The sequence below is a fragment of the Pseudomonas sp. URIL14HWK12:I6 genome (assembly GCF_000514195.1).
Classification (GTDB): domain Bacteria; phylum Pseudomonadota; class Gammaproteobacteria; order Pseudomonadales; family Pseudomonadaceae; genus Aquipseudomonas; species Aquipseudomonas putida_A.
Window position 1 is genome coordinate 399,099 of record NZ_AZVL01000003.1, and the last position, 57,008, is coordinate 456,106.

The following is a 57,008-nucleotide window of genomic DNA, read 5'->3' on the forward strand; positions in this document are numbered from 1 at the left end:
CGACGCATCCTTTGGTAGTCGAACGTCTGGCTGATCTGGCCGGCATCCCGGTGCGCTATCTGGCCTGGGAGCAGGACGGTGAAGTCAAAGCGGCAATCCCGACCTGGGGCCGCGACTTGGCCCTGTCCAAGGACGTGCTTAAGCGCAACGGCAAGAAAGGCCTGTTCGACCTCGGCAATGCCGAGCTGATCCTGCCGGCCGCGGTCGATGCCCAGGCACCCCTGCGCCATCGCGCACGCTATCTGTCGGCGCTCAACGAAAACCGCTTCAGCGGCCTCAAGTTGCAGACCGAACAATTGGCCATGGCCCGCACCCCCGAAGAACTGTCGAAGAAGTTCCGCTACAACCAGCGCCGCGAACTGCGCCTGCTGGAGGAGGCGGGTGGCGTGGTGCGTCCGGTTGCCGAGTTCTCCAGTGCCGAACTGGCGGCGATCTACTGTGATCTGTTCCAGCGCCGCTGGGGCTTCCCGGCCACCGGCGCGGCGCGCATGGCCGAAGTCATCGAGCTGCTGCGCGAACTGCTGATTGGCTCGGTGATCTACCTCAATGATGCGCCGATCGCCATTCAACTGGTGTACCGCGTCGAAGCGCCGGAGTGGATCAGCGTCGAGTACATCAACGGCGGCGTCGATCCCGAAACTCGCGAGTTCAGCCCCGGCAGCGTGTTGAGCTTCCTCAATACGCAAAGCGCCTGGGAACACGCGCGCGCCCTGAACAAGCCGCTGCGGTTTTCCTTCGGTCGCGCCGACCGTGAATACAAGGATCGCTGGTGCAATCCTGTGCCGGTGTTCACCGTATGAGTCAGCCCATGAGCCGCAAACAGCAACTGCTCAAGCGTCATCGTCGCAATAAACGCATTACCTTGCTGATCGCCCTGAGCGTGTTGATCGCGCTCGGTGTGCTGGTCGCGTGGTGGTTGCCGCTGGTGCTCGCGGTGATTGGCTGGATCGCCCATGAAGCGTGGTTTGCCGATCATCTGTTCTATTCGCCGAAAGACGATTACCAATACAGCTTTCCGCCGTTCACGCCGCAGCCGAAGGTGCATTTGAGCGGCGAGCAATTGCGCCTGGATGAAGGCGTGATGCTGGTCGACGAAGCGACGTTGATCCTCGCGGTAAAGGTTAAAAGCACCTGGCTGGGACGGTTCTTTGATCCGCGCGTCGAACTGTTCGGCGGGACGCATCCTGATGCACAAACCTTCGAGCGCGGGGTCAATGGCCTGCGTTACCTGAACCTCAGCGGTCAGGCGCAAGCTCTGGCGCAAGGCCAGTTGCGCTTGCGCGGGCGCTTCTGCCGGGTCTCCGGCGAGCCGGTGCTGTGGGCACTGGAGCAACCGGACTATCGCCGTCAGCGGGTGATGGTGATCGCCCCGCACGCCGACGATGCCGAGCTGGCCGCCTATGGCTTGTACAGCCAGGCCGACGAAGCCTGGATCGTCACCCTGACCGCGGGTGAGATCGAAGCCGAACATTATCAGCAGATGGGCATGAGCAAGGTCGAGGCCGCGCGGCTCAAGGGCCGTCTGCGTGCCTGGGACAGCCTCGCCGTGCCGCGTTGGGCCGGTGTGCCGCAGGAACACTGCGTGCAACTCGGTTACTTTTGCCTGCAACTGGCGGCGATGCAGGCTGCGCCGAATCAGGCGGTGGGCTCGCGCGAAGCCGACCTGAACGACACGCGCCTGTTTCGTCAGTTGAATCCGTTCACTCTGCCGGGCGATGCCGACGGCGCGCCGACCTGGAACAACCTGCTGGCCGACTTGCGTGAAGTGCTGTTGCGCGCGCGTCCTGACGTGATCGTGCTGCCGCATCCGACCCTCGATCCGCACCCTGACCATATCTGCGCCCAGCAAGCGGTTTTGCAGGCGCTCCAAGGCCTCGACTGGCAGCCGACGCTGCTCGGTTACGCCAACCACTTGCACGACAACGACCGCTGGCCGATGGGCAACACCGGGCAGGGCATTGCCTTGCCACCGGCCTTCGATGCGGCGGTGCCGATGCAGCCGTTGTGCCTGCCACTGTCCATCGAGCTGCAACGGGACAAGGCCATGGCGCTGGGCATGATGCATGACCTGCAGCCGCCGGCTCCTTTCAAGCGTCGCCTGCGCCGGGTTATCCAGCGTGTGCTCGCCGGGCGGGCTGGGTCGGTGTACGGCGAAAACGAATTTTTTCGAAAAGCAGTCAGGCGCCAGGAGTTGTTCTGGCTACTGAAGCACGGTGAGACAGGCGTCCAGCGGGGAGAGTCATGAGTCAACGGTTCAAGGTGTTGCAGCTGCAACCCGACTACAACGTCAAAGCCCATGACTTTGCCGACCTCGCCGAGCAGATCGTCAAGGCGCTGCCGAGCGATCGCTATGAGATCACCGCGGCTTTCCTGCGCGGCAAACCGGGGCCGGGCGAGCCGGTAAGCCGGGCCGACCATTCGGTGTACTTCGAGTTTTCCGACAAGTCGCTCAAGGGCATGCGCCTGCGGGCGATGTGGCAGTTGTACAAGTTCTGCCGCCGGGAAAAGTTCGACGTGGTGATCTGCAACCGCTTCAAACCGGTGAACATGATGCTGGCGCTCAACCGCTGGTTGAAGGTGCCGCTCTGCATTGGCATCTCCCACGGTTTCGGCGAGTATGATCGCTTTTACCGGCGTCGTCAGACCCAGCGTCTGATCGATCGGCACTGGCGCTTCGTTGGCGTGTCGCCAGCGGTCAAACAGTACCTGCTCGATTGCGATTGCGGCTTTACCGACCAGAACACCTACGCCATCACCAATGCCATCGACATCGTGCAGGCCGAGGGCCTGCAGCACAGCCGCGAAACAGCTCGCGAGCTGTTGGGCCTCGACCCGAATGTGCGCTTGATTGGCGCACTGGGGCGGCTGGTGTCGGTCAAGGGCCACACCTATCTGCTGCAAGCCTTTGCCGCGCTGAAGGACAAATACCCGAACACCCAGTTGGCGATCATCGGTGCCGGACGCCTGCAAGCGCCGTTGGCTGCCGAAATCGAGCAGTTGGGCCTGAGCGGCCGTGCGCACTTGCTCGGCTTCAAGGAAAACGCTCTGCAATACGTGCGTGCGTTCGACATCTGGACCATGCCGTCGCTGGCCGAAGGCCTGGGCCTGGCCTTGCTCGAAGGCATGAGCGGACACCTTCCGGTGATTGCCTCGAACGTGCCGGCGATGTTGCCGCTGATCGAAGGTGCCGGTGGTTTGGCGATCACGCCCAAGGACGTGCCGAGTCTGGTCGCCGCGCTGGATCACTATCTGGCGCTGTCGGACGACGAGCTCAAGGCCAAGGGCGAACAGGCCTACCGTTATCTGCAGGAACAACACGACATCGAGGTGTTCCGTCAGGAATACCTGGACCTGATCGATTCCGGCCTGGAGCAGGCCCGCAAGGAGCAGCCGTGAGCGAAGAAAGAGTCATGAGCGAAGCCAACGCCCTCGTCACCGTGATCATCGCCTCGTACAACCACGGCCCGTACATTGAGGAAAGCATCCTCAGTGTCCTCAACCAGAGCTACAAGAACATCGAGCTATTGGTGGTCGACGACGGTTCGAAGGACGACAGCGTCGAGCGCATCAGCGCGTTGCAGGCGCAGTACGGCTTCGATTTCCGTGTGCAGCAGAATCAGGGCCTGACCAATACCCTCAACGGCGCTATCGCCCGTTCGAAGGGCAGCCTGATTGTGCCGTTCGGCTCCGACGACATCATGTACCCCGAACGTATTGCCACCCAGGTGGCGTACATGGACGGCAAGCCTGAAGTCGGAATCTGTGCCGGCAATATCGAGCTGATGCACGCCGACGGCAGCCTGTATCCAGAGAAGCGTCAGCGCCGCGACGTGCCGTTTCGCCGCCTCGATTTCGACGACATGTTTCTTGAACGCAAGCCGTATCCGCCAGCGCCGACGCTGATGATCCGTCGCGAGGCGCTGGAAAAGGTGGGAGGGTTCGATCCGACGATTCGTCTTGAAGACCTGTACATCGAGCTCAAGGTGACCCGTGCTGGCTACTTCATCGACGGTTTGAACGTGGTGATGGCGCGCTACCGCAAGCACGCCACCAACTCGTACAAGAATCATCGCTTCATGATCGAGAACATCCTGCGCACCTATGCGCTATTCAGCGATCATCCGCTGTACGACGAAGTGCGCTTCAAGGCGCTAAACTCGATGTTCCTCAAGACCGCCAACCGCAATCGCAAACTGGCACGCGAGCTGCTGGCGCAGATCCCGTTCAAGGCCTGGAACAAGAAGACCTGGCGCGGCTTGGGGCGCCTGCTCTTTTCCCCGCTGGAAAAGGACTGAGGCAGCGGTCGCTCGCGCTCAGCGGGCGACCTTCTCCGGCAAGCGCTTTTCGCCCTTCTGACGCTGGCGCAGCCAATGCACAACCTTCTTGCCGGCAGCCATGCCCGGCTGCTCGATATAGAGGAACGTCGCGCTGCTGATCAGAATCAGCAAGCACGTGCAGACGGCCACCAAGGGCAGGTACACCGCCGTTTCCCGCGCATCGATATTCAGCAGCAGCGGCAGCCGTTGCACCATCAGCCACAGCACGAACCCGTGCAGCAGATAGGTGCTGTAGCTGATTTCGCCTAGCCAGCGAATGCTGCGTGGTTTCAGCGCGCCGAACAGATTATTGCCGGACGCGACGATCACGAAAAACAGTCCCAGCAGAAACAGCGGTGCAGTCTTGAACGCCCGACTGAACGCGGTGAACGCAATCACCAGCGCGAGCACGGCGATGATGCTCGCCAGGCGTGACTGGCTCCACGCCACGAGCGCCGGCCGGCGAATCCAGTAGGCGGCGGCGATGCCACCGAGGAAGCTCGCCAGAAAGTGTTTCTTCAGCGAATGTTCCCAGCCGATGACCTGGTACAGCGTGTAGATGCCGATCAGGCACAGCACCACCTGCAACCAGCTGCCGCGGTAGATGAACACCAGCCCGGCCAATGGCAGCGCCATGTAGAAAAACACCTCATAGGCCAGCGTCCAGGTGACGTTGGATATCAGCATGCCGGAGTGGCGGTACTGGTTGATGTCCGGGCGGTCGAACGTCAGCCAGGCGAGGATCTGTTTGAACAGCTCCAGGCCAGGCTCCTTCATTTGCCAGCCCTGCAAGTGGAAGATCGAGACGAACACCAGCAGCATCAGTGGCAGATAAAGCGGATACAAGCGAAATACCCGTGACACGCCGAAGGCCAGCCAGTCATGGTTGCGTCCCTGCGCGAGCAGGCGGCTCCAGAACAGAAAACCGGTGATCATGAAGAACAGCGCGACGCTGCCCTGACCGAGCATCGAATAGAAGTTGCTCGGCGGAAAGTCGATCACCCCGGTGCGCAAGAAGATCCAGGTAATGACCGAGTGGTGCACGAACACACCAAACGCCAGATAGCCACGCAGGCCGTCGATGCTGGCATATCGACTTTCGCCGGAATGCTGCAGGTGCCGAGCGATTTTCGGCACCGCACGCAACAGCAGGGCGGAAGTGACGATGGCCAGCAGATAGGCTGCCAGCGCGATAAGCGGATTGGTTTCGATCATCAATGAACCCGAGCCGGGGTGTTGCCGGCCAGCACTTGCCTGTGCAGATTTTCAACCGCGGATTTAGACGCCGTCATGGCGTACCCCTGGAGCAACGCATCGAGGTGATCCTCGAACAACCAGCGTTTGTCGACAGTGTAACGTTGCATATGACGCAAATTGCGTTGGCGCAGGGAAAGACTGAGCGGAGTAGGGTAGATGCGCAGGTCGGCCAGATCGATCAGGCCGAACTCGCCGTCTTCCAGTACCAGTACGTTGCCCAGGTGCAGCGAGCGGAAATAAACGCCTTTCTCGTGCAGTTGCGCCATGAATTTGCCAAAGCGCTCCACCAGCGCCTGGCGCACCGCTGGAGCGGTAATGCTCTGCAGCACCTGACGCAGCGTGTGCCCCGGCAACGGCGCGTAATGCACAGCGCTGCTGCCATCGTCGAGACGGTACAGATTCAATATTTGCGGGGTCGGGATGCCCATCTGACGAAGTTGTTCGCTGTTGACCGCGAAACGTTCGGAGTAGGGATTGAAGCTGCCGGAGGTGTACCAGCGGCGACGGCGGAACAGCTTGAGGAAACTGCCGTCGGTCAGGCGCAGGACTTTCGGGCCGAGGCCATCTTCTTCAATGATCTGGGCCGTGCTGCTCATGTGCTCCAGGTCAGCGGTCGCAAGCTTTTGCACCGGCTGGGTCAACAGGCGCCGCGCGCGTTGATTGATGCTCAACGCTGCGATCAGTGCCAGCGGGATCCACAACAGGAACCAGTGTTCCTTGGGCCGCGAAATGATCCCGCCGCCTTCGGTCAGCCCGGCGCCGATACCGAATACCAGCCAGGTCGAGGCTATGATCAGCAGTGGCTGCACGCGCTGGCGCCAACTGCTCAGCAGGCCCCACAGCAGGAAGAACAGCCAGGGCAGCAAGCCGATGATGCCGACGTAATACAGCACACCCAGGATAAAGCTGTGCGGCTCCTGAAAGCTGATGCCGTTACCGGGGTCTACGGCAAGGCTGGCGCTGTAGCCATGACCGATCCATGGATGATCGGCAATCATGTGCAGTACCTTCTGCCAGATTTCCAGACGATAGGAGTCGCCACGTTCGGTGATCATCTGCGAAAACTGCGTAATGACTGCTACGCCGCTCAGGACCAGCGCGATCAGTAACCCCACCGAGCGTCTGTTCCAGCAGATGAAGCACAGCCACAGCGCCGCCATGGTCAGTGCCACCAACGGCGTCCGGGAACCGGTGCCGATCACCGCCATGAACATGATTGCCATCGCCGGCAAGCTGAGCCACATCATCTGGCGACGTTTGCAGGTCATGGTCACGCTCAGCCAGTAGGCACTGAAGAAGCCGAACAGGTGCGAGCTGAGCAACGGGTTATCGAAGGCACCTCCGCCGATCAGGCGCATGCCCGGCTCATAAACCCGGGCGAACATGAACAGGAAAATGGTCGTGGCAATCAGCGCGACCAACGCGGCGCCGAACAGCAAGGGTTGCAGGATGTCGCTGCGGTAGCGCACCAGCAGGTAGCAGCCGGCAAACAGCAGCAAGGTATGCAGTGGCGGCTTGAACATTCCGCCGAGCGGCTCCCCGCCCGGCCCCCAGGCGAGGCTGAGCAACGCCCAGGCGGCGAACAGCAGAGCCGCGATGAAAATCGGCTCGCGCAGCAGCTCCTTGAGTTCGCGCGGGCGCAGGCACAGCGCGATCAGTGTCGGAATGCTGAACAGGCCATAGAACAACTTGTGATGCAGACTTCGACCCGGCAAGAAGAACAGCGCGCACAGGAGCAGGAAATAACCGGTGGGAAGAATCCACAGGCTAATGAAATCGAAAATCCGATTGGACGTACTGCTGAAGCCGCGAAGTTGCATGCTGTGAGATTCATTCCTGAGGTTGATCGACCATTCGAGTGATGGCTATTTGATGCAGAAGAGGTGCATAACAATAACAGCCTTTCGCCGATTGCCAGAACCCTGAAGAAGCTGTGCTAAAGTCAGCGTCCTTTTTATCGACTTTCGCGTGATATGACCGATTCCAGTCCCGCCGCAAGCCCATCGAGCTTGAAAATCTACTTCCGCCTGCTCGGCTATGTCCGGCCGTACATCAGTCTGTTCCTGATCAGCATCGTCGGCTTTCTGATTTTCGCCTCGACGCAACCGATGCTTGGCTACATCCTCAAGTACTTTGTCGATGGCCTGTCCAACCCTGAAGCGGTGCTGTTTCCCTCCGTGCCCTACCTGCGTGACCTGCAACTGTTGCAGGCCGTACCGCTGCTGATCATCCTGATCGCCGCGTGGCAGGGGCTGGGCTCCTATCTGGGCAACTATTTCCTGGCCAAGGTTTCCCTGGGGCTGGTGCATGACTTGCGTGTGCAGTTGTTCAACAACCTGTTGGTGCTGCCTAACCGCTATTTCGACAAGCATAACTCCGGTCATCTGATTTCGCGTATCACCTTCAACGTGACGATGGTCACGGGGGCGGCAACAGATGCGATCAAGGTCGTAATCCGTGAAGGCATGACGGTGATCTTCCTGTTTGCCTCGCTGTTGTTCATGAACTGGAAGCTGACGCTGGTGATGGTGGCGATCCTGCCGCTGATCGCCGTAATGGTGCGCACCGCCAGCAAAAAATTCCGCAAGCAGAGCAAGAAGATCCAGCTGGCGATGGGCGATGTCACGCATGTGGCCTCGGAAACCATCCAGGGTTATCGCGTGGTTCGCAGCTTCGGCGGCGAGGCCTATGAAGAAAAGCGCTTCCTCGATGCCAGCCAGGGCAACACCGACAAGCAACTGCGCATGACCCGTACCGGCGCGATCTACACGCCGATGCTGCAACTGGTGATCTACACCGCCATGGCCGTGCTGATGTTCCTGGTGCTGTACCTGCGCGGTGACGCCTCGGCCGGTGACATGGTCGCCTACATCACGCTGGCGGGCCTGTTGCCCAAGCCGATCCGTCAATTGTCCGAAGTCAGCTCGACCATTCAGAAAGGCGTGGCCGGTGCCGAGAGCATTTTCGAGCAACTGGACGTCGAGCCGGAAGTCGATACCGGCACCGTCGAGCGCGATGCGGTGAGTGGCCGTCTGGACGTGCGCAACCTCAGCTTCACCTACCCTGGCACCGAACGCCAGGTGCTGGACGACATCAGTTTCTCGGTCCAGCCAGGGCAGATGGTCGCACTGGTCGGGCGTTCGGGCAGCGGCAAGTCGACGCTGGCCAACCTGATTCCGCGTTTCTATCACCACGACAAGGGCGAAATCCTCATCGACGATGTGGAAGTCGAACAGTACAAACTGCTCAACCTGCGTCGTCACATCGCTCAGGTGACTCAGCACGTCACTCTGTTCAGCGACACCGTTGCCAACAACATCGCTTATGGCGATCTGGCCGGTGCGCCGCGTGAAGACATTGAAAAAGCCGCGCGTGATGCCTACGCGATGGACTTCATTTCGCAGTTGCCGCAAGGCCTGGACACTCAGGTCGGCGAGAACGGCGTCTTGCTTTCCGGTGGCCAGCGCCAGCGTCTGGCGATTGCCCGTGCGTTGCTGAAGAACGCGCCGCTGCTGATTCTCGACGAGGCCACCTCGGCACTCGACACCGAGTCCGAACGGCACATTCAGGCGGCACTGGATCAGGTGATGAAGGGGCGTACCACGCTGGTAATCGCTCACCGTCTGTCGACCATCGAGAAGGCCGACCTGATTCTGGTCATGGATCAGGGGCGCATCGTCGAGCGCGGCACCCACGACCAGTTGCTGGCGCAAAATGGTTACTACGCGCGCCTCAACGCCATGGGCCTCGATGCCCCGGCCGAAGATATCGCCTGACTCCAGGCCCTGCCCTGTGGGAGCGAGCCTGCTCGCTCCCACAGTCGTTTGTATCCAGACCTTTACCCTTCTTGACCAAACCGGAATAAAACCGGGCACCGCGCTTGTTAAGGTTCCTCAACGAACTCTGACTTCCATCGAGGGGGCCATCCCCGTCGCGCGGGTGCTTTCATGCTGCAACGCTATCTCTGGAAACTGCTGCCCAAGCCACAGCGGGCTTTTCTGCTCGGGCGCCTGTCGGTGGTCGATCGGCAGGTGGTGAACAAGTCGATGTCGGCCAACCTGACGTTTCCTCAGGCCTTCCAGCAGCGCTCCTGCCTGTTTATCCATGTTCCGAAATGCGCCGGCAGCAGCGTTTGCACGGCGCTGTTCGACGGCTGGCGACCCGGGCACTTGCCGCTGTATTGGTATGAAGAGCAGTTTCCCGAGCAGTTCGCCAACGCCTTCAAGTTCGCTTTTGTTCGCGACCCGCTGGAACGTGCCTATTCGGCCTACGCCTTTTTGCGTGGCAACGAGTTGAGCGCGCGTGACCATATGGCGCAACGGCTGGTGCGGCAGTACCGGGATTTCGACGCTTTTGTCGCGCGCTGGCTGCATCCGGAAACGATTGCCCGGCAATTGCACTTTGCCGCCCAGACCGACTTTCTGACGGACTCGCTGGGGCATCTGGCGCTGGACTTCATCGGTTATCAGGAACACCTGACGCGGGATTTTCGTCTGGTTTGCGAACAGTTGGGGCTGACTGGCGAGTTGCCTCACGTCAACGGCTCGCGGGAACGGCAATCGATGCCGGCGCGCGAGTTCTGTTCGGTGCGCACCCGGCGTCTGGTACGTCGGGTTTATCAGCGTGATTACGAGTTGCTCGGGTATGAATGAGTCCCTGTCACTGCCGCTACAGACGCTCGCCATTCGGCCTTACGGTCTGGCGCTCTCGCACCTGGCCCGGGCAGCGCTCAAGGCACAACACCCACGCTGCCTGTGGTTGACCGGATTTTCCGGCGCCGGCAAGTCAACCCTGGCCAATGCCCTCGAACTGCACCTGCATGCGTCGGGTCTGCACACCTTTTTGCTCGATGGCGACAATGTGCGCAATGGCCTGTGCCGCGACCTGGGCATGAGCGATCTCTGCCGCCGGGAAAACATCCGGCGTATGGCCGAGGTGGCGCGGTTGATGGTCGACGCCGGGCTGATTGTGATCGTTGCGGCCGTTTCGCCGTTCCGCGCCGAACGCGACGCCGCGCGCAGGCTGTTTGCCCAGGATGAATTCATTGAAGTGCACGTCAGCACTTCGTTGGAAGTCTGCGCCCGTCGCGATCCGAAAGGTCTGTATCAGGCCGTACGGGAAGGCCGGATCAAGCACTTTACGGGCGTGGACAGTCCTTACGAAGCGCCATTGGCAGCCGAGTGGCAAATCGACACCGAGGCGCTGGAATTGTCCGAAGCCTGTGGACAACTGGCGGCACTGGTGCTCAAAAAATGAGCAAAGTAACGGACTGTTTCATCCTGTTGCAGGCTGCACGCAAGCCTGCGCCAACCCTGTGTTAATATCGCGCCCCTGTTCATTTTGTATGTGGGTTGCTCCATGAAGTTGTCCATGCCGCGATTCGATCAAGCCCCAGTCTTGGTGGTCGGCGATGTCATGCTCGACCGTTACTGGCATGGTGGAACCTCACGGATTTCCCCTGAGGCACCGGTACCGGTCGTAAAAGTCGAGCAAATCGAAGACCGCCCGGGCGGTGCTGCCAACGTTGCCTTGAACATTGCCGCGCTGGGCGCGCCGGCGTCACTGGTCGGTGTGACCGGCGACGACGAAGCCGCCGACAGCCTGAGCAACAGTCTCAAGGGCGCGGGCGTGCGCGCGCTGTTCCAGCGCATCGCGCACCAGCCGACCATCGTCAAACTGCGGGTCATGAGCCGGCACCAGCAGTTGCTGCGTATCGACTTTGAAGAACCGTTTGCCACCGATGCGCTGGCCCTGGCCTCGCAGGTCGATGATCTGCTCGAAGGCATCAAGGTGCTGGTGCTGTCGGACTACGGCAAAGGCGCGCTGAAAAACCATCAGGCCTTGATTCAGGCGGCCCGTGCCAAAGGCATTCCGGTGCTGGCCGATCCCAAAGGCAAGGATTTTTCGATCTACCGTGGTGCGAGCCTGATCACGCCGAACCTCAGTGAATTCGAAGCCATCGTCGGCGGGTGCGCCGATGAGCACGAGCTGGTGAACAAGGGCGCGGCCCTGATGCACGATCTCGAACTCGGCGCGCTGCTGGTCACCCGTGGTGAACACGGCATGACCCTGCTGCGTCCGGAGCATCCGGCGCTGCATTTGCCGGCCCGTGCCCGTGAAGTGTTCGACGTGACCGGTGCTGGCGACACGGTGATTTCCACCCTGGCGGCGGCGATCGCTGCCGGTGAAGAACTGCCGCACGCGGTGGCGCTGGCCAATCTGGCGGCGGGCATCGTGGTCGGCAAGCTAGGTACTGCGGCGATCAGCGCCCCGGAACTGCGCCGCGCAATCCAGCGTGAAGAAGGTTCGGAGCGTGGGGTGCTAGGTCTGGAACAGCTGGTGCTGGCAGTGGCCGATGCCCGTGCGCATAACGAGCGCATCGTCTTCACCAACGGCTGCTTCGACATTCTGCATGCCGGGCACGTGACCTACCTCGAGCAGGCGCGCGCCCAGGGCGACCGTCTGATCGTGGCGATCAATGATGACGCCTCCGTCAGCCGCCTGAAGGGGCCGGGACGTCCGATCAACAGTGTCGACCGACGCATGGCGGTACTCGCCGGCCTCGGTGCGGTGGACTGGGTGATCAGTTTCCCGGAAGGCACCCCGGAAAACCTGCTGCGCGAGGTCAAGCCGGATGTGCTGGTCAAGGGCGGTGATTACGGTATCGACCAGGTTGTTGGTGCCGATATCGTCAAGGCTTACGGCGGCACGGTGAAAGTGCTGGGTCTGGTGGAAAACAGCTCGACCACTGCGATCGTGGAGAAAATCCGCGGTAACTGATTCAAGCTAAAAAGATCGCCGCCTGCGACAGCTCCTACATTGGAATGCGTTTCCCTGTAGGAGCTGCCGCAGGCGGCGATCTTTTGCTTTTCAGGAACTGACTTTCTTGCGCGGTACGATCTTCTTCAGCAATTGCCTGGCCTTGCCGCGCAACCGCGCCAGTCCCGTGGGTTTCTCCGGCGGGGTCAGGCCTTGTTGGCGTAACCAGTCCTTCCAGCGAATCCGCTCGTCACGCACCAGCCAGCCATCCTGTCTGGCAAAGCTTTCGGCCAGATACAGACCGCGCGTGCCCGCCGGAGACAGCTGACCTTTCTTCAAGGTATACAGTTCGGCCAGCGGTTCGCCGTCCTGCAACGGCATCAGGTACAAATCCGGGCGCTTGCGGTCCAGTCGCGCCACCAGTTGATCACCTTCCAGGCGTTCATCGACGTGAAACAGACTCAGGGATTTGGCTTCCTTGGGCACGTCCAGGCGCAAGTCGTAGATCAGTTGCAGCGATGCGGTCGGCAGATGCACGTAGGCCCGTGGTCGTTCGAGCAATTGCAGATTGGCGCAGCGCACCGGCCGCGCCGAGCCGGACTGCGGCGTCAGGCGAAACGGCAGGGCCTCGCGATAATGCAGGGCGGAGGCGTAGGGGGCGGGTAGCCAGGTGTCGTTGAAGCGTCCGCCGAGCCAGCCTTCCGGGGTTTCCAGCAGGCACTCTTCGGCAATTTCCTGAATCGCCGTGTGCAGCGGGATGTTCAGTTCTTGAGCAGGCACGTAACCGGAAATCAGCTTGAGCACGACGTCCCCGCGATCCTGCCGACGCTGGCGCACCAGCACCCAGTAATCGCGATTCTGCCAGTGCAGCGTCAGGCGCACCGAGACCCCAAGGTTGGCCAGTTCCACCGCAAAACGCTCGGCATCCGCCACGCTCACCGGTTTGCGCCGCTGCAGGGTCTGGGCGAAATTCAGCGGCATGCCGACGCTCTGATACGTCAGGCCTTCGGGCGTGGCCTCGACGAACAGCGGCAGCGTCTTGAAGTTGCTCGGGTTCTTTCTGATGAGCGTGCGCGGCATGTCGGCTCCTGCTTAAGGCCGCGGGGCGGCGTCAGTGACCACGGAGGACCTGGGCAACGGTCGCAACGTTATGGGCGAGGTGCAGCGGATTGATCGTCCCGACAATAGCACTGGCCACGCCGGGCTGCTGGAACAACAACTCGAAGCTGGCGCGCACCGGATCCACGCCCGGACTCAGGCATACATGGCCGCTGGCCAGGGCTTTTTTCACCAGAATGGCTTTGCCGTGGGCAGCAGCATAGTCAATGACTGCCTTCTCGTTCTGTTCGTTCAGATTGTAGGTGACCATCGCGCAGTCCCCTTGCTCCAGCGCCTTGAGTCCGCCCTCGACCGTTTTGCCGGAGAAGCCGAAACCGCGAATCTTGCCCTCGGCCTTGAGTGCGGCGAGGGTGGCGTAGACCTCTTCGTGTTCGAGGATGGCCAGATCGTTGCCGTCGGAGTGCACCAGCACCAGGTCGATAAAATCGGTTTCAAGACGTTGCAGGCTACGCTCGACCGACATCCGCGTATGCGCCGCACTGAAGTCATGGCGCGACAGGCCGTCGGCAAACTCTTCACCGACCTTGCTGACGATTACCCAGTCCTGCCGCTGGCCGCGCAACAACGGGCCTAGGCGTTCTTCGCTGCGACCGTAGGCCGGGGCGGTGTCGATCAGGTTAATGCCCAATTCGCGTGCCTGCCTGAGCAGCATGCGCGCGGCATCGTCATCGGGAATCTGAAAACCGTTGGGGTATTTCACCCCTTGGTCGCGGCCCAGTTTGACCGTGCCCAGGCCCAGCGGCGAGACCGTCAGGCCGGTGCTGCCCAGTGGGCGATGCAGTTCGTGCAGGTTCGCGATAGTCATGGCAGCAGTTGCTCCCAGGCTGGAACGCCCATCGGTGGTTTTGGCAACGCCGGCAAAGGTTCGGCGGCTTGTGGCTGAATGCCGTCGCGCTCCAGCGAGGCGATGACCCGGTCGGCGAAGTCCGGCGCCAGGGCGAGTTTGGTCGGCCAGCCCACCAGCAAGCGCCCCTCTTCGGCGAGGAAGGCGTTGTCCGGGCGGGTCAGGCCGGTTTGCAGAGGTTCGGCGCGGTCGACGCGCAAGGTCGCCCATTGCGTGGTACTGAGGTCGATCCACGGCAACAGCTGTGCGATCTCCTTTTGCGCCGTGGCGATCTGTTCGGCAGGTTCGCGGGCCACGCCTTCGCTTTCGGCGATGTCACCGCCCATGTACCAGACCCACTGACCGTCGGCGGCCGGGTGCGTGGTCACGGTGATGCGCGGTTTGGTGCCGCCGCCCAGGCAATGGGCGTACAACGGTTTGAGGCCCGGGCCTTTGGCGATGATCATGTGCAACGGCCGGCGTTGCATCTGCGGATGGGTCAGGCCCAGGTCTTCCAGCAATCGGGCAGTGCCGGCGCCGGCACTGAGGACGATGCGCTGAGCACGGATCTCGCGACCGTCGACTTTCAGGCCGACCAACACACCGGCTTCCAGCAGCGGCTCGATGGTTTGCCCGGCGAGCAGACCGTCGCCGGCCAGATCGGCCAGGCGCTGGATCAAGCTCGGTACGTCGACCACCAGTTCGGCGAGGCGATAGACCTTGCCCTTGAAGCGCTTGTCTTGCAGGGCCGGCGGCAGTTGATCGCCCTTGACCTGATCGACCCGGCCACGCACGGCTTTGCTGGCGAAGAAACTGGTGAGGTTGCCGGCGAGGGTGCCGGGCGACCACAGGTAATGCGCTTCGGACAACAGGCGCACGCCGGACAGGTCCAGCTCGCCGTTGCCGGCCAGCGCTTCACGCCAGCGGCGCGGCATGTCGGCGATGGCTTCCGAGGCGCCGGTCAGCGCACCGTGCAGCGCATACTTGGCGCCGCCGTGGATGATGCCCTGGGACTTCACGCTCTGCCCGCCGCCGAGACTGGCGCTTTCCACCAGCACGGTCGAAAAACCCTGACGGCGCAGACGCGCGTTCAGCCAGAGGCCGGCGACACCAGCGCCGACAATCAGAACGTCGGTGGAAATAACGGATGGCATGCAACGACCTCAGTGTTCAAGACGAGGGCGCAGTATACAGACTCGGGAAAGAGCGGGATTTGTCGATGATCAACAGGGCAGATGCAAAACCAAATGTGGGAGCGGGCTTGCTCGCGAATGCGGTGTGTCAGTTAACAGAAATGTTGTTGCCACACCGCCTTCGCGAGCAAGCCCGCTCCCACAGGGGATTTGCGTTACTGCAAATCAGTGCCCGGCAGTCTTGGAGAACAGCTGGATGACCACCACGCCGAGCACGATCAGCGCCATTCCGAGCATCGCCGGCACGTCCAGCTTCTGCCCATAAATGAACAGCGCTGCGACGCTGACCATGACGATGCCCATGCCCGCCCACACGGCGTAGGCGACTCCCACCGGCACAGTGCGCACCACCAGCGTCAGCATCCAGAAAGCAATCCCGTAGCCGACGATCACCAGAATCAGCGGCAGCGGGGTGCTCAGGCCTTTGACCGCTTTCATCGAAACGGTGGCGATCACTTCGGCGCAGATGGCGATGGCCAGAAAGGCGTAGGCGTTCATGTGTAAATCCTCATGTAAAACGTTGCTTGCTGAGGCGGCATTCTAGTCGCTCGCCAGATGGGGTAAAGTCATTACCTATCTGTTTTGAAGATGGGTTGCAGCATGAATACCCTGTGGAATCTGGAACAACTGCGCGCCTTCGTCAGCGTCGCCGAACAGCGCTCGTTTTCTGCCGTGGCGCGCCAGCAGCGCAAGGCGCAATCGGCGATCAGCAGTGCGATTGCCATGCTGGAAGACGATTTGGGTGTCAGCCTGTTCGAGCGTAGCAGTGGTCGCTCACCCAGGCTCACCGAAGCGGGCGAAGCCTTGCTCGAAGAAGCCCGGGAAGTGCTGCGCCAATGCGAGCGCCTCAATGGTCGGGCGATGGCGATGATGCGCGGTCAGGAAGCGCAGCTTCGGGTGGCTCAGGATGAAGCCATGCCGTATCAGGCACTGGTGGAAAGCTTCGATGCGCTGGCCGAGCAATTTCCCAGTCTCGAAGTGCAACTGACCAGCGCCGCCCAGGGTGAAGTCGCACGCAAACTGGTCGAGCGTCGCGCCGATCTGGGCCTGCTGTTCTATCACGATGAAATCCCCGAAGCGTTGGAACGACGGGTACTGGGCCGGGTAGAAATGGTCACCGTCTGCGGCATCAATCATCCGCTGGCGACGCAGTCCTACGTCACCTGCCAGCAACTGGCACAGCATCGGCAATTGCTGATGTCGACGCAAACCAGCGTCTACCCCGGCAACGAACCGGCCAGTCCGCAGGTGTGGCGCGCTGACAGTTTCTATGTGATGGCCGAATGGCTGGTGCGGGATCTGGGCTGGGCCTGGCTGCCCCGGCATGTGGTGCAGTATTCGGCCTATCACGGCCTGATGGTCGAACTGGACAGCGAATGGACCCCGCCGGCGTTGGTGGTGGAGCTGGTCTGGCGCCGGGATGAACCCCTCGGCCCGGCTGCGCGCTGGCTGGCTGAACGTTTTGCCGTGCACTTGCGGGCGATTGGCGACAAAAGTCGATAAACTCCGCCGCCATGAATAGAACTCTCTACACCGCGCTGTTTTACCTGGGGCTGCCATTGGTGGCGATTCGGCTGTGGCTGCGCTCGCGCAAAGCCCCGGCGTATGCCAAACGGATTGGCGAGCGCTTCTCCTACGGGATGCCGCGACTGCAACCCGGCGGGATCTGGGTGCACGCGGTGTCTGTGGGCGAAAGCATTGCCGCCGCGCCGATGATTCGCGCCTTGCTGCAGCGTTATCCACAGCTGCCGATCACCGTGACCTGCATGACGCCGACCGGATCGGAACGGATTCAGGCGTTGTTCGCCGGCGAACCGCGCATCCAGCATTGTTATCTGCCCTACGACTTGCCGTGCGCAGCGGCGCGTTTTCTTGATCACGCCAAACCGAAACTGGCGGTGATCATGGAAACCGAACTGTGGCCCAACCACATCCATCAGTGCGCCAAGCGCGGGATTCCGGTGGCGCTGGCCAACGGCCGGTTGTCCGAACGATCGGCCCGGGGATATGGCCGTTTCACTAAGCTGACCGCGCCGATGCTCGCTGAAATGAGTTTTTTCGCGGTGCAGACCGAGGCTGAAGCCCAGCGCTTCCGCGATCTCGGCGCGCGTCCGCAGACGGTCGAGGTCACTGGCTCGATCAAGTTCGACCTGACCATCGACCCGCAACTGCTGCAGCGCGCCCATGAGTTGCGCGGCCAATGGCAGGCGCTGGAGCGCCCGGTGTGGATCGCTGCGAGTACCCACGAAGGCGAAGACGAAGTGGTGCTCGACGCCCATCGCCGACTGTTGGCGAACTACCCGAATGCATTGCTGATCCTGGTGCCGCGCCATCCCGAGCGCTTCAACTCGGTGTTCGAGTTGTGCCAGCGTGAAGGCTTTGCCACGGTGCGCCGTTCCACCGGTGCCAACGTCGAAGCGGACACTTCAGTGCTGCTCGGCGACACCATGGGCGAGCTGCTGTTTCTCTATGCGTTGGCTGACAGTGCTTTCGTCGGCGGCAGCCTGGTGCCCAACGGCGGGCACAATCTGCTGGAGCCGGCGGCCTTGGCCAAACCGGTGCTCAGCGGCCCGCACCTGTTCAACTTCCTCGACATCGCCGCGCAATTGCGTGAAGCCGGCGCGCTGGCCGAAGTGGATGATGCCGAAGGGCTGGCGGTGGAAGTGCAGCGCTTGTTCGAATTGCCGCGCGATGCCCAGCGCATGGCCGAGGCGGGACTGGCGGTGATGCGGCGTAATCAGGGTGCGTTGCAGCGGTTGCTGGATGGGCTGGGCCGGTTGATCAAATAGTCGCCCGGAACATTTATTGTGGTGAGGGGATTCATCCCCGATCGGCTGCGCAGCAGTCGTTAACCCTGCTTGCCATATCTGACTGAATCACCGCGGTGAATGGTTTTGGGGCTGCTACGCACCCCATCGGGGATAAATCCCCTCGCCACAGGGGATTTTCCAGATTGTTTAGGGCCGGGCCTTGAGCTGTGCTTCGGCTGCCTTGGCCAGATCCGGTGGCAAGAAGTCCTTGTCCGGGTTGTAGTCGGCCTTCAGATAGCGCGCCAGGTCTTGCAAGTCACCCGGATTCAACGTTCCTGCCGCCTGCTTCAAGCGCAGGTTGTCGAGGATGTAGTCGTAGCGGGTGTTGTTGTAGTTGCGCACCGAGGTGTACAGCTGACGCTGGGCGTCGAGCACATCGACGATGTTGCGCGTACCCACCTGATAACCGATTTCCGTGGCTTCCACTGCGCTCTGGTTGGAGATGATCGACTGGCGACGCGCCTGCACCTGCTCGACATCGGTGTTCACCGCGCGGTGCAGGTTGCGGGTGTTTTCCACCACTTGCCGGCGCAGGGATTCGCGCTGTTGCTCGCTCTGATCCAGTTGCGCATAGGACTGGCGCACTTGCGAACTGGTCAGCCCGCCACTGTAGATCGGAATGTTCAGTTGCAGGCCCAGGGTGCTTTGCTCGACGTTGCCACTGTACGGCGTACCGAAGGCGTTCGGGTTGGCGAAACCGAGGGCGTCGTTGTCACCCTTTTCGTATTTGGCCACGGCATCGAGGGTCGGCAGGTGACCGGCCTTGCGCTGTTTGAGGGTCTGTTCGGCGGAGCTGACCGCAAAGTTGCTCGCCAGCAGATTGAGGTTCTGTTTGCCCGCCGTGTCGACCCAGGCCTTGGCGTCATTTGGCGCCGGCGGCAGGATCGGCAGCGTGTGGACGATGCCCTGAATCGAGTTGTACTGACGGTTGGTCAGGGTGATCAGCGCTTCGAACGCATCGTCAACCTGACGCTGCGCAACGATGCGGTTGGCGCGCGCGGTGTCGTAGCTGGCTTGCGATTGCAGGACGTCAGTCTTGTCCGACAGGCCGACATCGAAGCGCTCGTTGGACTGGTCGAGCTGACGCTTGAACGCGGCTTCTTCAGCCTTGGTCGAGGCCAGGTTGTCCTGACTGCGCAGCACGTTGAAGTAGCTTTCAGCCGATTGCAGAATCAGGTTCTGTTCGGTGGCCGAGAGTTGCAGGGCGGCTTGTTCGTTGACGTCCTTGGCGGCCTGGTACTGGAACCAGCGGTCGGCGCGGAACAACGGCTGGGCGAGGGTCGCCTGATAGGAATGCGCGCTGCGATTGGCAATGGCTGAAGGCTGGTCGATCGAGGTGCGCACGTCCGCCACTTCGGCGCCGCCGGACAGGTTAGGCAGCAACCCCGCGCGGGCCTGCGGCACCACTTCTTTCTGGGCGCCGTACTGGGCGCGGGCGGCGGCCAGATCGGCGTTGTTGTCGACGGCTTCCTGATAGACGCTGACCAGATCGGTCTTGGTCGACAAGGGCGCTTCTGCTGCCCAGGCCATTGCGTTGGACGCACAAGACATGGCAAGAGCCAGTGAAAGTTTGCGCAGCATGAGGCGATCCCTAGCAAAAATATTACGGAAATAATGTGCGCGCCAAGGCTACGGCGCGGCCCCGGCAGCGTCAAGGCGCGCAGGGCACAGCGAGTGTAGTTGCGCAATCGTGCGGCAACAATCCTGCAAGTCCCGGTAATTGCGCCATTCATCATGGTGTTTGCCGCGGTGTTGGCGTTCTTTGCCGGTTGTGTCTAGACTGGCCGGGTTCTTGTCGGGGTGCCTTGCTATGAGGCTGAGATCGAATAATTTCGGATCCCGTTGAACCTGATCAGGTTAGCGCCTGCGTAGGGAACAAGATTTCTCGTCACCCGGCGAGTCCTCTTGTGCTTCGTCCGGGATATTGTTCGACAATCGAACGCTCGACGACGATGCACAGCACCAGTCCTGGTGCGTCCGTGCCTTTCAGGTTCTGCTCCGACAATCCATTTGCCTGGATGCTGTCTGGAGAGCCCGTGATGACTACAAAAGCAAAAAACGCGATCAACCTGAGTGACTCGGCCAAGGTCGATGAGCAGTCGGTTCAGCCGTTCACCCGTTCGCAAAAAGTCTACGTTCAGGGCTCGCGCCCGGACATCCGCGTGCCGATGCGCGAAATCACCCTCGATGTGACGCCGACTGACTTCGGCGGCGAAATCAACGCGCCGGTCACCGTCTACGACACCTCCGGCCCGTACACCGATCCGAACGTGGTGATCGACGTGCGCAAAGGTCTGGGCGACGTGCGTTCGGCGTGGATCGACGACCGTGGCGACACCGAGCGTTTGCCAGGCCTGAGTTCCAACTTTGGTCAGGAGCGCCTCGCCGACCCTGAACTGACCAAACTGCGTTTCGCTCACGTCAACAACCCGCGCCGGGCCAAGGCCGGGGCCAACGTCAGCCAGATGCACTACGCGCGCAAAGGCATCATCACCGCCGAGATGGAATACGTCGCCATCCGCGAAAACATGAAGCTGCAAGAGGCCCGCGCCGCTGGCCTGTTGACTCAGCAACACGCCGGCCACAGCTTCGGCGCGAGCATTCCGAAAGAAATCACCGCTGAATTCGTCCGCGAAGAAATCGCCCGTGGTCGCGCGATCATTCCGGCCAACATCAACCACGTCGAACTGGAACCGATGATCATCGGACGTAACTTCCTGGTGAAGATCAACGGCAACATCGGCAACAGCGCCCTGGGTTCGTCCATCGAAGAAGAAGTGGCGAAACTGACCTGGGGCATTCGCTGGGGTTCGGACACGGTGATGGACCTGTCCACCGGCAAACACATTCACGAAACCCGCGAATGGATCATCCGCAACTCGCCGGTGCCGATCGGTACCGTGCCGATCTATCAGGCGCTGGAGAAGGTCAACGGCGTTGCTGAAGACCTGACCTGGGAGCTGTTCCGCGACACGCTGATCGAACAGGCCGAGCAGGGCGTCGACTACTTCACCATCCACGCCGGCGTGCTGCTGCGCTACGTGCCGCTGACCGCCAAGCGCGTGACCGGCATCGTTTCCCGTGGCGGTTCGATCATGGCCAAGTGGTGCCTGGCGCACCACAAAGAGAACTTCCTCTACACCCACTTCGACGAAATCTGCGAAATCATGAAGGCCTACGACGTCAGCTTCTCGCTGGGCGATGGCCTGCGTCCGGGCTCGATTGCCGACGCCAACGACGAAGCGCAATTCGGCGAGCTGGAAACCCTCGGCGAGCTGACCAAGATCGCCTGGAAACACGACGTGCAGTGCATGATCGAAGGCCCGGGCCACGTGCCGATGCAGTTGATCAAGGAAAACATGGACAAGCAGCTGGAGTGCTGCGACGAGGCGCCGTTCTACACCCTCGGCCCGCTGACCACCGACATCGCTCCGGGTTACGACCACATCACCTCGGGTATCGGTGCGGCGATGATCGGCTGGTTCGGTTGCGCCATGCTCTGCTACGTGACGCCGAAGGAACACCTCGGCTTGCCGAACAAGGATGACGTGAAGACCGGGATCATCACCTACAAGATTGCCGCTCACGCAGCGGACTTGGCCAAAGGGCATCCGGGCGCGCAGATTCGCGACAACGCCTTGAGCAAGGCGCGTTTCGAATTCCGTTGGGAAGACCAGTTCAACCTCGGTCTCGACCCAGACACTGCACGTTCGTATCACGATGAAACCCTGCCGAAGGACTCGGCCAAGGTCGCGCACTTCTGCTCGATGTGCGGGCCGAAATTCTGCTCGATGAAGATCACTCAGGACGTCCGCGAATACGCGGCCAACCAGCGGATCGACGCGGTCGACGTGGACGTCGCCCAGGGCCTTGCGGAGCAGGCCGAGCGGTTCAAGAAGGAAGGCAGTCAGCTGTACAAGAAGGTTTGATCTGACCTGAAGTCTGCGGTGTCTGTGCTGGCCTCTTCGCGAGCAAGCCCGCTCCCACATTTGAATCCAGCTGTTCACGAAACTTGTGTTCACAGGCGATCCAGTGTGGGAGCGGGCTTGCTCGCGAAGACGTCAGAACAGGCACCAAGGATCTCAATGACAAAAATACTCCTCCGAGATAACACCTTGAGCATTCAACCCGGCACTTATTCCCCCGACCTCGCCGTACCCGCCGACAAGCGGGTGTTCGGCGGTCGCGATCTGTTTTCCCTGTGGTTTTCCCTCGGCATCGGCCTGATGGTATTGCAAACCGGTGCCTTGCTCGCGCCGGGTCTGGGCCTTTCCGGTTCGCTGCTGGCGATTTTCCTCGGCACGCTGGTTGGCGTTCTGCTGTTGGCCGCTGTCGGCGTGATCGGCAGCGACACCGGTCTGTCGTCGATGGCCGCACTGAAACTGAGCCTCGGCAGCAAAGGCGCGAGCCTGCCGGCGCTGCTCAACCTGCTGCAACTGATCGGTTGGGGTTCGTTCGAAATCATCGTCATGCGCGACGCCGCCAGTCTGCTCGGCAGCCGTGCGTTCAGCGAAGGTTCGCTGTGGGCCAGCCCGATGCTCTGGACCTTGTGCTTCGGCGCACTGGCGACTTTGCTCGCGGTCAGCGGGCCGCTGACGTTCGTGCGCAAGATCCTGCGTAAATGGGGTATCTGGCTGATCCTCGCCGCGTGCATCTGGCTGACCTGGAATCTGTTCGCCAAGGCTGATCTGGCGGCACTCTGGGCGCGTACCGGAGACGGCTCAATGCCGTTTGCCGTGGGCTTCGACATTGCCATCGCGATGCCGTTGTCGTGGCTGCCGCTGATCGCTGATTACTCGCGCTTCGGTAAGCGTGCGAAGAACGTCTTCGGCGGCACCTCCATCGGTTTCTTCATCGGCAATTTCTGGCTGATGAGCCTAGGCGTGGCCTACACCCTGGCGTTTGCGCCGAGTGGTGAAGTCAATGCGTTACTGCTGGCACTGGCCGGGGCCGGTCTGGGCATTCCGCTGTTGCTGATTCTGCTGGATGAGTCGGAAAACGCTTTCGCCGACATTCATTCGGCAGCGGTGTCGAGCGGGATTCTGTTGCGCTTGAAAGTCGAGCATCTGGCCTTGGCCATCGGCGTGATCTGCACCCTGATTGCACTGCTGGCGCCATTGGCGCAGTACCAGAACTTCCTGCTGTTGATCGGTTCGGTGTTCGCGCCGCTGTTCGGCGTGGTGCTGGTCGATCACTTCATCCTGCGCAAGCGCAGTGCTCAGGTGGCGTCAGCCGCATTGCGCTGGCCGGCGCTGTTGGCGTGGCTGGGCGGGATCAGCACCTACCACTTGCTGGCGAATCTGTATCCGGATGTCGGCGCGACCCTGCCGGCACTGGTGCTGGCAGGGCTGTTGCAACTGGTGCTCGGTCGGGCGTTCAGTTACGGCCCGGAAACAGCTCGGGTTTGAGAATGCCGTTCAGACGCGGGTAAGGGATCTTCAGTTCGACGTGGCCCAGCGCGTAAGGCGCGATGGTGCTCACGTCGTACTTGAGGATCACGCCACCGTAGGTCAGCGCCACGTTCGGGGTTTTGACGAACGGCCAGCTCTTCACGAAATCCGCTTCCTGATCGAGCTTGGTGCTGATCAGCCAGCTGTTGTGCGCCACTTGCGCCGCTTTCCAGAACGCCTCTTCCTGACCCGGCAGCAACATGTCCGACAGGTTCAGCACTTTATGCTGCTGACGCGAATAGTTGATGAAACCGCGGCCCGGCGTGCCATGGGCGCCGCCGGTGTCGAGGTAGCTCGACAGTTCGATGATCACCAAGCCGTCATGCTGCTCGCGTACCTTGGCCTGCAAATAGCTGCTGTTGCGCGGGCCGGCGTTGCGCAGGAATTGATCACGATAGGCAGCCAGGGTTGGCGCCACCGCTGCGTTCTGCTCGGTGCGGGTCATTTGCAGCAGGCGTTTTTCGATAATGCCGTCCAGCGCAGGCTCGGCCGCGAAGTGGACGGTATCGATATTCACCAGCGGGCAGTCCGGGTTGGAACAGCCGGGTTTCAGGGTTTCCGACGCATCGCGGGTGGTTTCCAGCGGCGTGCGGTAGTTGGGCTGGAACAGGTTGGCGCAGGCGCCCAGGGTCAGGGCGATGGCGGCCACGGAGGCAATTTTGAAAAGCGACATGGGCGTCCTTTCTGAAACAGGGGAAGGCAAAAAGTTATCCGCTTCGACTCTCGCCGAAGCAGTCAGTTCGCCACTAAGCTAATTAGAGTGGGTTTCGCCTCCACCGTCCATCCCGCTGACGGTAAAGGGGCTGCATCAATCATCGCGGGCGCGTTAGGATGGCGCGAAGTCGAGGCCGCCAGTAACCAAAAGCAGCCTCGTATTGGATTTGCAGCAAGAGAGGATGCTCATGACAGATTTTGCCAACGCCACTCCGGCCACCGTCGATGTTGTAAAGCGCGAGCGCTGCTACGAGGGCTTCTACAAGCTCGACCGTTTGCACCTGCGCCATGAACTGTTCGCTGGGGGCATGAGCCGCGAGATCAACCGCGAAGTCTTCGTGCGTCACGATGCCGTGTGCCTGCTGCCTTACGATCCAAAGCGCGATGAAGTGGTGCTGCTCGAGCAGTTTCGCGTCGGTGCCATGGGCAAGACCGACAACCCGTGGCTGGTTGAGCTGGTCGCCGGTCTGATCGACAAGGCCGAAGTGCCGGAAGAAGTTGCTCACCGCGAGGCGCAGGAGGAAGCTGGGCTGGACATCAAGGCCCTGTGGCCGATGACCAAATATTTCCCGTCGCCGGGCGGCAGCAACGAATTCGTGCATTTGTACCTGGGGCACTGCAGCACCGAAGGCGTAGGCGGCCTGCATGGGCTGGAGGAAGAAGCAGAAGACATCCGTGTCACGGTCTGGGCCTTTGAAGATGCCTTGCAGGCCGTCCGTGACGGACGCATTGCCAACGCGGCGAGCATCATCGCCTTGCAATGGCTGGCGCTGAACCGCGCCGAAGTGAGGGGGTTATGGTCGTAAACAAGCTGCGCGATCGCTATCGAGTCGACCTCGCCGGGCTGCAAGCCGCCTGCGAGGCCAACTACGCGCGCCTGATGCGACTGGTGCCGGACATGCGCAACGACCCCGAGGCGCGGCGGATCGCCGTGACCCAGGGCGAGCAGATGCTCGGCGTGCTGGCCCTCGAAGTGCTGCAGACCTGCCCCTACACCACCACTTTGCAGGTGCGTCAGGAACACAGTTTGCCGTGGCTGCCGGTGCCGCAACTGGAAGTGCAGGTCTATCACGACGCGCGCATGGCCGAGGTGATCAGCGCCGAACATGCACGACGCTTTCGCGGCATCTATCCTTACCCGAACGCCGCGATGCATCAGCCGGATGAAAAGGCCCAGCTCAATCTGTTCCTGGGGGAATGGCTGAGCCATTGTCTGGCCTTGGGGCACGAGTACGAAGTCGTACGCTAGTTGTGAACTGCGTCCGGTTCGCCGGTTTCCCCTTTGCGTCATCCCCCAGCATAATTGCGGCACTCAACCGATTCCGTGCTTTTGCCCTGGGAGAACGCCTTGCCGAGCGTATCCACATTGACCACCGCCGATCCGGCGCTGCTGGTGCAGTTATCCGACAGTCATCTGTTCGCCGAGGCGGACGGCACACTGCTGGGCATGAACACCCGCGAGAGCCTGCAAAAGGTCATCGAGTTGGTGCTGGGGCAGCAACCTCGGATCGACTTGATTCTGGCCACGGGGGACCTTTCCCAGGATGGCACTCTGGAGTCGTATCAACAGTTTCGTGAGATGACGGCGCAGATCGATGCGCCGGCGCGCTGGATTCCCGGCAATCACGATGAGCCGCAAATCATGGCTCAGGCCGCGGTGCAAAGTGCGTTGCTGGAGTCAGTGGTCGATGTCGGCAACTGGCGCGTGACCTTGCTCGACTCGGCGGTGCCGGGCTCTGTGCCGGGGTATCTGCAGGATGATCAGTTGCAACTGCTGGCGCGCTCGCTGAGCGAAGCGCCGGAGCGCCATCATCTGGTGTGTTTCCACCATCATCCGGTGCCGGTGGGTTGTGCCTGGGCGGAGCCGATCGGTTTGCGCAATCCCGAAGCATTCTTCGACGTGCTCGATCGTTTTCCTCAGGCTCGCGCGGTGCTGTGGGGGCATGTGCATCAGGAGATCGACCGCGAACGCAACGGCGTACGGCTGATGGCCTCGCCTTCGACCTGCATTCAGTTCGAGCCGGGCAGTCACGACTTCAAGGTCGGTGAGCAGGCGCCGGGCTATCGCTGGTTGCGGCTGTTGCCGGACGGGCGGCTGGAAACCGGTGTCGAGCGCGTTACCGACTTCCAATTCACCGTCGATTACGGCTCCGAAGGTTACTGAAAATCGAGTTGCGCCCCTTCGCGAGCAAGCCCGCTGCCACAAAGGATCTGTGCCGTTCGCAAATTCCTTGTGGGAGCGGGCTTGCTCGCGAAGGCGTCCTTACAAACACCCACGACTTCCCTGACTCCCTGTAAACTCCGCTATCTTTCGCCGACACCCAGGGAGCTCAAATGTCCGGTTCGATCCTCTATATCCACGGTTTCAACAGCGCGCCGGCCTCGAAAAAGGCCTGTCAGCTGGTCGAGGTGATGGAACGGCTGGGTTTGAGCGACCAATTGCGTGTCCCGGCGCTGCATCACCACCCGCGTGAAGCCATCGGTCAGTTGCAGCAGGCGATTGCCGAGCTGGGCCGGCCGTTGCTGGTGGGAAGCTCACTCGGCGGCTACTATGCGACTCACCTGGCTGAGCGCCACGGCTTGAAAGCCCTGCTGGTCAACCCGGCGGTCAGCCCGCACCGGATGTTCGACGGCTACCTGGGCACACAGAAAAACCTGTATACCGATGAGACCTGGGAATTGACCCACGACCATGTGACGGCCCTGGCCGAGCTGGAAGTGCCGGCACCCATGGATGCACAGCGTTATCAGGTGTGGTTGCAGACCGGCGATGAAACACTGGATTATCGCCTCGCCCAGCAGTATTACCGGGCCTGCGCCTTGCGCATTCAGGCCGGCGGCGACCATGGTTACCAGGGTTTTGCCGAACAATTACCGGCGTTGTTGAGTTTTGCCGGCATTGGCGCCGATTTGTATCAGGCAATCGATTTCACCGCACTGTGAAGTCTTGCCCCTTTTTCATTGAATCACTGACGACGAGACCCTATGGCCACTCCCAGCGCTAGCTCTTATAACGCCGACGCCATCGAAGTCCTCTCGGGCCTCGACCCGGTGCGCAAACGCCCCGGCATGTACACCGACACCAGTCGGCCGAACCACCTCGCCCAGGAAGTCATCGACAACAGTGTCGACGAAGCCCTGGCCGGCCACGCCAAATCGGTGCAGGTCATTCTGCACGCCGATCACTCGCTTGAGGTCAGCGACGATGGTCGCGGCATGCCGGTCGACATTCACCCGGAAGAGGGTGTGTCGGGTGTCGAGCTGATCCTCACCAAGCTGCATGCGGGCGGCAAGTTTTCCAACAAGAACTACCAGTTCTCCGGCGGTCTGCACGGGGTGGGTATTTCCGTGGTCAACGCCTTGTCGACCGAAGTCCGGGTGCGCGTGAAGCGTGACGGCAACGAATACCAGATGACCTTCAAGGATGGCTTCAAGGCCACCGAGCTGGAAATCGTCGGCACCGTCGGCAAGCGCAACACCGGCACCAGCGTGTACTTCGCGCCGGATCCGAAATATTTCGATTCACCGAAATTCTCCATCAGCCGCCTCAAGCACGTGCTAAAGGCCAAGGCTGTGCTTTGTCCGGGGCTGCTGGTCAGTTTCGAAGACAAAGGCACCGGCGAGAAAGTCGAATGGCATTACGAAGACGGCCTGCGCTCCTATCTGGTGGACGCGGTCAGCGAATTCGAACGCCTGCCGGACGAGCCATTCTGCGGCAGCCTCGCCGGTAATAAAGAAGCGGTGGATTGGGCGCTGTTGTGGCTGCCGGAAGGTGGCGACGCGGTGCAGGAAAGCTACGTCAACCTGATCCCGACGGCGCAGGGCGGGACCCACGTCAACGGTTTGCGTCAGGGCCTGCTCGACGCGATGCGCGAGTTCTGCGAATTCCGCAGCCTGCTGCCGCGCGGCGTGAAGCTGGCGCCGGAAGACGTCTGGGAGCGCATCGCTTTCGTGCTGTCGATGAAGATGCAGGAGCCGCAATTCTCTGGTCAGACCAAAGAGCGTCTGTCGTCCCGTGAAGCGGCGGCATTCGTCTCCGGTGTGGTCAAGGACGCCTTCAGCCTGTGGCTCAACGCCAACCCGGAAACCGGTTTGGCGCTGGCCGAACTGGCGATCAACAACGCCGGTCGCCGCCTCAAGGCAAGCAAAAAGGTCGAGCGCAAGCGCGTCACCCAAGGCCCTGCGTTGCCGGGCAAACTGGCTGACTGCGCCGGACAGGATCCGATGCGTTCCGAGCTGTTCCTGGTCGAAGGTGATTCCGCCGGTGGTTCCGCCAAGCAAGCGCGGGACAAGGAATTCCAGGCGATCCTGCCGTTGCGCGGCAAGATCCTCAATACTTGGGAAGTCGACGGCAGCGAAGTGCTTGCCAGCCAGGAAGTGCACAACATCGCCGTGGCCATCGGGGTCGATCCGGGCGCGGCAGACATGAGTCAACTGCGCTACGGCAAGATCTGCATCCTCGCCGACGCCGACTCCGACGGTCTGCACATCGCGACGTTGCTCTGCGCGTTGTTCGTCCAGCATTTCCGCCCGCTGGTGGACGCCGGTCACGTCTACGTGGCGATGCCGCCGCTGTACCGCATCGATCTCGGCAAAGAGATCTACTACGCCCTCGACGAAGCCGAGCGCGACGGGATTCTCGATCGTCTGGTTGCCGAGAAGAAACGCGGCAAACCGCAGGTCACCCGATTCAAAGGTCTGGGTGAAATGAACCCGCCGCAACTGCGTGAAACCACCATGGACCCGAACACCCGGCGCCTGGTGCAGTTGACGCTGGGCGATGATTTTGCCGAAACCTCGGAAATGATGGACATGTTGCTGGCGAAGAAACGCGCCGGTGACCGCAAGACCTGGCTCGAATCCAAGGGCAACCTGGCCGAGGTGCTGGCCTGATGCGGTTTGGCTGGGCCTTGGCGGGTGCGTTGCTGCTGAGTCCGATGAGCGTGTCGGCGGAGCCGCTGCAGGAGTTGCGCGTGCTCTCCGAACACCCGGTCGAAGGCATGCGTGGCGGCAACCTGTCGGGACTGGCCATGTGTGGCAGCGAGTTGTGGACGGTGTCGGACCGCGATGACGATCAGATCTATCGGCTCAATACCGCCGATCAGGTCTGGCAGGCCGAGGCCTTGCACATCGACGTGCCGCTGGTGCCGGAGACCGGTTTGCCGTGGGGATTGCGCTCGCGCAATTGGGCCGCGTCGTTCGTGCGCGGTGGCGACCTCGATTTCGAAGGCATCAGCTGCGACAGCGACGGCAATCGCTACATTGTCAGCGAGGGCCACGCGGCGGTCTTGCAGGTGCCCGTCAGCGGCCCGGTCAACTGGCTGAAGATTTCGCCGATGATGGTTCGCGAAGCGCGGGCCAGTGGCATGCTCCTGCATTTCAATGCGATCTTCGAAGGTCTGGCGATCAACCCGGCGGGCGATCAGATGTGGCTGGCCGGCGAACGGCAAAACCGCGGCCTGCTGCTGATCAAGCGTCAGCAGACGGTGTGGGATTGCGACGGTCGTTGCGTGCTGCTCAGCGAGGGCGGCAAGGAGATGCAGCCGCCGCAGTTCCCGCACGCCAAAGCGGTCGACCGCGACTTTTCCGACCTTTCGTTGTTCAACGGCAAATTGTTTACCCTTGAACGCAACGCCTTCCAGATTTGTCGGCGCGATGCGCAGACTGCCAAGGTCGAGCGCTGCTGGTCGTACGCCGCTGAACTGTTGCAGGCCAACCGCCGTTACGCGCAGAACTTCGGGTTGGAAGAAGCATTGATCGTTGACGCTGAGGGTGCGTGGGTCGGCGTCGACAATAATTTCGGCCCCCGCGCCGACGGTGAGGTTCGTCCGGTCGTTTGGCGCTTCGCCGCGCCTGAAGGTGGATGGAGCGCCAAACCGTGAGTCAGCAACCGCCGGGCAAGCGCGCCGGCCGGGTGTTGATGATTCTGGCCTGGTGCGCGGGACTGTTTCTGGCCACGCGGTTTTTCGGCCAGTGGGAAGAACGTCAGCAGAATCCGAACGTGGTGGTCACGTCCGAGCAGCATGGCGGCGTGATCGAAGTGAAGCTGGCCGGCAACGCCCAAGGGCATTTTGTCGCCAGCGGTCAGATCAACGGTGAGCCGGTGGAGTTCATGCTCGACACCGGCGCGACCGATGTGGCGATCCCGGCGGATCTGGCCAAACGGTTAAAGCTGGAAGAAGGTTTCGGCGTGACCCTGAGCACGGCCAACGGCCTGAGCCAGGGCTACCGGACAAAGATCGACCGCCTGCAACTGGGCGACATCGTGCTGCGGGACGTCCGCGCGCTGGTGGCGCCGGGGCTGCATGGCGATCAGGTGCTGCTCGGCATGAGCGCCCTGAACAAACTTGAATTTACCCAGCGCGGTGGCACCATGCTGCTGCGCCAGACAACGAACCGATGAGGCCCGCATGAGCGACTCCCTTGATCTCAGCCTGGACGGTGTAGAACGCCGCTCGCTGGCTGACTTCACCGAAAATGCCTACCTCAACTACTCCATGTACGTGATCATGGACCGTGCCCTGCCGCATATCGGCGACGGCCTGAAACCGGTACAGCGGCGCATCATTTATGCGATGAGCGAGTTGGGGCTGGACGCCGATTCCAAGCACAAGAAATCGGCGCGTACCGTCGGTGACGTGCTCGGCAAGTTCCATCCGCACGGCGATTCGGCGTGTTACGAAGCGATGGTGCTGATGGCCCAGCCGTTCAGCTATCGCTACACGCTGGTCGACGGCCAGGGCAACTGGGGTGCGCCGGACGATCCGAAGTCCTTCGCCGCCATGCGTTACACCGAAGCACGCCTGTCGCGCTATTCCGAAGTGCTGCTCAGCGAACTGGGCCAGGGCACCGCTGACTGGGGCCCGAACTTCGACGGTACCTTGCAGGAACCACTGGTGTTGCCGGCACGTTTGCCGAACATCCTGCTCAACGGCACCACCGGCATCGCTGTCGGTATGGCCACCGACGTGCCGCCGCACAATCTGCGCGAAGTCGCCACTGCCTGCGTGCGCTTGCTCGATGAGCCGAAAGCCACGGTCGAACAGCTCTGCGAACACATTCAAGGCCCGGACTACCCGACCGAAGCGGAAATCATCACGCCGCGTGCCGACCTGCTGAAAATGTACGAAACCGGCAAGGGCTCGGTGCGCATGCGCGCCGTGTACCACGTCGAGGACGGCGACATCATCGTCACCGCGTTGCCGCACCAGGTCTCCGGGGCCAAAGTGCTGGAGCAGATCGCCGCGCTGATGCAGGCCAAGCCGTCGAAAGCACCGCAGATCGCTGACCTGCGTGATGAATCCGACCACGAAAACCCGTGCCGCATCGTAATCATTCCGGTCAACAGCCGCGTCGATCACGAAGCGCTGATGCAGCACCTGTTCGCCAGCACCGAGCTGGAGTCGACCTACCGGGTCAACGTCAACATCATCGGTCTGGATGGCAAGCCGCAACTGAAGAACCTGCGTGCATTGCTGGTCGAATGGCTGGAGTTCCGCGTGCTGACCGTGCGCCGCCGTCTGCAATTCCGCCTCGACAAGGTCGAGCGTCGCCTGCACCTGTTGGACGGTTTGCTGATCGCCTACCTCAACCTGGATGAAGTGATCCACATCATCCGCACCGAGGAGCACCCGAAAGCCAAGCTGATCGAGCGATTTGCCCTTAGCGAGATCCAGGCCGACTACATCCTCGACACCCGTCTGCGGCAGTTGGCGCGTCTGGAAGAGATGAAGCTGCGCGACGAGCAGGACGAACTGCTCAAGGAACAGGCCAAGCTGCAAGCCCTGCTGGGCAGCGAAGCCAAGCTGAAGAAGCTGGTGCGCACCGAGCTGCTCAAAGACGCTGAAACCTATGGCGATGACCGTCGTTCGCCAATCGTCGAGCGCGCTGAAGCGAAAGCGCTGACCGAACACGATCTGCTGCCGAACGAGAAAGTTACCGTCGTGCTGTCGGAAAAAGGCTGGATCCGTTCGGCCAAGGGCCATGACATCGACGCCACCGGCCTGTCGTACAAGGCGGGTGACGGCTTCAAGACCTCGGCGGCGGGGCGTTCCAACCAGTCTGCCGTGGTGATTGACTCCACTGGCCGCAGCTATTCGGTCGCCGCCCACACCTTGCCGTCGGCGCGTGGCCAGGGCGAACCGTTGACCGGCCGTCTGACCCCGCCACCGGGTGCGACCTTCGAGTGCGTGCTGATGCCGGAAGACGATGCGCTGTACGTGATCGCCTCCGACGCCGGTTACGGTTTCGTGGTCAAGGGCGAAGACCTGCAAGCCAAGAACAAGGCCGGTAAAGCCCTGTTGAGCTTGCCGAACAACGCCAAGGTGATCGCGCCGCGTCCGGTGACTGATCGCGAGAATGACTTGCTTGCCGCCGTGACCAGCGAAGGGCGGATGCTGGTCTTCAATATCAGCGATTTGCCGCAGCTGGCGAAGGGCAAGGGCAACAAGATCATCGGTGTACCGGGTGACCGTGTCGCCAGCCGTGAAGAGTTTGTCACGGACATTGCTGTGATTCCCGCGGGTGCAACCTTGATCCTGCAAGCAGGCAAACGTCCGTATAAACTGAAAGCTGAAGACCTCGAACACTACAAAGGTGAGCGTGGACGGCGTGGCAACAAGCTTCCACGTGGCTTCCAGCGGGTCGATGCACTGCTCGTCGAAAACCTCAATTAGGCGAAAACGCCCATCTAGAGGCGTCGATCTACGATTTAACGCGTAGATCGACGCTTTGGCGCTGGAGTCGGAACGCATATTCACGGATGATATGGCCTTTCCAAGCGCCGGCGTGGCCGAGCGTTCTTCATATTTATTGAGTATTTTCACTGTGGTCAGCCTTGTGGCGGCCACCTGGACGGGATGATGACTGCTCTGCGCCCCCTTATTTTCCTGCTCGCCGGCGTTTTGGGCCTGGCGGGTTGCAGCGTTCACCAGCCGGTGTCGCTGTATCAGCTGGACAGCGGAAGTCCGGCTCAGCCTGCGCAAAGCACAGGCATGGCGGTTTTGTTGGGTCCGGTAGTCATTGCTGATTACCTGCAACGTGAAACTTTGCTGCAACGTCAACCGGACGGCAGCCTGCAAGCCTCAACCGACGGTCGCTGGGCTGGCAGCCTTTCGTCGGATATCGATCAATTGCTGATGCGGCAGGTGGCCGGTCATCTGGACAGCCAGCGTGTGGTATTGGCACCCGCCACTCTGGGGTTTGCCCCGGATGTGCAGGTATTGCTGACCATCACGCGTCTGGACTCCGGTGAGAAGCAACCGGCGATCCTCGATGCACAATGGCGTCTGATCGACCGTCGTGGTCAGGTGCGCGATAACCGCATCGTTCATCTGCAGGAGCTGCATGCCGGTTCCACGGCTTCGCAGGTGCAGGCGCAGGGGATTCTGCTGCAGCGTCTGGCCGAGCAGTTGTCGGTGGCGCTCAAGCCATTGGCCAACCAGCCTCCGGTGGCCGAAGCACCGCGTAAGGCAGCGCCTAAACCGGCAGCGCCGGCGGCGGATGCAGAGAAGCAGCCGAAGATTCCGATGGCTTCGCCGATTCGTACCGATATGGAAGTGTTCCGCTTCTGAGTGTGGTTTGAGTCAAAACAAAGCCCGCCTTGTGCGGGCTTTGTTGTGTCTGGGGGCTGGAGGACAGTTGTCGTCAGTGCTGACGCCTTCGCGAGCAAGCCCGCTCCCACATTTGATCAGCGGCGGGCACACACCCTGTGGGAGCGGGCTTGCTCGCGAAGGGGCCGGAACAGGCGCCATAAAAGATCGCAGGCAACAAAAAAGCCCGCAGACGATCGCTCGTCTGCGGGCTTCTGTGTTTCAGGCCTAAGGCTTACGCCCGGCGCTCATGCATCCGCGCCAGTTGTCGCTCGAGCATCGACGGATAAGGCTCCATCAACCGCTCGACACAGCAGGCCCCCTCAGGGCTGGCGATCGGGCGGATCCGCGCTCGCTGACGAATCAGCGCATCGTCACCGATCTTGCGCTCGACCAGCAGCAGGTTGCGACTGTGTTGCGACAGGGCCAGGGCATCCTGAGCCGAATCGGTCAGCAGCAGGTCGATCTGGCTCAGGCCGAACAGCTCGTCGCCCAGGGTCAGGCCCAGTTGCAATTGCAGGGTGATGCCGCTGTCGGCGACTTCGATCTGCAACTGATGGCCCAGCGCCCGCAGCAACTCGCCGCAGCAGATGGCGTTGGTCAGGTAGTCGTCACCGCTGTCTTCGGTGTGGAACAGCATCAGTGTGCTGCCATCGTTCAGGGTTTCGATTTCGCCCTGATACAGCGAAGCGGCCTGATCGAGACAATCGCGATAGCGCTCCAGCAACTCTTCCAGACGGGCGCGCGGCAGGCGCCGCAGTTGCTCTTGCGAACCCAGCTGAATCGCCAGCACCGCGCTGTGCTGCGGCACGCTTGGTGTCGCTTTACGCGGAGCCGGAACAGCTTCGGTCAGCGACTCGTCGCGCAGATCGGCAAACGGGTCTTCGTCGTCATCATCGTCTTCAACGGTGCTGACCACGTGGCGCGGCGCCGGTTTTTGCGCGGCCATCGGGCGGGTTTCGTCAAAGCTCGGGTCACGCAGGTTGCGCACTTCGAACTCTGGCTCATCCTCTTCCTCGAACTCGGGTTCTGGCTCAGGTTCAGGCGCAGGCTCCGGAGCGTAGTTGGCGTGCAGCTGACGCGCCAGATCGCCGATTTCGTCCTGACGATCTATGCCCGGCGTGTGTTCGTCGATGCGCCGCAGCCAGACGCGCAATTGCAGCAACGGCGTCGATAGATAGCGCCCCATGCGCAGGCTCAGGGCCAGCGACAGGGCCAGCAGAATCGCACTGAGAATGCCCATGCTCTGCAGGCTGATGGTCATCGGCTGCTGGAACTGATCCATGTCCAGGCTGATGCGCAGTTGCCCGGCAGTCACGTCCTGGAAGGTGATCTTGCTCTCGTACATGCCCTCGGCTTCGCCCAGCAGGCTGTGCTTGGGACGCTGACCGGATTCGGCGAGGATGCGGTTGTCCACGCTATAGATAGCGGCGTGTGCCACCAGCTTGTTCTTGGTCAGGTTGTTGAGCAGCACGTTGAGGCTGAGGATGTCGTTGGACACCAACAGTTCAGTGGCGGAGGTGGCAGTCTGCGTGGTCAGGCTTTCGCCCAGCGCATCGGCCTGCTCGTGCATGGCCTGCTTGAACTGCAAGCCCATCACCCCGGCATAGATCACCAGGGCCAGAGCGACCAGGATCACGTTATGGCTGGCAATGCGCAATGCAATCGGCACACGGCGGTGGCGCAGTGCACGGAAGATCAGCAGGAAGAAGTTATCGGTTTTAACTGGCGTGGGCCGGTTCACTGAGCTCGGCTCTTTTGTCCGTGAAGTTGACGCGCAGTATAGCGACAGGCCCTAGACCGGCAAAGCGCTCGCGGTGCCCGATGGTCACTGAAAGTGGGTAGAATGCGGTTTTTTTCCAGTTGCGGGGGTGCGCGTTGCGCGAAATCGTCCTGATTAACATCACGGGAGTCGACCGTCCGGGTCTGACTGCGGCCATTACCGGCGTTCTGGCACAAGGTGGTGTGAACATTCTCGACATTGGTCAGGCGGTGATCCACGACACCCTGTCGTTCGGCATCCTGGTCGAGATTCCCGACTCCGAGCAAGGCAAAGCCGTGCTCAAGGACATCCTGTTCAAGGGCTACGAGCTCGACCAGCAGGTGCGCTTCACCCCGGTGTCCGAAGAGGATTACCAGCAATGGGTGGGCAATCAGGGCAAAAAACGCCACATCGTCACCCTGTTGACCCGCAAAGTAACCGCCGGCCAATTGCAGGCGGTCAGCTCGATCACCGCCAAATATGGCCTGAACATCGACCATATCGACCGTCTGTCGGGTCGCATGCCGCTGGACACTCCGGCGGACAAGGGCAAGGGCTGCATCGAGTTCTCCGTGCGTGGTGAAGCGGCTGATCCGCAGGCGCTGCGTGCCGAATTCCTCAGCGTTGCGCAGGAGCTGAACGTCGACATCGCCTTCCAGGAAGATTCGCTGTTCCGCCGCAACCGGCGTCTGGCGGTGTTCGACATGGACTCCACGCTGATCGAAGCCGAAGTCATCGACGAACTGGCCAAGGCCGCCGGTGTCGGTGAGCAGGTCTCGGCCATCACCGAGCGCGCGATGGCCGGCGAACTGGACTTCCGCGCCAGCTTCAAAGAGCGCCTGGCGTTGCTCAAAGGTCTGGATGTCAGCGTGCTGGACTCGATCGGCGCTTCGCTGCGCCTGACCGAAGGCGCGGAAACCCTGTTCGCCGAACTCAAGCGCCTGGGCTACAAGACCGCGATCCTGTCCGGCGGCTTCACTTACTTCGCCAAGCAGTTGCAGGCCAAACTCGGCATCGACTACGTGTTCGCCAACGAACTGGAAGTGGTCGACGGCAAGTGCACCGGCGTGGCCATCGAGCCGATCGTCGATGCGCAGCGTAAAGCGGATCTGCTGAAGGAACTGGCGCACAAGGAAGGCTTGCGTCTGGAGCAGACCATCGCTGTGGGCGACGGCGCGAATGACCTGCCAATGCTGGCGATTGCCGGGCTGGGTGTGGCGTTCCGCGCCAAGCCGCTGGTCAAGCAGTCGGCGAAGCAGGCGATTTCCACCCTTGGGCTGGATGGTGTGCTGTATCTGCTGGGCTTTCGCGATCGCGACGGGCAGCTCTGACATCTCTATCGTCTGACTGGCCTCTTCGCGAGCAGGCTCGCTCCCACATTGGACTCGGTCTCCTGTGGGAGCGGGCTTGCTCGCGAAGGGCTCAACCCGATCTAAAGCGATTTCCACAACGAATCGAAATCCTCCTCGCCCCCGCCATTCTGCGCGGCCTCCAGCGAGCGATAGGCAAACTGATTGAAACTGTGCGTACTCGCCACCCGTCGATCCAGCCCGGCGCGGTGTTCTTCGCCGTGGGTGTTGATCAGCACTTTATTGCCTTCCTGAAACGGCAGGCGCGGGGCGAGCAAGGTCGCGGGCAAGTCGATGGCGCTGATCTCCGGTAGCAGCAGACCGCGCAAATACTGACTGTGATCATCTCGCGAGCGCACCAGTTGCAAGCCGCAGGGTTCGGCGTGTGGCGCCACCAGTTCTATGCCCATTTGCGGCCCGCTGCCGCGTACCTGACGAATCCAGCGCACCACCGCGATGCTCCAGCCCTGATTCGCACTGTCCTGAATCCCGAGCATTTCCCCGGCCTGCAATTCGACGGGTACTTCGCTTGGCCACGCCAGACAATAGCCGCCGGGACTGTGGTTGATCACCGGCAAACTGTAGGTCGGATAGTGTGGAGGGCTGTCCGTGTTGCTTTCGTCCTCGCCCAGATGGTCGTACTGGATTTCCTCGTAGGGCAGCAACTCTTCAGTTGCGCCCTGCGGTGCGGCGTCGAAGGCCTGGCTCCAGCTGTCCTTTTCGCCCTGGACCACCACGCGACTGAAATTGGCCGCGCGAGCACCGGGATGTTTCAGCAGTTCGCTGAAGCTGCGTTCGCCGCCCAGGTAAAAGTGCAGGGCGCTCATGCCGACGCACACGGTCAGGCTGCCTTGACCGGCGGTGCGCTGAAAACTGCGCTCAGCGGCCTGGCCCCAACTGGCGTGCACATGTTGCAGGGTGTCGAGGCTCAGTCCTGCCGGGACCGGCAGCGGCGTCGACGTCTCTTGCTGCAGTAAATGCGCTTCGATCATGTTCACCAGCGGTTGCGGATCTAAGCCCAGCAATGCGCCCTGTTGTTCTTTGCGAAACATGCTGCGGTAGCGCGGGCCGGCGTCCAGTTCAGCGCTGATGGCGAACAGTCCATCCTGCGGGCTGCCGGGATGCAGCTTGAGCAGGGCACTCCACGGCTCCAGCACTTCGGCCAGCCGGGCGATCTGGTTCTGGCGCAGTTGATTGCAACGGGCGCTGCCCAGCAGCAGGGCGGCGATGTAGGTCTGTTCCAGGCTCAGTTCGCTGCTCAGGCTCGCCAGATCGTCATGCACCCGACGCTGTTGCAACTGCAAGGCGCAAGCGCAGCGATACAACTGATGCAGCTCGAACCACAGATGTTCCGGCGGCGGACTGTACAGCTGCGTCGCCCGCAGCAGTTGCCCCTTGAGCGCATGCGCGGCCCGTTGCAGGGCCTGACTGACCAGTGCCGCCCGATCCTTGTGATACTTGGGGACAATGCGCAGAACGATCTGCTTGTAGCCGATAGCCAGATGACTTTGCAGCGCCTGGCACAAGTTGCTGATCTTGCGAGAGCGCTCATCGAGCATGATTGCCTGATGCAGAAAGTGCCGCTCCAGATGCTGGCAGACGAAGTAAACCTCGGGGCGCAGCAGCTCCAGCAGTTGCAGGCGATTGTCACTAGGGGTGAGCAATTGGTTGAGTTCGCCCAGGCCTAGGTACAACTGGCGGGCGGTTTCGCCGATGTTGGCCTTGGGCAGGCCGGCGATCCAGCGCTTGAGATCGCGCGGGGTGGCTTCGCAGAACGACAGGCGCGTTTGCGTCGGGATCGGGGCGCGCAGGGAGGGTTGGGGGCGTGACTCACTCATGCCGTGACTGGCTCCAGCGGCGAAATTGGCAACACCAAGAACTCTAGCAGCTGTAGTCTGTTTCGCCGGATGGCGTCAGGCTTTTTGACCACTGGTCTGCTGGCCGGATGCCATTCAACAAGCCCTACTAGTCTCTCAGACGTGCGATCGGAAACGCACGGTTGCACGGCCTGCCGTCAACCTCGGGCAGGTCTCCCGAAACTTCAAGGAGATGAGGTTCATGTCTAAATATGCAGTGGCAAATCAATGGGGCGGTAGTTCGGCACCGTGGCATCCGGGTGGAACCTGGGTGCTGGGCGGGCGGGACAACCAGCAAGTCGTCGCCATCGAGATCAAGTCGGGCGATGGCGGCAAAAGCTTCACCGGCACCATGACTTACGCCGGCGAAGGCCCGATTGGCTTCAAGGCGCAGCGCACCGGTCAGAATCAATACAACGTCGAGAACCAGTGGGGTGGCAATGATGCCCCATGGCATCCGGGTGGCAAGTGGGTGATCGGTGGACGGGACAATCAGAACGTTGTCGCGTTGAGCGTCACTTCCAGCGATGGAGGGAAAAACCTCAGTGGCACCAATACCTACGCCAACGAAGGGCCGATCGGCTTCCGTGGGCAGATAGAGTAACGGCGCCTCCCAGGTCGTGTCCGCCCCTTCACAGACGTGTGAAAGGGCGGATCAGCCGGCTCAGGCCGTCGGCAGGGCCAGAGCCTGGCCCATTTGCACTGGCGAACCCGCCACCAGTTCTTCAGCCCATTTCACTTGATCCGGGCCAAACAGCACGATCGCCGTCGAACCCAGTTTGAAGCGCCCCAGTTCCGCACCTTTTTCCAGATGAATCGGCGCACGGGCGGCTTCGTCGTAGCGGAAGGTTTTCAGTTCGCGCTTCGGTGGGGTGACCAGACCGGCCCACACGGTTTCGATCGAAGCGACGATCATCGCGCCGACCAGCACCACGGCCATCGGCCCGCGTTCGGTGTCGAAAATGCATGCTACACGCTCGTTGCGGGCGAACAGCTCCGGAACGTTTTCCGCAGTGGTCTGGTTGACCGAGAAGATCCGGCCCGGGATGTAGACCATCTCGCGCAGGGTGCCGGCCAGCGGCATGTGCACGCGGTGGTAATCCTTCGGCGACAGGTAAATGGTGGCGAAGTCGCCGCCCATGAACGGCGCGGCATTCGCAGTGTCACCGCCGAGCAGTTCCAGCACGCTGAAGCTGTGGCCCTTGGCCTGGAACACCCGACCGTGTTCGATCGGGCCGAGCTGGCTGACCGCACCGTCGGCCGGGCTGAGGATCGCGCCCGGAGTCTGATCCAGTGGCCGCGCGCCGTCTTTCAGGGCACGGGTGAAGAACGCGTTGAAGTGCTCGTAGGCGGTCAGGTCTTCGACCAGCGCTTGCGACATGTCCACCTGATAACGCTTGGCGAACCACTGGGTGAAGGCATTCTTGAACCAGCGCACGCGGCACTCGGCGACGCAGCCGGCCAGGCGCGACAGCAGGTGATGAGGCAGCAGGTACTGGCTGAGGATAAACAGACGCTCTTTCATTAGTTGTCCTTAGAACCTTGAATCTCGACAGGCGTGTCAGGGTGGTTGCCCCATTCGCCCCAGGAACCGGCGTAGCCCTTGACCCGCGGATAACCGAGGGACTTGGCCACCAGATAAGTGAAGCCCGACCGGTGATGGGTCTGGCAGTGGGTAATGATTTCTTTGTCCTTGGTGATCCCGAGGTCTTCGAGGATCTGCGGCATGTCCGTGCGGATTCGCAATTGACGCGCCTTGTCCATGCCGGCGGTCCACTCGAAGTTCACCGCACCGGGGATGTGTCCACCCTTGGCGGCCAGCACTTTCTCACCGGAATATTCCAGTGGCCCACGGGCATCCCAGATCGCCAGATCGGTGGCGCCGAGACGACTTTGCAGATATTCACGGGTTGCCGTCGGCTCGTCGTGCAGGGTCAGCGCCACCGGGCCGCCCACTGCAGGCGGTACCTGGATCGACATCGGCATGCCCGCTTTCAGCCATGCCGGCAAACCGCCGTCGATGTAGTGGTATTTGTCATGACCGATCACGTCGAGCAGCCAGATGAAACGCCCGGCCCAGCCACCACCCTCGTCGTCGTAGACCACGTAAACCGCGTCCGGACGATGCCCCAGCTCACCGAACAACGCCTCCAGATCGGCTTTGGCCGGCAGCAGCCCCGGCGCCGGTGGCTGGCCGAGCTGGGTGCGCTTGGGGTCGACAAAGCGTGCGCCGGGAAGGTGACCTTCGGCATAACGGGCAGGGCTGGTCAGATCCACCAGAATCAGTTCAGGGGAATCGAGACGCGGGAGCAGGTCGCTCGGCTCGATGACGAGCGGCAAGCCAGAGAAGTCAGACATGTGAGGTCTCCAGAGCACAAAGGGGGGGATTGTAGCGCAGCCTCATCGGCCACGGCTGCTAAAGCTGTGCAGGGCCTTTTCGATGCACTGCGCGGTTTTGCCGAAAGCCTGCACGCTGATGTCGGCGAACGGCCCACCGCCCTGGTCGGCGACGACGATCATGATCACCCGGCCGTTATTGACCAGCGAACGCAGGAACAGATGCTCGCCACGGAACAGCGCACGCAGGCCCGGCGGCAACAATGCGGAAAATTGTGCGTTGTTCTCGGGGTTGATCCGCACCTGTGCCTGTTGTGCGAGCAGGCGCTGCAAGACTTTGCTCTGACTGACGACAAAGTTCAGCGCGCCGGCTTCCTTCGGCAAACCGAAGGTCTGGTTCACTCGCAGATTCGATTGCGTGCGGTCGGCCATCAGAATCATCACCCGGCGCATGCCGCTGGCGACCAGCGCATCACGGGCGGCGACGGTCAGGCTCATGGCATTGGTGAAGCGGCTCGGCTCGGCCAGCAGTTCGGCGCATTGCCGGCGCCATTGAGTCAGATCCTCGGCATTCGGCGCCGCCGCCGGCAGCATCCCGGCCGGCAAGCGATGGGTGCCCCATGGCCATAATAATGAAACGGCCGGGTGCCACAGATCGGGCATGGCATGCTGGCGCGCGCTGTTGGCGGCTTGCTGGTGCAGTTGCTGCTGCACTTCGTCCATCGAGATTTGCAGATAAAGGCTGGTCAGGTACTGCCAGCGCTCGCTGTGCGGACTGTCCCAGGCCTGTTGTGCCGACAGCGCCAGGCCGTTGGCCAGCAACACGGTGTTGGCCGGTTGGTTGAGCCAGCGGCGCAGGGTCGGATCGTCGTCGAGGCGATTCTGCTGGCGCAACGGATGTTCGCTGTCGCGGGCGATGCGCAGAACTTTCACCAGTTCGCGCTGTTCGCTGAGCAGCAGTTTATAACCCTGCTGCACCCAGATCGGCAGGTGCCAGACTTGCACCAGCGCTTCGGCGATCTTCAGCAGGCGCACGCCAAACAGTTGCTTCTCGACCGTGCGCGCCGATTCGCCCTTGTGGATAACCCGCAGCTCCCACTCTTCGAGCAATTCGGGAAACGTCAGCGCCAGCGGCCATAACGGCGACAGAAACAACAGGCTGCCCCAGTGAATGTCCTGCCACAGGCGTGCGAGGCGGCTGGCGAAAAAACCGTTGGCCTGTTGTGTCGCGTGCTGGCTGATCATCTGCAGTTGGCGCAACGCTTTGGGGATCTGCATCTGCGGTTCCACCGGTAGACGCGCGAGCAATTCTTCGGTACGCGCCAGGCCCAGACGGTTGATCGCCACCTCGAGATTTTCCGCCGGAGCGGCCATGGTGCCGTGGGTGTGACGATTTGCCTCACGGATGATGCTCAAGGCCAGCGCCGGGCTGTCCTGCATCAGGTCGGCGATATCGCGCAACGAGCTGCGGTTGTCGCGGATCGCCCGACAAACCTTGTCGTGAGCCTCTTGCGGCACGGGCAGGCGCACGCCATCGAGCAGTTTGACCCAGCCCTCGAGCGTGGTCGGTTTTTCGTGTGGGACGTTCGTTTCATTAGCCATGTCTGGACGAGATCTTCACTGACTGTAGACGCGCCCGGCATGGGCTAAATTGGCTTTTCGCCTGAACTGGCTATAGTCTGGCGCAGTTTTGCCGATAAGTAGAAGAAGAGATTTTTTAACTTCCGAATATGACCTTGAACCCGACTTAAATAAGTACTTTCTACCTATGGCTAAAATTATCGGCATCATCGTCGTATTCGCGAGCGTGCTCGGCGGATACGTGCTCTCCCACGGCAAAATTGCCGCCCTGATCCAGCCCTTCGAGGTGATGATCATCGGTGGTGCGGCCCTCGGTGCATTCCTCCAGGCCAACCCCGGTTACATGACGATGCACGTGCTCAAGAAATCCCTGAGCATGTTCAGTTCGCGCTTCAGCCACACGTTCTATCTGGAAGTGCTCGGCCTGATCTACGAGATCCTCAACAAGAGCCGCCGCGAAGGCATGATGGCCATCGAAGGCGACATCGAAGACGCTGCTGCGAGCCCGATCTTCGCCAAGTACCCGGCCGTGCTCAAAGACGAACGCATGACCGCGTTCATCTGCGATTACCTGCGCATCATGTCCTCCGGCAACATGGCTCCGCATGAGCTGGAAGGCCTGTTCGACATGGAACTCTACAGCCTCAAGGAAGACCTCGAGCACCCGTCCCATGCGGTGAACGGCATCGCCGACGCCATGCCCGGTTTCGGTATCGTCGCGGCGGTACTGGGTATCGTGGTGACCATGGCGTCCCTGGGTGAAGGCGATCAGAAATCCATCGGCCTGCACGTGGGTGCGGCACTGGTCGGTACCTTCTTCGGTATTCTCGCGGCCTACGGTTTCTTCGGGCCGTTGGCGCATTCCCTGGCGCACGATGCCAAGGAAGAACTGAACGTCTACGAAGCCATCAAGGCCTCGCTGGTAGCGTCGGCTTCCGGTATGCCGCCATCGCTGGCCGTGGAGTTCGGGCGCAAGGTTCTGTACCCGGCGCACCGTCCAAGCTTTGCCGAGCTGGAACAAGCCGTTCGCGGTCGCTAAGCCATGGAAAATAATCAGCCGATAATCATCAAGCGCGTCAAGCGCATAGCCGGTGGGCACCACGGCGGGGCGTGGAAAATCGCCTTCGCCGACTTCGCCACGGCGATGATGGCGTTCTTCCTGGTGTTGTGGCTGCTGTCCACCGCAACGCCTGAGCAGAAGATCGCCATCGCCGGTTACTTCAAGGATCCGGTCGGCTTCTCCGAAAGCGGTACGCCGTACATCATCGATCTGGGTGGCACGCCGACCCTGGCACCGGAAAACACCCTCAACCCTGAGGTGAAGTCGCAGCCGCAACCGGACAAGGTCACGGTCGACACCGAGCAGGTCGAAGGCATGGCCGAGCAGGTCGAGAAAGAACGCCTGGAGCTGTTGCTGCAAGAACTGCAGAACAAGGTCGACGAGAACCCGCAGCTGCAGAAGTTCAAGGATCAGATCCTGTTCGAGATCACCCCGAACGGCTTGCGCATCCAGATCATGGACGCGGAAAACCGGCCGATGTTCGACTCGGGCTCGGCACGTCTGAAGCCGTACTTCGAAGACATCCTGCTGGCCATGGCCGACACCATCAAAGCGGTGCCGAACAAGATCAGCATCAGCGGCCACACCGACGCCAAGCCGTACATCGGCACCGGCGATTTCGGCAACTGGGAGCTCTCGGCCAACCGTGCCAACGCAGCACGGCGTGCGCTGGTGGCCGGGAGCTATCCGGATTCGCAGGTGGCGCGGGTTGTCGGTTATGCCTCGTCGGCGCTGTTCGACAAGGAAAACCCGTTCAACCCGGTCAACCGCCGCATCGACATCGTGGTCCTGACCAAAAAGGCCCAGGCCGCCATCGAAGGTTCGCAAGGTGCCGACGCGGCCAAGCCCGCCGCCGAAGGTCAGAACGGCGCCGCTCCGGCGACGCCGGTCGATCCGAACGCGCTGCCGGCGGACCAGCAACCGGTGCCGGCACACGAGTTGCGCGAACGCCTGAACCTGTTCGACGACGCCGCACCGAAACCGGCCGCGCCGGGGACTGCGGCGCCAGCGCCAACAGCTCCACCAGCTGCTGCGCCGGCCCCCGCGCCGAAGCAGTGACCGACAAAAAAGCCGACAGTGATGTCGGCTTTTTTGTGGCTGTCGATTGGCCTCAGAAACCGCGCCGAATCCGGTTCTTCAGTTGTTCATGGAAAAGATCGGCGTTGCGCTTATAGGTGCCGCTGAAGGATTCGTTGCTCGAATCCAGCGTCATCGAGCGCTTGCTCGATACTTCTTCACGATAGGCATCGATGAAGAAATTCAGATCACTGGCCGTGCTCAGCTTCGGCCACTTGTCCAGATACTCCGGCAGCTTTGCCGGCCCGGTGCGGAACGAGCAGATCCGTCGGTTGCTGATCGTCGCTTCGCCGATTTCGAACGGCACCCACCACGACAACGCGGTTTTTTCCGAAACCACTGCCAGCAGGTGCGTGCATTCGGTGATGTTGCGGGTGATCACCCCGGTGATGTCATCGGTGGTCTGCGATTCTGGGTCGAGCACGTCGAGGTAGGTTTTGATATTGGCCTGCATCAATTGCGCATTGATCGCCATGGCCTGCGGGCGATCCATGTGGCGGTAGCTGATGAATACGGGCATCAGAAGTGTCCTTTGAGGGCGAGTTCACGGTAGTAGGCGCCGAGCGCCGTGAGGCGGCAGCCCGTGGAGTTAATGGCGGCGTAGTACATGTGCTCGGCATCCACCGGTTCGATCAGGCTGTGGCGATTGCACATTTGCAGTTGCTTGAAAATGTCGCCGTGCTCGGGGTCGAACAGTGCTTCGGTGGGCTCGTAGCTGGGATCGAGTCTGAAAACGAAGCTCGGCTCCGGGAACCAGTCCTTGAGTTTGCGCAGGGTTTCCTCGGCAATCAGCGGTGCGACCTCGCGTAACGGCACAAACTGCGAGACATTGGTCTTGAACACCGGACGCTGTTCCCAGGCGCCCAGCGCATTGTCGACAAACGAGTAAACGCTACCGGGGGTGACCTTGCCGAGTACGTTGGCAGCGCCGCCGTGCAGCGCTTGCAGCAACAGATCCGTGAATACGCCATGACCGCGACTTTCCAGGGCGTACTGCTCTTTTTTGCAGGCCGTGAGAATGGTCACGCCTTCGCCGATCACACTGCTGCCGCCACGCAGATTGCGCATGGCGCCTGCTGCGCCGGCCTGGCAGCAATCGAGAATGATGATTTTGTTCTTGATGTGCGGGGCCTTGTCAGCCCACTCCAGAATGTCGCTGATGCGGATCCCGTCTCCGCCAGGCTGATAGTCCTGGGGAATCAGGAGTCCTTCGTCGATGCTGGTGTCAAACTGACCATGGCCGGCGAAGTACAGCAGTGCCACGTCACAATCGCCTGAGAACAGGCTCTGGATCTGCTGTTTCATGTGGCTGAGCGTGAGTTTTTCTTCGGCTGAAGTCAGCACTTTGCTGCTGAAGTTCGGTCGCCCGTTGGCATGACGCTCCAGCACCGACGCCATGGCCATGGCGTCGTTGTTACAGCCGCTCAAGGGCGAGACGTGGTCGTAGTGGTTGATGCCGATAAACAGTCCCTTGCGCATGGTTACACCGCCGTGTGCTGACGGATCGCACCGATGATGCTGTTGGTGTTCCACGCGCACTCGGCGTGCGCCGCCTCACGCACGACGCTGGAAATACGCTCGGCGCCGAACGGCTTGATCGCGATGATCACTTTGCCCATGCGCTTGGCGATCTCGATTTCCTTGTTGATCCACTTGCTGTAGGTCGAATACATCCCGGCCATGATCAGCACCGCCGAGCACGGGCGAATCTTGTTCTCGATGGCTTCTTCGAGTTGCTTGTCGGTCTGCGCGCCCATGATCGGGTTGTGCGGCGGCACGGAAAAATTCTTGAAACTGAAATCCGGTCTGGCGCCGAGCAGGCGTACCAGATTGTCGTGAGCGTGGGCGTAGTTCCACGAATGGCTGATGAACAAATGGTAGGTCTGCATGGGGTTCCTCGAAGGTCGCGAAGGTGCGAAGGAGGACCCCAATCTAGGCATCTGACGCGAGCCTACAAGGGCTGGGCGGTGAAAGAGAAATGTCCTGCAAACAGGTGCGAACGAGTCTGTCAGAAAAGTCTGACGTTTAACGGAATCGAGGATTTGTCAGGCGCGGTCCGACATCCGGCAACCCTCGGGCGAGAGGCTGCCGGTGCAGATGTTTAGTAGCCGTTTTCCGGCAGGCTGGCGATGATCGAGCGGTAGCTGTTCATCCGCTGCTGCTGCACGCGGCCGTCTTCCAGGGCCTTGAGCAGTGCGCAACCGGGTTCGCGATCGTGCTTGCAGTCGCGGAAGCGGCAGGTGCCGAGCAGGTCGTTGAACTCGATGAAACCGGCTTCGACGTCGGCGCGGCTGACGTGGCCCAGACCGAACTCACGGATACCCGGGGAGTCGATCAGCTCGCCGCCGCCTGGGAAGTGGAACAGGCGTGCGGTGGTCGTGGTGTGCGTGCCCTGACCGGACAGCTCCGACAACGGGCCGACGCGGGTCTCGACTTCCGGCAGCAGGCTGTTGACCAGCGACGACTTGCCGACGCCGGACTGGCCGACGAACACGCTGATGCGCCCGTCGAGCTGCTTCTGCAACTGTTCCATGCCATTGCCGTGATGCGCCGAGACTTCCAGCACCGGATAACCCAGCGTGCGGTACACCGCCAGCAGGGCGTTGAGTGCCGGGGCGTTCTGCTCGTCGATCAGGTCGAACTTGTTCAGCAACAGCAACGGGCGGATGCCGGCGTGTTCGGCGGCGACCAGGTAGCGGTCGATCAGGTTGGCATGCGGCTCGGGCAACGGTGCGAAGACGATGACGATCATGTCGACGTTAGCGGCCACTGGCTTGAGCTGGCCACGGCTGTCCGGGCGGCAGAGTTCGGTGTTGCGCGGCAGTTGCGCGACGATCACCCCGATGCCCTGGTTGCCGGCGCGCCAGACCACCCGATCACCAGTCACCAGCGCCGGCAGGTTGGCGCGCAAGTGGCAACGGAAAACCTGGCCAGCCAGTTCGCCGTCCACAGCCTCGACTTCGACCTGTACGCCGAAGTGGGCGATCACCAGGCCGTGCTGCTCTGGGCCGAGGTCGCCGCCTTCGAGGGCTTCTACCGCCGAGGACTCGCGTTTGGCAGCGCGCGCGGCGCGCTCGCCCTGAATCTTTTCGATGCGCCAGTTTTGACGACGATTGAGTTGGCGTTTGGCCATGGGTGTTCCGTCTGAAGAATGCAGCGATTAGGTAAAACGGCCGCGAGTTTAGCACGCCCGGGCACCGGCCTAGGCTAAACTGCGCAGCATTGCCTAGGAGCCCGAATATGCAAAACCCGCAGAACCTGATCTGGATCGACCTGGAAATGACCGGTCTGGATCCGGAAAACGACGTCATCATCGAAATGGCGACCATCGTCACCGACAGTGACCTGAACACCCTGGCCGAAGGCCCGGTGATCGCCATTCACCACAGTGACGAAGTGCTCGCCCGCATGGACGAGTGGAACACCCGCACCCACGGCAACTCGGGCCTGACCCAGCGCGTGCGTGACAGCCGTATCAGCATGGCCGAGGCCGAGGCCGAAACCATCGCTTTCCTCGAGAAATGGGTACCGAAGGGCAAGTCGCCGATCTGCGGCAACAGCATCTGCCAGGATCGTCGCTTCCTTTATACCCACATGAAGGCACTGGAAAGCTACTTTCACTACCGCAACCTCGACGTGTCGACGCTCAAAGAGCTGGCCGCACGCTGGGCACCGGACGTGCGCGACAGCTTCAAGAAGGGCAGCACTCACCTGGCGCTGGACGACATCCGCGAGTCGATCGCCGAGCTGCAGCACTACCGCAAGCATTTCATCAAGTTCTGATTGAGGGGTGTCTGCCCTGACGTCTTCGCGAGCAAGCCCGCTCCCACCATTTGGAATGCGTTCCCCCTGTGGGAGCGGGCTTGCTCGCGAAGAGGGCGTCAGAGTCCCGTAAGATTCAAGTCAGAAATGCATCCCGGAGCGCGCCCCCTTCTGGTGCGGCGCTGAAATGGCTAGACTGCGCGCCTTCCTGCCAGGACCGCCGCCATGTTGCTGATGCTCTATCTGATCGCCATTACCGCTGAAGCCATGACCGGCGCGCTGTCTGCCGGGCGGCGCGGCATGGACTGGTTCGGGGTGGTGTTGATCGCCTGCGTCACGGCATTGGGCGGCGGTTCGGTACGTGACGTGTTGCTGGGGCATTATCCGCTGACGTGGGTCAAGCACCCGGAATACCTGGTGCTGACTTCGGCCGCCGCGATGCTCACTGTATTCACCGCACGCTGGATGCGTCATCTGCGCTCACTGTTTCTGGTGCTTGATGCGGTCGGTCTGGTGGCGTTCACCCTGATCGGCTGCATGACCGCTCTGGAAATGGGCCACGGCATGCTGGTGGCCTCGGTCAGCGGTGTGATCACCGGCGTCTTCGGCGGCATCCTGCGTGACATCTTCTGCAACGACATCCCGCTGATCTTCCGCCGCGAGCTGTACGCCAGCGTCTCGTTCGCCGCCGCGTGGTGCTACATGCTCTGCCTGTACCTGAATGTGCCGAGCGAACAGGCGATTCTGATTACCCTGTTCGGCGGTTTTCTGTTGCGGTTGCTGGCCATTCGTTTCCACTGGGAAATGCCCAAGTTCGTTTATAACGACGCACCTTGACGTCACGCTGGCGGGCGCGTGGAAATATTCTGTCGGGAATGTTGAATAGATGCTGCGCCTTTAAAAAGGGTAAAAAATAAAGCCTAAAAGGGGTATTTTGTCATGAAATACCCTATTTAAGTCTTTTTACCTCATTTAGACGGCTGCCTGAATCATGCACTCACTCACCCCGGAATTTCTTGACGCCTTGCGCTTCGACGGTCTTCAGATTGCGACGCTTCGTGCATTGGGAGAGTTTCGGGGTAAGCAACAACTGTTCGTTGCTCAATCGCCGCAGGTCCTCCAAGGGCTTACGCAGATAGCCGTAATCGAATCCACGGAGTCATCTAACCGACTGGAGGGTGTAACTGTCGCGCCAGCGCGGCTGAAGTCACTGATGAGCAAAAACACTGATCCCAAGAGCCGATCCGAACAGGAAATTGCTGGCTATCGGGACGCACTGTCACTCATCCATGAATCTGCCGATGGGATGCCATTTTCCGAAGGTGTACTTAGACAATTACACAGCCTTCTTTACCGCTATCTACCTCAGGATGGTGGTGAATGGAAGGCGATGAACAACGACATCATCGAGCGTCATGCCGATGGTTCATCGCGGATTCGCTTCCAACCTGTTCCTGCTCATATGACCCCTATTGCGGTGACTGAAACCCTGGGGCATTACCACCGGGCGCTGGCATTGAATCTGGCTGACCCTTTGGTTTTAGTGCCGCTTACGGTCCTCGACTTCCTTTGCATACACCCCTTCTCTGACGGAAATGGTCGCGTCGCTCGTCTGCTGACATTGCTGCTGCTCTATCAATTTGATTACCGAGTCGGGCGATTTATCAGTCTTGAACGGATATTCGAGGAGTCAAAGGAGGGCTATTACGCAACACTCGAACTGAGTTCTCAGGGATGGCACGAGGGCACGCATGATGTTCGGCCATGGATGGATTATTTTTGGGGGGCATTGCTTAGAGCGTACAAAGAGTTCGAAGAGCGAGTGGGTACGATTGAGAAGCGTCGAGGTGGTAAAAGCGACCGAATCAGAGACGAAGCCTTGAAGCGAGTCCTCCCTTTTTCCATCTCGGAAATTGAAGAGTCCTGTCCGGGAGTCAGTCGCGATACAGTGCGCCTGGTTTTACGATCACTGAAAGCAGAAGGGCTGATTGAGCCGACAGGTAAGGGGCGCACAGCCAAGTGGAGAAAGCCGGCATAGCCTCAATTACGGCGTTCAGCGTGCTGTTTCAGCGCCCACTCAACATGTTCACGCACCAGCTCTGATGGGTAGTCACGGCGCGCCTTCAAGGCTTCCAGCACCGGAATGCTCGATGGCGCGTTGCCCAGCCCGACCGCCAGATTGCGTAGCCAGCGCTCGTAACCGGCACGGCGCAGCGGTGAGCCTTCGGTGCTGCTGAGAAATTTATCCTCGTCCCACAGAAACAGTTCCGCCAGTTCGGCGTTGTCCAGGTTGTGCCGTGGCTTGAAATCGCTTTCCCCGGAGGGTCGGGCGAAGCGGTTCCACGGGCAGACGATCTGGCAGTCGTCGCAGCCGAATACGCGGTTGCCGATCAGTGGGCGCAGGTCTTCGGGGATGGCGTTTTTCAGCTCGATGGTCAGGTACGAGATGCAGCGCCGGGCGTCCAGCACATAGGGGCCGACGAAGGCGTTGGTCGGGCAGATGTCCAGGCACGCCGTGCAGCGCCCGCAATGTTCGCTGCTGTGCGGTTCGTCCACCGGCAGTGGCAGATCGACGAATAGTTCGCTCAAGAAGAAATAACTGCCGGCCTTGCGGTTCAGCACCAGGGTATTTTTACCGATCCAGCCCAGCCCGGCCTGCTCGGCGATGGCTTTTTCCAGCACCGGGGCGCTATCGACGAAGGCGCGAAAACCGAACGGGCCGATCTCGGATTGAATCCTGTCAGCCAATTGCTGCACACGTTTACGGATCAATTTGTGGTAATCGCGGCCCAAGGCATAACGCGAAACGTAGGCTTTCTCCGGTTGCGCGAGCATTTGCGCCATTTGCGTGTCGCCGGGCAGGTAGTCCATGCGCAGCGAAACCACGCGTAACGTACCCGGAACCAGTTGCTCCGGATGCGAGCGTTTACTGCCGTGGGCGCCCATGTAATCCATTTCGCCGTGGTAGCCGGCGGCGAGCCAGCGCTCCAGGTGCTGCTCATGCTCGGCCAGGTCCAGACCGCTGATGCCGACTTGCTGGAAGCCCAGCTCGCGGCCCCAATCCTTGATCGATTGGGCGAGGGTGGGTAGATCTGTGGTGATGGCGGACATGAGGCGAGAGAAACCGGAGCTGAGGTGCGTATAATTCTGCCAGACATCGGAGCCCGAAGACGCATGCCGCACACGAAAGATCAATTACCCGACGCGCTGTATGGCGCCGCACAGGTGCGAGCACTCGATGCGCGGCTGATCGCTGCGGGCACGCCGGGCTTCGAATTGATGCAGCGCGCCGCGCACGCGACCTGGCGTGCACTGGTACGGCAATGGCCGTCGGCGAGCGAAATGACGGTGCTGGCCGGGCATGGCAACAACGCCGGTGATGGTTTTCTGATCGCCGCGCTGGCGCACCGGGCCGGGTGGGCGGTGCGGGTGCTGGCCGTCGGTGATCCGCAACGTTTGCAGGGCGATGCAGCACAGGCTTATGCGCAGGCCATCAACGATGGCGTCGCCGTGCAGGGTTGGACCGCGCAAAGCGAGCTGCGCGGGGTGATTGTCGATGCCTTGATCGGCACCGGGCTGGCCGGCGATGTACGTGAGCCGTATGCCGCTGCAATCAAGGCGATCAATGCCAGTGGCCTGCCGGTGGTGGCGGTGGATATTCCTTCCGGATTGTCTGCCGATACTGGACATGTCCTCGGCGTTGCGGTTCACGCTGACCTTACCGTGACTTTCATCGGCTTGAAGCTCGGCCTGTTCACCGGGGCGGCGGCGGATCAGGTCGGGGCGTTGGTGTTTAACGATCTGCAAGCCGCCGCCGACATTTACCGTGACATTCCTGTCAGCGCTCTGCGTCTCTCGGCGGCTAATCTTCCACGATTGGCCCCGCGTGCGCCCGCTGTACACAAAGGGCGCTTCGGGCACTTGCTGCTGATCGGCGGCGATCAGGGTTTTGGCGGGGCGATTCTGCTCAGTAGCGAAACGGCCTTGCGCAGTGGCGCCGGGATGGTGTCGCTGGCAACCCGTGCGGAACATGTCCCGGCAGCACTGACGCGGATGCCGGAAGTCATGGTGCTCGGCACGTCGTCGGCCAATCAGTTGATGGGGCTGCTGGAAAAGGTTTCGGTGCTGGTGGTTGGTCCGGGACTCGGACAGGCGAGTTGGGGGCGGGCACTGTTGTCCGCTGCCGCCAATGCGCCGCTGCCACAGGTTTGGGACGCCGACGCATTGAATCTGCTGGCGAGCGGATTTGTCAGTCTGCCCGAGGAATGCGTGATCACCCCGCATCCGGGCGAGGCGGCGCGCCTGTTAGGGATCAGCACTACCGAGGTGCAGGCAGATCGTCCGGCCGCCGCGCGGGCGTTGAGCAAAAAATACTCGGCCGTCGTCGTGCTCAAAGGCGCCGGCAGCCTGATCGCCCACCCCGATGGGCGTCTGGCGCTGTGTCATCAAGGCCATCCGGCCATGGCCACCGCCGGCCTGGGCGACGTACTCGCCGGCTTGACTGGCGCGTTGTTGGCCCAAGGCATGAACGGCTTCGATGCCGCGTGCCTGGCAGTCTGGCTGCACGCCAATGCCGGCGCGCAACAAGGTAAATTCGGCCGTGGACTGGCGGCCAGTGATCTGATTCCAGTCATTCGTCAGTTGTTGGAGGAGCATGCACCGTGTCTGAAGTAACCCTGTACCTGGCCGATGAACAGGCCATGAGCGACTTTGGCGCACGGATCGCCCGCGTTACCCGGGGCCACGGCCTGATTTTCCTGGAAGGCAATCTGGGCATGGGCAAAACCACCCTGTCGCGGGGCATCATTCGTGGGCTGGGGCATGTCGGCGCGGTAAAAAGTCCGACCTTCACCTTGGTCGAACCCTACGAGATCGGTGATGTGCGCGCCTTCCACTTCGACCTGTATCGCCTGGTCGATCCGGAGGAGCTGGAGTTTCTCGGGATCCGCGACTATTTCGAAGACGATGCCCTGTGCCTGATCGAGTGGCCCGATAAAGGTGCAGGCTTTTTGCCAAAGCCTGACCTGACCATTACCATTAGCCCGCAAGACAGCGGGCGTTCGCTGAAAATTTTATCCCAGGGCTCGCGTGGCGAGGCCTGGTGTGCCGCTTTGGCATTGGAATCCAATTAAATGATGGGGTTAGGTATGCGCTTTCGCGCGTTGGTGGCTGCCGTTGGACTGATGTTGATGGCAGTAACCGTCAACGCTGTGGCCGAGACAAAGGTCAACAGCGTGCGCCTGTGGCGGGCGCCGGACAACACGCGACTGGTCTTCGACCTGAGCGGTCCGGTGCAGCACAGCGTCTTCACCCTGACCGCACCGGATCGGCTGGTGATCGACATCAATGGCGCCACCCTGGGGGCGCCGTTAAAGGTCTCGACTGCTAACACGCCGATCACCGCGATGCGCTCGGCCCAGCGCACGCCGACCGATCTGCGAGTGGTCATCGACCTGAAAAAAGCCGTCACCCCGAAAAGTTTCTCGCTGGCGCCGAACGCGCAATATGGCAACCGTCTGGTGGTCGACCTGTTCGACAACCCGGCCGATGCCGCGCCGCCACCTGCGCCAACGCCATCGGTCGCCACCGTGCCGGCAGTGCCGGTGACACCGTCTGAACCGGCGATCAAGTTGCCACCGGCCCCGGCCGGCAAGCGCGACATCATTGTGGTGATCGACGCCGGTCACGGCGGCGAAGACCCGGGTGCGTCCGGCTCGCGCGGCCAGCGTGAGAAAGACGTGGTGCTGCAGATCGCCCGCGAGCTGCAGCGTCAGGTCAACGGCATGAAAGGTTTCCGCGCCGAACTGACCCGTACCGGCGACTACTTCATCCCGTTGCGCGGCCGTACCGAAATTGCCCGCAAGAAGGGCGCCGACCTGTTCGTTTCGATCCACGCCGACGCTGCGCCGTCTGCGGCAGCCTTCGGTGCCTCGGTGTTTGCCCTGTCCGATCGCGGCGCGACATCCGAGACCGCCCGTTGGCTGGCCGACAGCGAAAACCGTTCCGACCTGATCGGTGGTGCCGGCAATGTCAGCCTCGACGACAAGGACCGCATGCTCGCCGGCGTACTGCTTGACCTGTCGATGACCGCTTCGCTGACTTCCAGCCTCAACGTCGGCCAGAAAGTTCTGACCAACATCGGTCGCGTGACTCCGTTGCACAAGCAGCGCGTGGAGCAGGCCGGGTTCATGGTGTTGAAGTCGCCGGACATCCCGTCGATCCTCGTCGAAACCGGATTCATCTCCAACGCCAACGAAGCGAACAAGCTCTCGGCTTCAAGCCACCAGCAGGCGCTGGCGCGTTCGATCAGCAGCGGCGTGCGCCAGTTCTTCCAGCAGAATCCGCCACCGGGTACCTACATCGCCTGGCTGCGTGACTCCGGCAAGATCGCCCAAGGCCCGCGCGATCACCGCGTGAGCCCGGGCGAGACGCTGGCGATGATCGCCGTGCGTTATCAGGTGTCCCCCGCGACGCTGCGCAGTGCCAACAACCTCAGTAGCGATGAGCTGAAGATCGGCCAGCACCTGACTATTCCCGGCACCGAACTGGCGTCCAAAGAATGAATCAGGTGTTGAACGCCGCACGCATCGAACTGCTCAGCCCGCGGCTGGCGAACCAGATCGCCGCCGGCGAGGTGGTCGAGCGCCCGGCTTCGGTGATCAAGGAGTTGCTGGAAAACAGTCTCGACTCCGGTGCCAAACGCATCGATGTCGATGTCGAGCAAGGAGGCGTCAAGCTGCTGCGGGTGCGTGACGATGGCAGCGGCATTTCCGCCGACGACCTGCCGCTGGCGCTGGCGCGTCACGCCACCAGCAAGATTCGCAATCTCGAAGATCTGGAGCAGGTGATGAGCCTGGGCTTCCGTGGTGAAGCACTGGCGTCGATCAGCTCCGTGGCGCGCCTGACCCTGACCTCGCGCACACGCGATGCCGATCAGGCCTGGCAGGTCGAAACCGAAGGTCGCGACATGGCGCCTCGCGTTCAGCCGGCGGCGCATCCGGTCGGTACGTCGGTGGAAGTGCGCGACCTGTTTTTCAATACGCCGGCGCGGCGCAAGTTTCTCAAGACCGAAAAAACCGAATTCGATCACCTGCAAGAAGTGATCAAGCGTCTGGCGCTGGCGCGTTTCGACGTGGCCTTCCATCTGCGCCACAACGGCAAGACCATCCTCAGCCTGCACGAGGCCCACGATGATGCAGCCCGCGCCCGGCGTGTGGCGGCGATCTGTGGTTCGGGCTTCCTCGAACAGGCGCTGCCGATCGAGATCGAGCGCAATGGCCTGCACTTGTGGGGCTGGGTCGGGTTGCCGACCTTCAACCGCAGCCAGGCGGACTTGCAGTATTTCTTCGTAAACGGCCGTGCGGTACGCGACAAACTGGTGGCCCACGCGGTGCGTCAGGCTTATCGCGATGTGCTGTTCAACGGTCGTCATCCGACCTTTGCGCTGTTTTTCGAAGTCGATCCGGCGGCGGTGGACGTCAACGTGCACCCGACCAAGCACGAAGTGCGCTTCCGTGACGGGCGCATGGTGCATGACTTCCTTTATGGCACGTTGCACCGCGCCTTGGGTGATGTGCGTCCGGAAGATCAGCTGGCCGGCTCTGTCACCACAGCCGTGGTGCGTCCAACCGGTATCGAGGCCGGTGAATTCGGCCCGCAGGGCGAAATGCGTCTGGCGGCCAACGCGCTGCTGGAACAGCCGCAGGCGCAACCGGCGTTCAATACTTCGTCGGGCGCCAGCGCTGGTGGCGCTTATCAGTATCAGTACACGCCGCGTCCGCAGTCGGCTGTGCCGGCCGCCGAGGCACAAGCTGCTTACCGCGAGTTCTTCGCACCGTTGCCGGAAGCGAATGCCAACGCGCTGCCAGCCGGCCAGGAAGACATTCCACCGCTCGGTTACGCGCTGGCGCAGCTCAAGGGCATCTACATTCTCTCCGAGAATGCTCAGGGTTTGGTGTTGGTGGACATGCATGCCGCGCACGAGCGGATCATGTACGAACGCCTGAAAATCGCCATGGCCAGCGAAGGCCTCAGCGGTCAGCCGCTGTTGGTGCCGGAGTCGCTGGCGGTCAGTCAGCGAGAGGCCGATTGCGCTGAAGAACACGCTGCATGGTTCCAGAAACTGGGCTTCGAGCTGCAGCGTCTGGGCCCGGAAACATTGGCAATCCGGCAGATTCCGGCGCTGCTCAAGCA

50 protein-coding genes and 1 riboswitch (2 of these 51 cut by a window edge) are annotated in these 57,008 nt (G+C 61.4%); of the genes, 32 read left to right on the forward strand and 18 right to left on the reverse strand.

The genetic code is table 11. The annotated features are described in order from the left end of the window. The 4 genes in view from H043_RS0107750 to H043_RS0107765 are tightly spaced (at most 14 nt apart) and all read left to right on the forward strand, a layout consistent with a single transcriptional unit that may run on beyond the window. Positions 1 to 800, forward strand: the 3' portion of a protein-coding gene (locus H043_RS0107750) for an antimicrobial resistance protein Mig-14 (protein WP_027611373.1). It extends 97 nt beyond the left edge of the window; 800 of the gene's 897 nt are visible here — the last part of the coding sequence; its start codon lies off the left edge, out of view; it ends in the stop codon at positions 798 to 800. Positions 801 to 808: 8 nt separating this feature from the next. Then, entirely contained in the window at positions 809 to 2,245 is a 1,437-nt protein-coding gene (locus tag H043_RS0107755; RefSeq protein WP_027611374.1) for a PIG-L family deacetylase, read from the forward strand. Next, positions 2,242 to 3,396: a glycosyltransferase family 4 protein gene (locus H043_RS0107760; protein WP_027611375.1), complete on the forward strand. Its 1,155-nt coding sequence runs from the start codon at positions 2,242 to 2,244 to the stop codon at positions 3,394 to 3,396. The genes H043_RS0107755 and H043_RS0107760 overlap by 4 nt, the downstream gene beginning before the upstream one ends. A 14-nt stretch (positions 3,397 to 3,410) precedes the next feature. After that, positions 3,411 to 4,295, forward strand: a complete 885-nt coding sequence (locus H043_RS0107765) for a glycosyltransferase (RefSeq protein ID WP_027611376.1) — start codon at positions 3,411 to 3,413, stop codon at positions 4,293 to 4,295. 18 nt (positions 4,296 to 4,313) lie between these two features. On the opposite strand, the gene H043_RS0107770 is transcribed toward H043_RS0107765, so the two are convergent. After that, on the reverse strand, positions 4,314 to 5,531 hold the full coding sequence (locus H043_RS0107770; RefSeq protein WP_027611377.1) for an acyltransferase: 1,218 nt from the start codon (positions 5,529 to 5,531) through the stop codon (positions 4,314 to 4,316). Beyond that, positions 5,531 to 7,393, reverse strand: a complete 1,863-nt coding sequence (locus tag H043_RS0107775) for a bifunctional O-antigen ligase/aminoglycoside phosphotransferase family protein (RefSeq protein WP_027611378.1) — start codon at positions 7,391 to 7,393, stop codon at positions 5,531 to 5,533. The genes H043_RS0107770 and H043_RS0107775 overlap by 1 nt, the downstream gene beginning before the upstream one ends. A gap of 153 nt (positions 7,394 to 7,546) precedes the next feature. Between H043_RS0107775 and msbA the strand changes: the two genes are divergently transcribed. From msbA to hldE, 4 genes are all read left to right on the forward strand, one after another. Beyond that, positions 7,547 to 9,349, forward strand: coding sequence for a lipid A export permease/ATP-binding protein MsbA (gene msbA, locus H043_RS0107780; RefSeq protein ID WP_027611379.1), 1,803 nt, complete (start codon positions 7,547 to 7,549; stop codon positions 9,347 to 9,349). A 171-nt stretch (positions 9,350 to 9,520) separates the two neighbouring features. Then, entirely contained in the window at positions 9,521 to 10,225 is a 705-nt protein-coding gene (locus H043_RS0107785) for a sulfotransferase family 2 domain-containing protein (protein ID WP_027611380.1), read from the forward strand. Next, positions 10,218 to 10,829, forward strand: coding sequence for an adenylyl-sulfate kinase (gene cysC, locus H043_RS0107790; protein WP_027611381.1), 612 nt, complete (start codon positions 10,218 to 10,220; stop codon positions 10,827 to 10,829). Before H043_RS0107785 ends, cysC begins: the two co-directional genes overlap by 8 nt. Before the next feature lie 102 nt (positions 10,830 to 10,931). After that, the gene (gene hldE, locus H043_RS0107795; protein WP_027611382.1) at positions 10,932 to 12,353 is read left to right on the forward strand and encodes a bifunctional D-glycero-beta-D-manno-heptose-7-phosphate kinase/D-glycero-beta-D-manno-heptose 1-phosphate adenylyltransferase HldE; all 1,422 of its coding nucleotides are present in this window, start codon (positions 10,932 to 10,934) and stop codon (positions 12,351 to 12,353) included. 90 nt (positions 12,354 to 12,443) lie between these two features. Here hldE and H043_RS0107800 read toward each other — a convergent pair whose 3' ends face one another. The 4 genes from H043_RS0107800 to H043_RS0107815 all read right to left on the reverse strand — a co-directional run bounded on the left by H043_RS0107800 (position 12,444) and on the right by H043_RS0107815 (position 15,965). Continuing rightward, a complete protein-coding gene (locus tag H043_RS0107800; protein ID WP_027611383.1) occupies positions 12,444 to 13,412 on the reverse strand; it encodes a hypothetical protein in 969 nt (322 codons plus the stop codon). 31 nt (positions 13,413 to 13,443) lie between these two features. Further along, the gene (locus H043_RS0107805; protein ID WP_027611384.1) at positions 13,444 to 14,256 is read right to left on the reverse strand and encodes an aldo/keto reductase; all 813 of its coding nucleotides are present in this window, start codon (positions 14,254 to 14,256) and stop codon (positions 13,444 to 13,446) included. After that, positions 14,253 to 15,428 (reverse strand): FAD-binding oxidoreductase, encoded by a 1,176-nt coding sequence (locus H043_RS0107810; protein WP_027611385.1) that lies wholly within the window; start codon positions 15,426 to 15,428, stop codon positions 14,253 to 14,255. The genes H043_RS0107805 and H043_RS0107810 overlap by 4 nt, the downstream gene beginning before the upstream one ends. A 204-nt stretch (positions 15,429 to 15,632) precedes the next feature. Further along, complete coding sequence (locus H043_RS0107815; protein ID WP_003221050.1) at positions 15,633 to 15,965, reverse strand: multidrug efflux SMR transporter; 333 nt, start codon at positions 15,963 to 15,965, stop codon at positions 15,633 to 15,635. Positions 15,966 to 16,067: 102 nt separating this feature from the next. On the opposite strand from H043_RS0107815, the gene H043_RS0107820 reads away from it, so the two are divergent. Both H043_RS0107820 and waaA read left to right on the forward strand, forming a co-directional pair. Further along, entirely contained in the window at positions 16,068 to 16,970 is a 903-nt protein-coding gene (locus H043_RS0107820; protein WP_027611386.1) for a LysR family transcriptional regulator, read from the forward strand. Positions 16,971 to 16,981: 11 nt separating this feature from the next. Beyond that, the gene (waaA, locus tag H043_RS0107825) at positions 16,982 to 18,256 is read left to right on the forward strand and encodes a lipid IV(A) 3-deoxy-D-manno-octulosonic acid transferase (RefSeq protein WP_027611387.1); all 1,275 of its coding nucleotides are present in this window, start codon (positions 16,982 to 16,984) and stop codon (positions 18,254 to 18,256) included. 168 nt (positions 18,257 to 18,424) lie between these two features. Here waaA and H043_RS0107830 read toward each other — a convergent pair whose 3' ends face one another. Further along, positions 18,425 to 19,858 carry a TolC family outer membrane protein gene (locus H043_RS0107830; RefSeq protein WP_027611388.1) on the reverse strand — a complete coding sequence of 478 codons (1,434 nt, stop codon included), beginning with the start codon at positions 19,856 to 19,858 and terminating at the stop codon, positions 18,425 to 18,427. Positions 19,859 to 20,063: 205 nt separating this feature from the next. Beyond that, positions 20,064 to 20,169, forward strand: a riboswitch (TPP riboswitch). Between the two features lie 147 nt (positions 20,170 to 20,316). On the opposite strand from H043_RS0107830, the gene thiC reads away from it, so the two are divergent. Then, complete coding sequence (gene thiC, locus H043_RS0107835) at positions 20,317 to 22,206, forward strand: phosphomethylpyrimidine synthase ThiC (protein WP_027611389.1); 1,890 nt, start codon at positions 20,317 to 20,319, stop codon at positions 22,204 to 22,206. A 186-nt stretch (positions 22,207 to 22,392) separates the two neighbouring features. Continuing rightward, positions 22,393 to 23,685, forward strand: coding sequence for a putative hydroxymethylpyrimidine transporter CytX (gene cytX / locus H043_RS0107840; RefSeq protein WP_027611390.1), 1,293 nt, complete (start codon positions 22,393 to 22,395; stop codon positions 23,683 to 23,685). Here the strand turns inward: cytX and H043_RS0107845 are convergent. Beyond that, on the reverse strand, positions 23,654 to 24,400 hold the full coding sequence (locus H043_RS0107845) for an RsiV family protein (protein ID WP_027611391.1): 747 nt from the start codon (positions 24,398 to 24,400) through the stop codon (positions 23,654 to 23,656). The two genes, cytX and H043_RS0107845, sit on opposite strands and share 32 nt — an antisense overlap. 229 nt (positions 24,401 to 24,629) lie before the next feature. Here H043_RS0107845 and H043_RS0107850 point away from each other — a divergent pair, with 229 nt between their 5' ends. The 9 genes from H043_RS0107850 to H043_RS0107890 all read left to right on the forward strand — a co-directional run bounded on the left by H043_RS0107850 (position 24,630) and on the right by H043_RS0107890 (position 34,013). Next, positions 24,630 to 25,247, forward strand: coding sequence for an NUDIX domain-containing protein (locus H043_RS0107850; RefSeq protein ID WP_027611392.1), 618 nt, complete (start codon positions 24,630 to 24,632; stop codon positions 25,245 to 25,247). After that, entirely contained in the window at positions 25,238 to 25,690 is a 453-nt protein-coding gene (locus H043_RS0107855) for a DUF1249 domain-containing protein (RefSeq protein ID WP_007967395.1), read from the forward strand. Before H043_RS0107850 ends, H043_RS0107855 begins: the two co-directional genes overlap by 10 nt. 99 nt (positions 25,691 to 25,789) lie before the next feature. Beyond that, positions 25,790 to 26,605, forward strand: a complete 816-nt coding sequence (gene cpdA, locus H043_RS0107860) for a 3',5'-cyclic-AMP phosphodiesterase (RefSeq protein WP_027611393.1) — start codon at positions 25,790 to 25,792, stop codon at positions 26,603 to 26,605. 170 nt (positions 26,606 to 26,775) lie between these two features. After that, a complete protein-coding gene (locus tag H043_RS0107865; RefSeq protein ID WP_027611394.1) occupies positions 26,776 to 27,384 on the forward strand; it encodes a YqiA/YcfP family alpha/beta fold hydrolase in 609 nt (202 codons plus the stop codon). Positions 27,385 to 27,426: 42 nt separating this feature from the next. Next, a complete protein-coding gene (gene parE / locus H043_RS0107870) occupies positions 27,427 to 29,334 on the forward strand; it encodes a DNA topoisomerase IV subunit B (protein ID WP_007967400.1) in 1,908 nt (635 codons plus the stop codon). After that, on the forward strand, positions 29,334 to 30,323 hold the full coding sequence (locus H043_RS0107875; protein ID WP_027611395.1) for an esterase-like activity of phytase family protein: 990 nt from the start codon (positions 29,334 to 29,336) through the stop codon (positions 30,321 to 30,323). Before parE ends, H043_RS0107875 begins: the two co-directional genes overlap by 1 nt. After that, positions 30,320 to 30,844: a TIGR02281 family clan AA aspartic protease gene (locus H043_RS0107880; protein ID WP_027611396.1), complete on the forward strand. Its 525-nt coding sequence runs from the start codon at positions 30,320 to 30,322 to the stop codon at positions 30,842 to 30,844. The genes H043_RS0107875 and H043_RS0107880 overlap by 4 nt, the downstream gene beginning before the upstream one ends. Before the next feature lie 7 nt (positions 30,845 to 30,851). Then, complete coding sequence (gene parC, locus H043_RS0107885) at positions 30,852 to 33,116, forward strand: DNA topoisomerase IV subunit A (RefSeq protein ID WP_027611397.1); 2,265 nt, start codon at positions 30,852 to 30,854, stop codon at positions 33,114 to 33,116. A 186-nt stretch (positions 33,117 to 33,302) separates the two neighbouring features. After that, entirely contained in the window at positions 33,303 to 34,013 is a 711-nt protein-coding gene (locus H043_RS0107890) for a membrane integrity-associated transporter subunit PqiC (protein WP_027611398.1), read from the forward strand. A gap of 253 nt (positions 34,014 to 34,266) precedes the next feature. Here H043_RS0107890 and H043_RS0107895 read toward each other — a convergent pair whose 3' ends face one another. Further along, entirely contained in the window at positions 34,267 to 35,775 is a 1,509-nt protein-coding gene (locus H043_RS0107895) for an AhpA/YtjB family protein (protein WP_027611399.1), read from the reverse strand. Positions 35,776 to 35,909: 134 nt separating this feature from the next. Between H043_RS0107895 and serB the strand changes: the two genes are divergently transcribed. Then, the gene (gene serB / locus H043_RS0107900) at positions 35,910 to 37,124 is read left to right on the forward strand and encodes a phosphoserine phosphatase SerB (protein ID WP_007967407.1); all 1,215 of its coding nucleotides are present in this window, start codon (positions 35,910 to 35,912) and stop codon (positions 37,122 to 37,124) included. Positions 37,125 to 37,225: 101 nt separating this feature from the next. Here the strand turns inward: serB and H043_RS0107905 are convergent, their stop codons facing one another. Then, positions 37,226 to 38,980 carry a hypothetical protein gene (locus H043_RS0107905; RefSeq protein ID WP_027611400.1) on the reverse strand — a complete coding sequence of 585 codons (1,755 nt, stop codon included), beginning with the start codon at positions 38,978 to 38,980 and terminating at the stop codon, positions 37,226 to 37,228. 220 nt (positions 38,981 to 39,200) lie between these two features. On the opposite strand from H043_RS0107905, the gene H043_RS0107910 reads away from it, so the two are divergent. Beyond that, positions 39,201 to 39,602: a hypothetical protein gene (locus H043_RS0107910; RefSeq protein ID WP_027611401.1), complete on the forward strand. Its 402-nt coding sequence runs from the start codon at positions 39,201 to 39,203 to the stop codon at positions 39,600 to 39,602. A gap of 60 nt (positions 39,603 to 39,662) precedes the next feature. On the opposite strand, the gene asd is transcribed toward H043_RS0107910, so the two are convergent. The 3 genes from asd to H043_RS0107925 are packed head-to-tail and all read right to left on the reverse strand — an operon-like array spanning position 39,663 to position 42,937. Continuing rightward, positions 39,663 to 40,523 (reverse strand): archaetidylserine decarboxylase, encoded by an 861-nt coding sequence (gene asd, locus H043_RS0107915; RefSeq protein WP_027611402.1) that lies wholly within the window; start codon positions 40,521 to 40,523, stop codon positions 39,663 to 39,665. Continuing rightward, positions 40,523 to 41,356, reverse strand: a complete 834-nt coding sequence (rhdA, locus tag H043_RS0107920) for a thiosulfate sulfurtransferase (RefSeq protein WP_027611403.1) — start codon at positions 41,354 to 41,356, stop codon at positions 40,523 to 40,525. Before rhdA ends, asd begins: the two co-directional genes overlap by 1 nt. Positions 41,357 to 41,398: 42 nt before the next feature. Then, a complete protein-coding gene (locus tag H043_RS0107925) occupies positions 41,399 to 42,937 on the reverse strand; it encodes an HDOD domain-containing protein (protein ID WP_027611404.1) in 1,539 nt (512 codons plus the stop codon). Positions 42,938 to 43,103: 166 nt separating this feature from the next. Between H043_RS0107925 and motA the strand changes: the two genes are divergently transcribed. Both motA and motB read left to right on the forward strand, forming a co-directional pair. Beyond that, positions 43,104 to 43,955, forward strand: coding sequence for a flagellar motor stator protein MotA (motA, locus tag H043_RS0107930; protein ID WP_007952169.1), 852 nt, complete (start codon positions 43,104 to 43,106; stop codon positions 43,953 to 43,955). 3 nt (positions 43,956 to 43,958) lie between these two features. Further along, the gene (motB, locus tag H043_RS0107935) at positions 43,959 to 45,035 is read left to right on the forward strand and encodes a flagellar motor protein MotB (protein WP_027611405.1); all 1,077 of its coding nucleotides are present in this window, start codon (positions 43,959 to 43,961) and stop codon (positions 45,033 to 45,035) included. 52 nt (positions 45,036 to 45,087) lie between these two features. Here motB and H043_RS0107940 read toward each other — a convergent pair whose 3' ends face one another. From H043_RS0107940 to rsgA, 4 genes are all read right to left on the reverse strand, one after another. Further along, entirely contained in the window at positions 45,088 to 45,573 is a 486-nt protein-coding gene (locus H043_RS0107940; protein WP_027611406.1) for a toll/interleukin-1 receptor domain-containing protein, read from the reverse strand. After that, positions 45,573 to 46,532: a caspase family protein gene (locus H043_RS0107945; RefSeq protein ID WP_027611407.1), complete on the reverse strand. Its 960-nt coding sequence runs from the start codon at positions 46,530 to 46,532 to the stop codon at positions 45,573 to 45,575. The genes H043_RS0107940 and H043_RS0107945 overlap by 1 nt, the downstream gene beginning before the upstream one ends. A 2-nt stretch (positions 46,533 to 46,534) precedes the next feature. After that, a complete protein-coding gene (locus H043_RS0107950) occupies positions 46,535 to 46,942 on the reverse strand; it encodes a TIR domain-containing protein (protein WP_027611408.1) in 408 nt (135 codons plus the stop codon). Positions 46,943 to 47,154: 212 nt separating this feature from the next. After that, the gene (gene rsgA, locus H043_RS0107955; protein WP_027611409.1) at positions 47,155 to 48,186 is read right to left on the reverse strand and encodes a small ribosomal subunit biogenesis GTPase RsgA; all 1,032 of its coding nucleotides are present in this window, start codon (positions 48,184 to 48,186) and stop codon (positions 47,155 to 47,157) included. Positions 48,187 to 48,293: 107 nt separating this feature from the next. On the opposite strand from rsgA, the gene orn reads away from it, so the two are divergent. The 3 genes from orn to H043_RS0107970 all read left to right on the forward strand — a co-directional run bounded on the left by orn (position 48,294) and on the right by H043_RS0107970 (position 50,853). Continuing rightward, positions 48,294 to 48,836, forward strand: coding sequence for an oligoribonuclease (gene orn, locus H043_RS0107960; protein WP_003221098.1), 543 nt, complete (start codon positions 48,294 to 48,296; stop codon positions 48,834 to 48,836). Positions 48,837 to 49,040: 204 nt separating this feature from the next. Then, a complete protein-coding gene (locus H043_RS0107965; RefSeq protein ID WP_003221099.1) occupies positions 49,041 to 49,652 on the forward strand; it encodes a trimeric intracellular cation channel family protein in 612 nt (203 codons plus the stop codon). A gap of 154 nt (positions 49,653 to 49,806) precedes the next feature. Further along, positions 49,807 to 50,853: a Fic family protein gene (locus H043_RS0107970; protein WP_027611410.1), complete on the forward strand. Its 1,047-nt coding sequence runs from the start codon at positions 49,807 to 49,809 to the stop codon at positions 50,851 to 50,853. A 2-nt stretch (positions 50,854 to 50,855) separates the two neighbouring features. Here the strand turns inward: H043_RS0107970 and queG are convergent, their stop codons facing one another. Next, entirely contained in the window at positions 50,856 to 51,926 is a 1,071-nt protein-coding gene (gene queG / locus H043_RS0107975; protein WP_027611411.1) for a tRNA epoxyqueuosine(34) reductase QueG, read from the reverse strand. Positions 51,927 to 51,989: 63 nt separating this feature from the next. On the opposite strand from queG, the gene H043_RS0107980 reads away from it, so the two are divergent. The 4 genes in view from H043_RS0107980 to mutL are tightly spaced (at most 5 nt apart) and all read left to right on the forward strand, a layout consistent with a single transcriptional unit that may run on beyond the window. Continuing rightward, on the forward strand, positions 51,990 to 53,489 hold the full coding sequence (locus H043_RS0107980) for a bifunctional ADP-dependent NAD(P)H-hydrate dehydratase/NAD(P)H-hydrate epimerase (protein ID WP_027611412.1): 1,500 nt from the start codon (positions 51,990 to 51,992) through the stop codon (positions 53,487 to 53,489). After that, the gene (gene tsaE / locus H043_RS0107985; protein WP_027611413.1) at positions 53,477 to 53,947 is read left to right on the forward strand and encodes a tRNA (adenosine(37)-N6)-threonylcarbamoyltransferase complex ATPase subunit type 1 TsaE; all 471 of its coding nucleotides are present in this window, start codon (positions 53,477 to 53,479) and stop codon (positions 53,945 to 53,947) included. The genes H043_RS0107980 and tsaE overlap by 13 nt, the downstream gene beginning before the upstream one ends. A gap of 3 nt (positions 53,948 to 53,950) precedes the next feature. Then, a complete protein-coding gene (locus H043_RS0107990) occupies positions 53,951 to 55,378 on the forward strand; it encodes an N-acetylmuramoyl-L-alanine amidase (protein ID WP_202370087.1) in 1,428 nt (475 codons plus the stop codon). A 5-nt stretch (positions 55,379 to 55,383) separates the two neighbouring features. Continuing rightward, positions 55,384 to 57,008, forward strand: partial view of a DNA mismatch repair endonuclease MutL gene (gene mutL / locus H043_RS0107995; protein ID WP_171061819.1) — the 5' portion only. It continues 274 nt past the right edge of the window; 1,625 of the gene's 1,899 nt are visible here — the first part of the coding sequence; its start codon is at positions 55,384 to 55,386; the stop codon falls past the right edge of the window.

Bases quoted from the DNA above. Each gene is read 5' to 3' on its own strand.
- H043_RS0107755 (WP_027611374.1), top strand. From the start codon at position 809: ATGAGCCGCAAACAGCAACTGCTCAAGCGTCATCGTCGCAATAAACGC.
- H043_RS0107760 (WP_027611375.1), top strand. From the start codon at position 2,242: ATGAGTCAACGGTTCAAGGTGTTGCAGCTGCAACCCGACTACAACGTC.
- H043_RS0107765 (WP_027611376.1), top strand. From the start codon at position 3,411: ATGAGCGAAGCCAACGCCCTCGTCACCGTGATCATCGCCTCGTACAAC.
- H043_RS0107770 (WP_027611377.1), bottom strand. From the start codon at position 5,531: ATGATCGAAACCAATCCGCTTATCGCGCTGGCAGCCTATCTGCTGGCC.
- H043_RS0107775 (WP_027611378.1), bottom strand. From the start codon at position 7,393: ATGCAACTTCGCGGCTTCAGCAGTACGTCCAATCGGATTTTCGATTTC.
- msbA (WP_027611379.1), top strand. From the start codon at position 7,547: ATGACCGATTCCAGTCCCGCCGCAAGCCCATCGAGCTTGAAAATCTAC.
- H043_RS0107785 (WP_027611380.1), top strand. From the start codon at position 9,521: ATGCTGCAACGCTATCTCTGGAAACTGCTGCCCAAGCCACAGCGGGCT.
- cysC (WP_027611381.1), top strand. From the start codon at position 10,218: ATGAATGAGTCCCTGTCACTGCCGCTACAGACGCTCGCCATTCGGCCT.
- hldE (WP_027611382.1), top strand. From the start codon at position 10,932: ATGAAGTTGTCCATGCCGCGATTCGATCAAGCCCCAGTCTTGGTGGTC.
- H043_RS0107800 (WP_027611383.1), bottom strand. From the start codon at position 13,412: ATGCCGCGCACGCTCATCAGAAAGAACCCGAGCAACTTCAAGACGCTG.
- H043_RS0107805 (WP_027611384.1), bottom strand. From the start codon at position 14,256: ATGACTATCGCGAACCTGCACGAACTGCATCGCCCACTGGGCAGCACC.
- H043_RS0107810 (WP_027611385.1), bottom strand. From the start codon at position 15,428: ATGCCATCCGTTATTTCCACCGACGTTCTGATTGTCGGCGCTGGTGTC.
- H043_RS0107815 (WP_003221050.1), bottom strand. From the start codon at position 15,965: ATGAACGCCTACGCCTTTCTGGCCATCGCCATCTGCGCCGAAGTGATC.
- H043_RS0107820 (WP_027611386.1), top strand. From the start codon at position 16,068: ATGAATACCCTGTGGAATCTGGAACAACTGCGCGCCTTCGTCAGCGTC.
- waaA (WP_027611387.1), top strand. From the start codon at position 16,982: ATGAATAGAACTCTCTACACCGCGCTGTTTTACCTGGGGCTGCCATTG.
- H043_RS0107830 (WP_027611388.1), bottom strand. From the start codon at position 19,858: ATGCTGCGCAAACTTTCACTGGCTCTTGCCATGTCTTGTGCGTCCAAC.
- thiC (WP_027611389.1), top strand. From the start codon at position 20,317: ATGACTACAAAAGCAAAAAACGCGATCAACCTGAGTGACTCGGCCAAG.
- H043_RS0107845 (WP_027611391.1), bottom strand. From the start codon at position 24,400: ATGTCGCTTTTCAAAATTGCCTCCGTGGCCGCCATCGCCCTGACCCTG.
- H043_RS0107850 (WP_027611392.1), top strand. From the start codon at position 24,630: ATGACAGATTTTGCCAACGCCACTCCGGCCACCGTCGATGTTGTAAAG.
- H043_RS0107855 (WP_007967395.1), top strand. From the start codon at position 25,238: ATGGTCGTAAACAAGCTGCGCGATCGCTATCGAGTCGACCTCGCCGGG.
- H043_RS0107865 (WP_027611394.1), top strand. From the start codon at position 26,776: ATGTCCGGTTCGATCCTCTATATCCACGGTTTCAACAGCGCGCCGGCC.
- parE (WP_007967400.1), top strand. From the start codon at position 27,427: ATGGCCACTCCCAGCGCTAGCTCTTATAACGCCGACGCCATCGAAGTC.
- H043_RS0107875 (WP_027611395.1), top strand. From the start codon at position 29,334: ATGCGGTTTGGCTGGGCCTTGGCGGGTGCGTTGCTGCTGAGTCCGATG.
- parC (WP_027611397.1), top strand. From the start codon at position 30,852: ATGAGCGACTCCCTTGATCTCAGCCTGGACGGTGTAGAACGCCGCTCG.
- H043_RS0107890 (WP_027611398.1), top strand. From the start codon at position 33,303: ATGACTGCTCTGCGCCCCCTTATTTTCCTGCTCGCCGGCGTTTTGGGC.
- H043_RS0107905 (WP_027611400.1), bottom strand. From the start codon at position 38,980: ATGAGTGAGTCACGCCCCCAACCCTCCCTGCGCGCCCCGATCCCGACG.
- H043_RS0107910 (WP_027611401.1), top strand. From the start codon at position 39,201: ATGTCTAAATATGCAGTGGCAAATCAATGGGGCGGTAGTTCGGCACCG.
- asd (WP_027611402.1), bottom strand. From the start codon at position 40,523: ATGAAAGAGCGTCTGTTTATCCTCAGCCAGTACCTGCTGCCTCATCAC.
- rhdA (WP_027611403.1), bottom strand. From the start codon at position 41,356: ATGTCTGACTTCTCTGGCTTGCCGCTCGTCATCGAGCCGAGCGACCTG.
- H043_RS0107925 (WP_027611404.1), bottom strand. From the start codon at position 42,937: ATGGCTAATGAAACGAACGTCCCACACGAAAAACCGACCACGCTCGAG.
- motA (WP_007952169.1), top strand. From the start codon at position 43,104: ATGGCTAAAATTATCGGCATCATCGTCGTATTCGCGAGCGTGCTCGGC.
- motB (WP_027611405.1), top strand. From the start codon at position 43,959: ATGGAAAATAATCAGCCGATAATCATCAAGCGCGTCAAGCGCATAGCC.
- H043_RS0107940 (WP_027611406.1), bottom strand. From the start codon at position 45,573: ATGCCCGTATTCATCAGCTACCGCCACATGGATCGCCCGCAGGCCATG.
- H043_RS0107945 (WP_027611407.1), bottom strand. From the start codon at position 46,532: ATGCGCAAGGGACTGTTTATCGGCATCAACCACTACGACCACGTCTCG.
- H043_RS0107950 (WP_027611408.1), bottom strand. From the start codon at position 46,942: ATGCAGACCTACCATTTGTTCATCAGCCATTCGTGGAACTACGCCCAC.
- rsgA (WP_027611409.1), bottom strand. From the start codon at position 48,186: ATGGCCAAACGCCAACTCAATCGTCGTCAAAACTGGCGCATCGAAAAG.
- orn (WP_003221098.1), top strand. From the start codon at position 48,294: ATGCAAAACCCGCAGAACCTGATCTGGATCGACCTGGAAATGACCGGT.
- H043_RS0107965 (WP_003221099.1), top strand. From the start codon at position 49,041: ATGTTGCTGATGCTCTATCTGATCGCCATTACCGCTGAAGCCATGACC.
- H043_RS0107970 (WP_027611410.1), top strand. From the start codon at position 49,807: ATGCACTCACTCACCCCGGAATTTCTTGACGCCTTGCGCTTCGACGGT.
- queG (WP_027611411.1), bottom strand. From the start codon at position 51,926: ATGTCCGCCATCACCACAGATCTACCCACCCTCGCCCAATCGATCAAG.
- H043_RS0107980 (WP_027611412.1), top strand. From the start codon at position 51,990: ATGCCGCACACGAAAGATCAATTACCCGACGCGCTGTATGGCGCCGCA.
- H043_RS0107990 (WP_202370087.1), top strand. From the start codon at position 53,951: ATGGGGTTAGGTATGCGCTTTCGCGCGTTGGTGGCTGCCGTTGGACTG.